Source organism: Nostoc sp. NOS(2021) (genome assembly GCF_017115025.1).
Classification (GTDB): Bacteria; Cyanobacteriota; Cyanobacteriia; order Cyanobacteriales; family Nostocaceae; genus Nostoc.
Genome location: NZ_JABXKM010000203.1, coordinates 1 through 48,498 on the forward strand (window position 1 = coordinate 1; position 48,498 = coordinate 48,498).

A 48,498-nucleotide genomic window follows, 5' to 3' on the forward strand; every position below is an offset into this window, starting at 1 on the left:
CCGGGTGTGACGGCTCCGATTGTTGGTGCTAGTAAGATAGAGCATCTCAAAGAAGCGGTTGAGGCTATAGATTTGGTGCTTTCTGAGGAAGAGCGTAAGTTCTTAGAGGAACCTTACAAACCTCATCTGATCATAGGGCATCGCTAGCTTGAGATTTTATACTGCCGATGAAGGCAGATGAACGCAGATAATTAGCTAAAATCATCTGGGTTGATCGGCGGTTTAAATTTGGGCTTGTGATCAACCCGTAGTTGACTAAGAATCAATAATACAATACGAGTGCGAACAGAACTGGTTATTTTTGACTGTGATGGAGTGTTAGTAGACAGCGAGACATTGGGTAATCGCGTTCTTGTCCAATTTGTCGCAGAATTCGGACTCGCGTTAGAGCTTGAAGAAGCCATTTTATTATTCAAGGGTTGCAAAATGGCTGATTGTGTTGCTGTCATTGAGCAAAGGCTTGAGCAGAAATTGCCGCAAGATTTTGTGACTCAGCTTCGTGCCCGGACTACCGAAGTATTTAAGCGTGAACTGCTTCCTGTGGAAGGAATAGAGGCAGCTTTAGACAAAATCAATCTACCTATCTGCGTTGCTTCCAGTGGCCCACTAGAAAAAATTAAGTTAGCTCTACGTGTCACTAACCTGCTACCTCGATTTGAAGGACGTATCTTTAGCTCCGATGAAATTGGAAGTTGGAAGCCAGCACCTGACTTATTCTTATATGCAGCTAAAAATATGGGAGTTCAACCTTCATCTTGCACTGTTGTAGAAGATAGCGTTTTGGGTGTGCGTGCAGGTGTGGCCGCTAGTATGAGAGTTTTAGGGTATACCAATCAGGATGAGGCTACTCTACTGGAGTCATTTGGAGTAACTGTCTTTCACTCAATGTGCCAACTGCCTTGTTTACTGTCAAACCATTAGTTTATATGGTTGGATAATGTCAGAAAATCTAACCCAGATCACTTAACTGAGTTGCAAAAAATAACTCACATTGGATAAACAGAGAATTTTGAGGTTTACATCAGGAGTAATGTAATGACATCATCTACAAAAAGACCTATTGCCACCTATACACGAATGGCAGATGGAACAAAAGAGGATTATCTGCTGTTACGGGAACACTCTAAACCTCGCTTGAATCAGGTTGCCGATCGCGCACTGACACTTTTAGTTGGCTTACAAGAGAGTTATCCAGGAAATCTGATTGATCGCTATCAGCATTCGCTACAAACGGCAACACGGGCTTTTCGGGATGAGGCAGAAGAAGAGGTCGTGGTGGCTGCGTTGCTTCACGATATTGGAGATTTATTAGCACCCGTCAATCACGCACAGCTAGCAGCAGCTATCCTCAAACCTGATGTGAGTCCAGCTACCCATTGGATAGTTGAACATCATGGGATTTTCCAAGGCTATTATTTCTGGCATCATACAGGACGCGATCGCCATGCTAGAGAAAAGTTTCGAGGTCATCCTTACTTTGACCGCACTGCTGAGTTCTGCCATAAGTGGGATCAAGAATCATTTGATCCAAACTATGATACTTTGCCGCTGACTTTCTTTGAGCCGATGGTACACCGGATCTTCGCTCGTCAACCTTGGGGTCAGCATACAAAAGAGGAATCTTAATGAGGCAGGAGGCAGAAGGGAAAAGGGTTTTAGCACCGTTCCTCTTTCTTCACATAGTTATGTCTATTTGTACCTTTCTACTTAACGTTGAGATTAATGTTAGCGAAAAAGTATCGGAGTGCAGGAGTCAAACATGATTCGATTCGACCATACTAACAAGGCACTCATTCTGTTGGTTGCATTCCTCCCCTTGCTAGGACTGTATGGGTGTGGGCAACTAACCAGCCCGCAAAAAGCAGCAACTGTTGATCTGTCGCAAGTGACTGTGGTGCTGGGCGATCAAGTCGGTGGTACGCGAGCGCTTGTCGAAGCCGCCAATGCACTTGAAGGTGTGCCGTATAAATACAAATGGGCAAGCTTCCAGGGTGCAGCACCTTTGTTTGAAGCGCTGCGTGTGGGTGCAGTCGATACCGCGCCTGCCGGCGATCTTCCAGTTCTGGCCGCAGCTGTGGGTCAGACGCCGCTGAAGATCCTTGCAACCAGGGTCGGCAAGAGCGAAGGACTTGGCATCATCGTTCACGCCGATTCTCCGATCAAACGTGTGGCCGACCTGAAGGGAAAGACGGTGATCGTGTCTTCGGCGCGGGGCAGTGTCTCGCAGTACCAGCTTTACGGTGCGCTCGAAGAGGTTGGTCTCAAACGCAGTGATGTAACGGTTAAATTCGTGTTGCCGACTGATGCGGCTGCGGCCTTCTCATCCAAGAGTATCGAAGTGTGGGCGACCTTCGATCCCTACTTCTACGTGGCGCAGCAAAATGGCGGGCGGGTGCTGCGCGACGGCCAAGGCATCAACAGTGGATTGTCGTTAATCACCGCAAGCGAAGAGGCCTTGGCCAATCCGGGCAAGCGGGCGGCGATCGCAGATTTTTTGAAGCGATTGAACAAAGCTAGCGACTGGGCGATCGCTAATCCAGACGCCTATGCTCAGGTTTACGCGAAACTGTCGCGCTTGCCACTGAACACCTCGAAATCTATTACCCAGCGTTCCGCGCGAGAACTACGCCCGGTTAGCAATGACGATATCCGCGCATTGCAAACTGTGGCGGATCGTTCCTACCAGGACAAAATCCTGCCTGTACGGATCGAGGTGCGTTCCATCGCCGACCAAAGTATCTGGACGAAATGACGCGTTTAGTCAAAGCGATCGCACTCAGGCATCCAGTAATATTCCACATTCGGTTGACCGTTGATTTTGTTTATTGACAGTTTGCCCACTTTGAAACCGTGTCGTTCGTAAAAAGCACAAGCTCGGATATTCGCTTGTAATGTGTGAAGCTCTAAACCTTGGGGACAAATTGCTTTAGATTTATCAAGTAATGCTGAACCAATACCCTGATTTTGGTAAGTCGCATCTACAAACAGCTGGCTTAACCATTGTTCCTGTTTGATGACTACAACAAAACCGACAATCTGATTTTCAACTTTAGCCAGCCAAACATCCCCGCGTGCAGCAAGGTCATCACGAAATCGAGCTTTCCATAAGGAATATGGCTGTGGATGTTTAATATGAGAAAATGTTTCATGCCAAGTTCGATACCACAGCTGAACGGTATCTTCTAAATCATCTAATTGATAGGGACGAATCATCACCACGATATGGCAAGTTAGTTTTAAAGTACTACTTTAAAGTTTGCAGATCGTTTACTTAGTGGGCATAGAGATTTCCCAAATTCCTTGATTTCCACCATATTCCAAAACATAAATCTTATTGCCGATAATCTCATCATCAATGGGATTACTAAAACCTTGGACAATGCGCGTGGCGTTAAGTTTATAGTTGGTAGTTCCTACTTTAGTTAACTTTAAATGCAGTAGGTCTTGGCCGGCATCTTTAAAAGGGCCTGGTATTGTATCGCCAGTAGGGTCGCCTATCGTCCAACTCAACATGAATCCATCTTTGTTGAATTCTGGACTCATCACTCCTTGTATATCAAAAACTAAGCCCAAAGGAGAACGGTGTGATGTAAAACTGCTCAAACTTTGCCCCAGAACACTGGCGTCTTTGATTTTGCCATCTAGAGGATCACGGAAATTGTCTGCGTCCGGCCCAAAATTAGGAATTGGTTCAATTAAGTTTCCAGTAGGCCGAACAGGAAAGGTTGGATCGTTACGATAGTAGCCTTTTGTGACTGCGCCAAATATGGGGTTTAACAAACGGTCAGTGGCAGGATTATAATTGGGGAATTGTTGGGGATTGTCTGTCCCACCAATACGCCAGGGAAAGCCGTAATTACCACCTAAACGTAGCCAATTTAATTCTTCTGACATGTCGCGATCGGGGCCATTATCTGCGCCAAATAAATCCCCATTGGGTGCAAAAGCCATATCAAAAGTATTACGTGTTCCTTCTGCAAAAATATAGCCAGCTGTCTTTAAGGTTGCTCGATTGTTTGCCAGAAAGAGATTTTTGCCATTAGTAGGAAGACGCAGTATACAGGCGGTTAATCCGACTTCGCGAGTATTGGGATATAGACCATCAGCAGACTGAACCTCACCGTGATCGGTACGAGAACCGCTATTCACATAGATAAAGTTACCATCCGGGCTAACAACCACACCGTTGAAGCGATGGTCATAGGCTGTTTTGCTTTTGGGATAGCCTGCACTCTTAGCTAAGATAGACCAGATACGTTGTCCTGTACTCGAATTAATTACGCCTTTAACAATAATAGCTTTCGTCTGGCTATTCCCAACGTCTGCATTGCCAACCAAATAAATTGTCCCGTTAGGGCCAATGGCCATACCTTCAGTCTCAGCTAGACTATGATTACTAGAGTTGTAGACAAGTGTACTAGTAGAAGCGGCTAAATTGACTTGATAAATCTCACCATTTTGTTTGAGGTAATAGAGGGTATTGTTTCGTGGATCTTTTGCAATCCGAACAGAAGCAGAGGCCGAGAATGTATTGAGAATATTGCGAATCTTAATATCAGGACGCAGGGCTTGAGGTGCAGCATTTACTCCAATAGTGCCATGATTTAATAGAACTATTGTAAATAACAGCGTTTTGGCAGCGAAAAAGCACCTTTTTAGAGCGGAATTACCGATAAATCTGCGTTGAACTTGGTTGAATGATTTAGTGTTATTCATTATTTTCTAGTCAGATGATTTTGTTGCTAAATTTTCTTGATGAGGAAAAAATTTTAGAGATTACGGGGTGAAATGAGCAATGGGTACTAGCTTATAAATAGTCCTTTGTTGGGTAAGGGGGGACACGTCGTTGTGTCGCTCTAGCCAGCAGTAAAAGTATCCTTCAATCAGCCTTCTAATATCAGTACTCTCTGAAGTTGACAACGTTCTTATGCCAAACTAACTTTTAGCGTATAAGGAACAGAGTTGCTGTCACTAGAACCAGAAAAAGTTCCGCCATCTTGAGGGAAGAAAGCATATTTACTCACTGAAATTGAGTACGTTCCAGCACCTAGTGAAGCGGTGATTAATGACCCAAAATCGGGGCCACTATCGTCGTCACTTTGCAGTAAAGTCCCAGCATTGTTAAACAGTCCGATAACTGTATCATCGGTTGTCACCGTACTGATGGTGACAACTTTTGGATTTGCTAGAGAAAATGTAAAAAAGTCGAAATCGGGATTGTCCCCCGGTTGAACTGTTACTAACTCACCTGAGAGATTAACGTCTGAGCCTGATGATAAAGAACCCAACCCTTCAGCGCTAGCTAGTGTATTGTTTGTAGCTTGTCCAGCATTTTCCCGCTCATAGAAAAGGAAGTCGTTACTATCAAGTCTAAGGTTCACTCTCCCTTGGACAATACCTATAATCTCATCTGGCTCTGTTCCAGGTTTGTCTAAGAATATTTGTGTGTTGGCTCCAACAGATTGCAGGCGGTAGTCTTTTGGAGAGCCTTTGAGTTCTATTTGATCTTCATTAGGGTTGAAGTCAGTAATAGTAGCCAAGTCCCCAAAACCAGCATTCGTAGTGTTTTTATCGTCGTAGTAGACATTTTTAGCGTCCCCAAGGACAAATCTATCTACCCCAATCCCACCAGTTAAGGTATCAGTTTCCCCTAATCCAGGTGGAAGCAGACTACCCGGAAAAACACCGATGAGGATATCGTCTCCAGACCCCCCATTGAGTATGTCATTGCCGGGCCCGCCCTGTAAACTATCATTGCCGTCGCCACCATTGAGGATATCATTGCCCAAATTACCATCTAACGTGTCATCGCCTCCTCCGCTATTCAGAGTGTTGTTAGCAGTATTACCAAAGACGAAGTTGTTAAGACTGTTACCTGTCCCGTTGATGGCGCTAGTTCCGGTCAGCGTCAGGTTCTCTAGATTGATACCCAGTGTGTAGGTGACAGAAGACCGAACGGTATCTGTGCCTGAATTAGCAGCCTCCGTAATGGTATCAGCAGCACTGTCAATGATGTAAGCGTCGTCGCCCAGTCCCCCATTTAAGCTGTCAGTACCCAAGCCGCCATCAAGTGTGTCATTGCCAAGGCCACCGATTAAACTGTCGTTTCCCGTCCCACCAAACAGTTTATCGTTACCAGCCGCACCATTCAGGGTGTCGTTACCGGACGGACTATTGGCATTACCACCATTAATCCAACCATATATTGTGTCATCTCCCGAAGTCCCATTTCTGGTGTCAGGAGATGTAGTGCCGTAAATAACTGCCATATTATTTTTCCTGAATTTCTAACTAATGCCTAAGTTCGGCCTCAGTCAAAGAACTTTTTATAAGTTCAAGTTTAAATACAGATGCTTTTATTAACCTAATTAATACTAATACTACTTAGAAAATATTAATTATTGATTTGGTTAGTTGACTATGCAAATGGTAAGTAATTGGGTCAAAATTCATTTATTTTAATTATTTTCCCTATATTTTTTCATTTTCAACTCACCTGTAATTATTTAATTATCATGAAGTACAAGGTTACATCAACTTCTTTACCAAATCTTCAAAATGTAAAGTTTGTGATTTTTAATCTTGTTAGAAATTTTTATAAAGTTTTATTAATAATTGCTTTAAAAATACTGCTTTTTTAGTAAAAATTACAATGTTTTTCAGCTTAATAGGGTATTTTCGTTAAGTTAAGTTTCAATATCAATTTTCTTTTGTAAAAAAAATACTTTTATATTATTCAAAAATATTCTAAAATACATAAGTTAAATTTATAGATTATCCAGAGCATTTTTGAGCTTAATAACACTTAAGCTTTACATAAATTTTATATGCTTCCTTTAAGTACTAAAGCTTATTCTGGGAAGGGATGCCCCAAAAAGCATGATGCTAAATTCAAGCTTAATGAACCTAATTAACTCATCAGTGCTGGGTAATTTTGCCTCGCAAACTAGTTTAAACTCCAGAAAATGAATCTAAATACAGCAATTATCATTATGAGAATGGTTATCAATGGGAGTAAGTAAAAAGGAGTGACGAGATTTTATCGTATTGACACCTCACCCATCACTCCTTATAACTTGCGCGTTGATTAGCTGTTACGCATTATTAAATTACACCAGCTTACTACTTCATTTATCCTCTAACTAAAGAGGGGGATAATCATTAAGTTAATATGTGCTTTTATATACAACTTTTTTGCAATTCAAGATAATGTTTTGACTGAAGTTTGTGCCTCGGAGTGTGTGTTGAATGATATCTCTGTGTTGGAAGGCCCAATTCAAAATGTACACAAAATAATGTATATCTGATTTGACGTATATTGCTAAAATCGCCAGCGCAGCATGTCAAAACGCCTATGCACACACTTGGCAACACAACTCCATCATCGGGCTACATCTTAGCACTGGACTTAGGTACAACAGGCAACCGCGCCTTTGTATTTAACGCAGACGGCAAGATTGTTGGGCAGGCATACAAAGAACTAACTCAGTATTATCCTCAACCCGGATGGTTAGAGCATGACCCCCAACAAATCTGGCAGGATACCTGTTGGGTGATGCAAACCGCAATTGGGAATGCCCAGATTGCTCCATCAGCGATCGCAGCCTTGGGACTAACTGTGCAGCGTGAAACCTGCTTGATTTGGGACAAAACTACTGGAAAACCATTCCATAGAGCGATCGTCTGGCAAGATCGTCGTACTGCTCCCCTTTGCCACCAATTACAAGAGCAAGGCTACGCTGATGAAATTTACGATCGCACCGGATTAATTATCGATGCTTACTTTTCTGCTACCAAGCTCAGATGGCTATTAGACAATTTTACTGATATTGATCTGAACAATGTCTTGGCAGGAACCATTGATACCTGGGTGCTGTGGAACCTTACAGGTGGGAAAGCCCATGCTACTGACCACAGCAACGCCAGCCGGACAATGTTGATGAATCTCAAAACCTGTGAGTGGGATGAGATTTTACTGGATCTGTTTCAGATTCCGGCTCATATTTTGCCCCAGATTCAGCCTAGTTTAGGAGTATTTGGAGTTACTGATACTACTTTGTTGGGCGTAGAAATTCCCATCACTGCCATCTTGGGGGATCAGCAAGCTGCTCTATTTGGTCATGGCTGCGATCGCCCCGGTTTGATGAAATGTACTTACGGTACTGGTAGCTTTTTAGTGGCTCATACAGGTAATCAAATTGTGCGATCCCCGCATCAACTCATTTCCACAGTGGCATGGACACAAGCAAATTCAAGGGGGACTTTAGATGTAGGCTATGCTCTTGAAGGCAGTATGTTTACTAGTGGTGCTTGTATCCAATGGTTACGCGATCGCCTGAAGTTGATTAAAACTGCTGCTGAAACTGAAGCGATGGCAAATCAGGTAACAGATAATGGCGGAGTCTATTTTGTGCCTGCATTTAGTGGATTGGGTGCCCCCTACTGGGATATGAGCGCGAGGGGAGCCTTTTTCGGCATTACTGCCAGTGTACAACCAGAGCATCTAGTTCGCGCCGTGTTGGAAGCGATCGCCTATCAAGTTCTGGAGGTGGTGCAGGCGATAAATGCATCTAACAGTACTCCAGTTGGGCGATTAACCGTAGATGGTGGTGCTTGCGAGAATAATTTCCTAATGCAGTTCCAGGCTGATGTGCTAGGTATTCCAGTTGAACGGCCGATAATGCGTGATACGACCGTTCAGGGTGCAGCATTTGCAGCAGGTTTAGCTGTAGGATTTTGGCAGAGCTATGAAGCACTGGTGCAGCAACGGCAAATTGAGCGTGTGTTTGAGCCGGTGAACAATTTCCCATTGTCCAATTTTGCGACTTGGCAAAAGGCAGTGAAACGCACTCTCGCTTGGGAGGACTAACCCTTCACCAAAAAGAGTTAAAGCGTTTCCACTTTCAAATAGTCAGTAAGCTTGACTATCTGAAAGTGGAAAAATCTACGTTCTACTATTTATTTTGCACGTAGGTCGTCTGTCACACAATGAGAGGATTTTAGATTTTAGGTTTTAGATTTTAGATTGAAAGAGCAATCAAGTCACTTGCTCTGTTATTTAATTTTAGACTTCGGCGTTAGCGCTACTTCTCTACGAGAGGCTGCGCTAACGACAAGGCTCAGTACAAGTCAGTCGAACGCTTTTGAATCTTCAATTCCATCTTCAAAAATTTAAAATCTAAAATTCGGTGAGGCTATGGTGTAAACTTAAACACGGTTCCTTGTCCAGAAGCGCCACCAGTAGAGGCGGTACCGTAAAATGCACCATTAGCAAGTTGAATTAGCGTGGACTGCGGAGTTGCTCCATTCGTGCCATTAAAACTAAATAACAAAGTGATGGTTCCTCCAGTCAACCGATAGATGGCTCCTTTATTATTTGCCCCACCTGTAGAAGTTGTACCATAGAAGTTACCGTCACTTCCTTTTGTGAGTGCAGCTGTGGGGTTTGCCCCATTGCTGCCATTAAAACTGGCAACTAAAACCGGTGTACCGCCACCGAGCGGAACCTTGAATATAGCTCCTTTATTACTGGCTCCACCCAGAGAAGTCGTGCCATAGATAAATTTAGCAGATTCAATTAATCCAGCCTGGGGACTTTGCCCATTAGCACCACTAAAGCTATATGAAGTTATTAATCCTGCGGGAGTTAACTTGAATGCCACACCTTTATTACTTGCTCCACCAGCTGAGGCGGTGCCATAGTAGTTTCCGTCACTAGCTAATTGCAACCTTGCTAATGGAGTTGCTCCATTAATACCGTTGAAGTTAACTACGGTATTGATGATACCACCAGTCAGCGCAATCTTGAATATAGTTCCTTTATTATTGACCCCACCGGCAGAAGTTATCCCCACCAAGCTACCATCGCTACCTGAAATCAATCGACCTACTGGGTTGGCTCCATCAGTGCCATTGAAATTCAAAAGAGTTGTCAAGTTTGTAAAAGTTGTTTTTTTCAACTGAAACAACGTACCAAGGTTATTTGTACCGCCTGTAAAGGTCGCACCATATAGATTGCCATCACTTGCTTGGAATAATCTAGCAACTGGGTTAGTTCCATTGGTTCCAGTGAAGTTAACTAGTGTGGTCAGAGTACTAAAAGTAGTACCACTTAATTTGAATGCTGTTCCTTTACTTTGCGAACCACCTGCGGAAGTAGTTCCATAAAGATTGCCATCGCTCCCTGGAAGTACACCTGCACTTGGGGCCGCTCCATTAGCACCGTTGAAATTTACAACGGTCGTTAATGTTCCTGCAAAGGCTTGTTGCAAGGGCAATACTAATGGAGACGCTAACACAGCCAGGGAAGTTAAAATTAATACCTTTTTCTTGCTTTGACGTTGTTTGCACAGATTCATCTTGTTCACTTAACTCCTACAAAAATTTGCTCAGGCACGAACCCGAAATAAATCGAATCTACCCTTCTGGTAGACAAAACGCACTCGCCTTCGGAAACTGCTCCGCAGAACATAGTTCTGACTTTTCACGGGATCTGGAAAACCTCACTTCTATTTCTCTCTCCTACAAGGAGAGAGACTTTGAATTTTCCCCCTTCCCGTGTCGGGAAGGGGGCTAGGGGGTTAGGTCTTTCGTGGGCTTTTCCACATGATGTGAATTGTCAGGAACATAGTTTCACTGTGAGCGTAGTCGCTTATCCGTTTTCATGAGGCTCTTCGATTTATTTTTATGAATCTCCCTCAGACTGGGTATAGCGATTCTCGTATGGATGCAATATGCTATGGGGCGCAAAACTTTGCACTCCTCAACAGATATGTATTCCATACAATTGAAAACAGCTACAATAGTTTGACATAACGGATTTTGTAGTACCTGATGTCACAACTAATTTGTGACATCAGGTACTATAAATTCGTTATTTAAGCTAGTTTTTAGTGAGAACTCACCAGCAATTTTGGTATAGTCTTGGTCAGGAAGAATTCAGAAATCCTCTGGCTGCCTACACCGCAATGCCTGTATTCACACTTAGGTTAATTGCTTAAAATTAGATCATTTATGACCTCGTTCAGTAGGATAACATACTCATTATTTTTTAGATGTCGTGAGCAACACAAAAAAATTTAATTAAACTTTTACCTCTGCGATGGGAATCCGATTTGATTTTTGAAAAAACTCTTGTAGGGTGGGCATCTTGCCCGCCTTTGGCTAAGGGCGGGCAAGATGCCCACCCCACAATAATTAGTTGAGTATTTTTTTATTTGTCAGTCCCTGATCAGAGAGCAAGTAAGTATTAATTAGTCAAAATATCACTCACATATATATAAGAAACGCATGACTACTAAACCGAAGATTTTCATTGATGGGGAATCAGGAACCACAGGCTTACAGATTTACTCACGCCTCAACCAACGGGATGACGTCGAGTTAGTTAGCATTGAGGCATCTAAACATAGGGATGCAACTGAGCGAGCTAAACTAATCAATGCCGTCGATGTTGTCATTCTCTGCCTGCCTGATGACGCAGCCCGCGAAGCTGTTAGCTTAGTCAGTAGTAGTACGGTTAAGATCCTTGATGCTAGTAGTGCCCATCGCACAGCTAAAGACTGGGTATATGGCTTCCCTGAACTAAATCCAGGACAGCGAGAGAAAATCGCCAGTGCCCAGTTTGTCAGCAATCCGGGCTGTTATCCTACAGGATTTTTAGCTTGTATCCGTCCGTTGATTGCTAAGGGACTTCTGAAGAGTAACTTTCCCATCACCGTTAATGCAGTGTCAGGTTACTCTGGTGGCGGAAAGAATCTGATCAAACAATACCATGTCTTTCACGAACAGCAAGCTGGGGGAGAGTCGCTCTACCCTTATGGCATCTATGGTTTGCAGTTTGGGCATAAGCACGTTAAGGAAATGCATCAGTATTCGGGGTTAGCATCGCCGCCGCTGTTCGTACCGGCAGTGGGAGATTTTGAGCAGGGGATGCTGGTGCAGGTGCCTTTACCGCTAGGGATTTTGGATAATCCACCATCAGGTGAAGTCATTTATCAAGCAGTTGCTAACTACTACCAAGGTGAAAAGTTCGTGCAGGTTGCTCCATTTCAAGATTCTACTCTGCTGAGAGACAGAATATTTCTGGATGCGATGGCAATCAACGGTACCAATATTGTTCAGGTTTTTGTATTCGCCAATGACGCTAGCAAAGAAGTGTTGCTAGTTGCTCGTCTTGACAACTTGGGTAAGGGCGCATCGGGAGCCGCAATCCAAAACCTAAACATCATGCTGGGTTTTCCAGAAGAGTTGGGATTGTAATCAAAGGCTCAGATTCCCGACTTCTTTAATAAGTCGGGAATCTTGTTGTTCACGAATGAGAGCCATTTAGAAAGTAACGTCGAATGGACTGCTTGAGAAATAAACTTGCGATCGCGAGTCCAAATTAGTCCAAGGCAAGTCGTCTGGCTGATAGACTATCTGGAGCAACTGTTGCTGATTTTCACACTTCGTAAAATTCCGTGGCGGTCTATAACAGCTTTCCAGGCTTGCTGAAACACCTTTAGCCAAAGAGTTTCACGCTTAGTACGTAAAACATTGTCTTTCTCAAAATCACTTGACAACCACATTGGGTCAGTTTGGTATTTCGTTCATCACGATAATGCTAGTTTACGGAGTTAAATCATTACTATGCACTATAGCAGGGAACTCTTAACAGGCTTGAAAGTCTCTTGGTGTCAGTGTTTTCTGATTAGCTGATGTCAACCGCTACCTGGCAACTGCTATACTACCCCGGTCAGAAGCCAGAATTGATAAAGAGTCTAGTATGATTAGTATATTCATTTATCATAAGTTTTCCTGATTTAACTATTCAGACGGATGTATTCTGATTCCTGAATTGTGACAAAAAATTAGCTGAAAACAATTCTTTCATTAAATAAAAACTATGAGCTTTCAACTTCAAGCTTTGCAACTTCCTACTCTCAAGAAACAGTCTGAAGGGCTGATTGTAACTGCTTGGCAGAAATTTCTTTTAGATAATGAATTCTCCATTGCTGCCGTTGATGGAGATTTTGGTAATATTACAGATCAAGCAACTCGTGAATATCAGGCTAGTAACGTTTTAACGGTAACGGGAATTGTAGATACTGCTACTTATAAAAAAGCGCTAGAGCAAGGTTTTGCAATTTATTTTGCTATTTATACCGATGGCGGAAAAAAATTATTAACCTATCTTAACTTTGGCGAGAATGAGGTCAAAGACTTACAACAAAGTTTAACAGCGATCGCTCGTTTGAATCCTCCGTTAGTAGCTGATGGGGACTTTGGCCTCAACAGTACAAAGGCACTAAGCGAAACTTATAAGAAAAGAGACATCAATTTTCGAGCCGAGTTAGCTCAACAGCTTTCTAATACAACCAAAACCAAGCTTGGCATTGATTTGGAGTTGGCTTTAGACAACATAACCGAATACGCGAAAAGATTAAGACAACGACTGAGTGGAAAAGACTGGGTTAATTTTTTCCCAGACAGCGACTTAATTGATGATTTGGCTTCTCCCTTTCGTCAAAAAGTACAAGCTTTTGAGCAAGCCTTAAAAAATGCCGGAGCTAATATCAGTATCGCTTCGGTATTCCGTCCCTCAGAACGGGCTTATTTAATGCACTATTCTTTCCGTATTAGTACTAATGAAATTGCTGCCAAAGATGTTCCACCTATGCCGAATGTAGATATTAATTGGCTACATTACACAGGAACTGCCTCTGTTCTTGCTGCTAAAGAAATGGTGTCTGCTTATAATATTGCTTTTCGACCTGTTCTTACCTCTCGTCATACCCAAAGATTAGCAATTGATTGGGAAATTACTTGGTTAGGAACCTTAAAGATCAAAAACGCTAGTGGAGCTATCGTCAGCATTGATCAGCCACGAACAAGTTATGAAAATTCTACTTTATGGCAGGTGGGCCGTTCTTACGGTGTGATGAAATTATCTAGCGATCGTCCCCACTGGTCTAATGATGGACATTAATAAAAGGGAGCAAGTCTTTACCTTCCTCTTACCGCCGACTGCGAAAACCCTGTTTTCCATTAACTTGGTCAAAGAGGACATCGTATTTATCAAAAAATGCGATTCCAGTATTTACAAATATAGTCAGTTCTGCCTGTGGTGAGATACTCAAATTCCAGCGATTAAATCCGTCGCGGGTTCCTGGTATCAGACTGTAATCAAAAATGCCATTAATTGCTACTTTCACAGCATTTGCTGAACCTAATACTCCTGGTTTGAGTTTACCTGCTGTAGAAGCTGACTTGAATTCAGTCAAACCATTAATAGTTGCAGTATCAGCGATCATTCTGCCATTACAAGAATTTTTAGCAGAACTCCTAGCAATAGTTAAACAAACTTTCCCCAGTCGAGAGTCCCATCTGTTACCGGGTACACCATTAATTTCGGGTTGTTGACTCCAAGAAGCCATTTTGAAACCTGCTTGATTATCAGCAGTTAAACCGAGAATTAGGCTGCCATTGTTGTTACTACCACCATTTCCAATCACGATAAATCCGTTACTCAAATTGCCTGGTAATTTTCTCAACGGGTTATAGGGAAGTGACTTTTCAAAATAATTGACACCGACAATACCCGAAAATGGCGCACCACTCTTTGCTGAACAATTAGGTTTTTGGGCAGTACATTGGCGACTAGTAACAATCTGTACGGGAACAGCTTCGGCGGTGGGAATCAAACCAAACCGGACATTAGTATAAACTAATTCTCCCTCCAGGATAGTACCATCACTTAATACCTCCTTGATATTTTGACCTGTTTTTTGGATCGGAGCATTACCTAAAAACTCTTGGGGAACTCTTAGCCCTGCTGACCCTGTATCTAATAAAATACGTCTTGGCTGACCACCTGCGATCGCCATTTCCAAAAAATAGCCGCGAACACGTTGACCGAGGGAAGGTTTTGGATATAAAGGTAAAGATATGGTGTTAAAAGTTGGCTGGCGGGGTGTATTTTGAGAGATGTCGCGCAACGCTGAATTGGGAAAAAGAGCCGCGAATGCTGATTGGCGTTGGGCTGCTGGTTCAGGCGCGATATCCCAAAGGCTTTCGTAGTAGAAAAAGCCGATACCTAAACCGCGTTGTTGCACTGCTTCTACCTGGGATTGGATTTGTGGTATAGAAACTGGGCGATTTCGTAACCCCGCGATAATACCGATACCAGTCGGGATGATTTGTTGGGTTTCTAAAATTTCTGGGCGGGTAATTTGAGCGATAAAACTTTCTAAATCATTACGGTACACCTGCATAACTAACTCATCGACAATACCCAACCGTACCCAGTTGAGCCAGTCTTGCAGTTGCAGCTTGTAAGCAAAATCATAGTAATTGGGAGCAACTGAGAAGATAGCATTCGGTTTTCTGGCTTTCACAGTTTGGTGGAGGTCTACCATGAATGCAGTAATTTTATCTGCCCGCCATTTTATCCATGCTTGAGCTTGGGGATTGGGTGGAGGAGGATTGCCAGTTTCTTGAGTATATAGACTAATTGTGTACTTATCGTAACCAAACTCTACAGGTAAACTCGTATGGTCGTCAAATTGAACGCCATCAGCATCGTATTGAGTGATAACTTCCATCACGAGTTGGCTGATAAACTTTTGCACTTCCGGGTGAAAAGGATTCAACCACGCTACTTCACCCGCAGCACTAATTGAAGTTTGAGTCCCATCCCGCTTTTGTGTTAGCCAATCTGGATGCGACGATGCGAGTTCCGAAGTTAGAGGAACCATAAAACCAAATTCAAACCAGGGTATTGCTAGTAGCCCTTGTTTGCGGGCTTGAGTGATAATGTCTGCAATTACATCTTGTCCATCTATTCCCTTGAAGAAAAAGGGGATACCCATTTTTTGCATGATGGCGCTGGGGTATTGTGTATAACCATCATTCCAGACTACGGGATACACAGTATTAAAGTTTAACTGCCGCAGTTGGCTCATGGCTGCAAGCACCTGTGAACGATTTCTGAAAACGCTAAAATCGTTACCACTTAGCCATACCCCCCGAATTTCCTGACGAGGTTGAGGAGGTAGTTGGGCAACGGCAGGGGCAAAGCTGTTGAGTAGTAATACTGCAAAGAATGATATCAGACATAATAATGGCAGCAGACGCTTCCTCAAAAGCCACCAACCTTGATGAATTAAAGGCGATGTCTGTTGACTCACTACGTGTAGCTTGCTTAAACCTAGTAGTACCCGTCTACGCACAGGCTTAAATAGTAAGTTCGTTAGAGTCGCATTAATTTCTCTGCTTTTTTCCCAAAACTGAGTTGTCATTACTTCTGCTTACTCAACGGCGGTTAATTGGTCATATTTCATTCCATATAAACCAGGACTTACGCAAACAATAGCCGAAACTATTATTTTCAGGTAGGGGCAATTCATGAATTGCCCCTACAGTGTGTAGTTTTGCGTAAGTCCTATAAACGTTAAATTGCTACACTAGGAAAACTTATCAGTAATTTAGCTGCAAGATAGTTGACGCAGTTATAAGGTTAGTGGTGCCAAATAGAAATATTTCAAGTGTAAGCTGTAGTTAGGCTACTTGAGGCAATGCGAGATGCTGTGATGATATTTATTGTTGTACTATCGTCAAACCGATGAATTTCAAACCTCATCAAAACAGTTTTGACGACAAACTAAGCACAAGCATTGGGTTGGCCATTGGACTGCTGTTCATTGCGGGCAGTTTTTGGGTGCGTAACATAGTCGCGCACGAAGGTGCAACGCTAAAGGAAACACGGGGCACGGTGTAACTTAAAGGATAAAGTGCCCGCAGTCGGTTGAACTGGTAATTATAAATATTTGTATCCATAGAACATTGTCACAGCCAAGAATCCCACGGCTTGAAGTGAAATGAGCGTAGCGATATTTCCGTAGCCGTGAGAGCGTCAAATTAGCCATCCCATTATCAGTTATGGCTTTGCCAAAACCTACCCTTTAGATTCTCCTTTGGAGTACAGCGATCGCCTCTTCGACAGCTAAGAATCTAATGAGAGAGTGCGATCGCATAGCTTACCGTAGAGGTATCGCTTGTTCTCAATTGCGACGGAAATTCCGCTTACGTTGCTTGTGCCTTGCGACTTCTTTGCGCTTGTGTTTTTCCAAAGGCGTTTCAAAGTGACGATGCTTTCTCATGTCTGGAAAAATACCTGCTTTGGAAACTTCCCTCTTAAATCGACGTAAGGCTGACTCAATTCCTTCATTCTCGCCCACAAATACTTGGGTCATTTTCATCTCCTACTTAATTGGTACTGGGCAATTTTAAGCCATCCAGTAGACCGAAGCGCAAAAAGGGCAGATAATGATTCTGCCCTTAAGACCTTAAAACTGAATTTTTTATCTTAAAGTTTAGTAGCGTCCTCGAGAGTATCCACCGCCACCACCACTGCTGCCGCGACGGTCACCACCAAAGGAACCACCTCTATCTTCCTTCGGTTTAGCCTTATTCACTTTCAGGTCGCGTCCCATCCACTCAGCACCATCAAGAGCTTCAATGGCAGCTGTTTCTTCAGCTTCTGTACCCATCTCTACAAAAGCAAAGCCGCGTGGACGCCCTGTTTCACGGTCAGTAGGCAACTGAACACGTTTTACAGAACCATGTTCGGCAAAAACAGAAGTGAGGTCTTCTTGTGTGACCTCGTAGGATAGATTACCTACATAAATTGACATGCATTATCTCCAAAATCATAGGTGTGTAGAGATTTAGATTTCGGAGACAAGCTTGTTAAGACCAAAAGGAAAAAGCCTGTCAATACTAAAAACAAACACTGTAACCGAATTTTATTCTCACCTAATTACCTTAGCACATCATTCAGTTCTTACCCACCGTAAAAAAGGAAGTACTAACAGTCAGAGTGCTACGCGCAAGATTGGGTATTGAGCAAAACAGTTCCGAATTCCGAGTCTGAGTAAAGAAGTGAGATTCTCCCCTCAGCACTGGGCACGGGCTAAACAACAGCTATCCGCTAACAAAACTCCTCAGGGATATTGGGCATTCTTCCCCTGCCTCCCTATCTTCTAGGTCAGCGATTCATGGGCGAACTCCGATATTGAATAGCATAAATTCCCGAAATAATTGCAAAATAAATGCAGTTTGTGATTGTTACTGCCTGTAAATGCTGACTACACTTGCTGACGCCCAAAATTTACTTTCTGACCTCATCGCCCGCTACTCAGGGCGTGTAGATTATCTGATGATTCGCCTGGAAGAAGCAGAAGGGACTGATATCTTGTTGCGTGGCGACAAAGTAGAAACCCTCAGTGAAGGCATCTCCATTGGTGGACATATTCGCGCTTGTTATAAAGGTGGATGGGGGTTGAGCTGCTTTAACCAACTGGCGACAATTAAGGATCGTATAGAAGAAGCGATCGCTGCGGCGCGGATGGTTGGTGATGAAGAAACTTTACTTGCACCCATTGACCCGGTGCAAGCAGTATGCATTCTCCCCCTAAAAGGCACCGACCCCCGAAAAATCCCCCTCTCGCAGAAAAAACAATTGTGCGATCGCTATGCCCAATTGCTCAAAAGCGTTGATCGCCGAATTACCACTACCTCGGTGCGTTACGGTGACAGCGCCCAAAAAGTGATCATCGCTACCTCAGAAGGCACTTTGATCGAGCAATCTTGGGTGGATATGGAAATGCGCTTTGCCGCCACCGCCAGAAATGGCGAAACCGTGCAAACTGGACGAGAAACTACTGGCTCTCGCAAAGCTTACGAAGATTTAACTGATTTGGATGAACAGGTCAAAGGTGCCGCTCAAAGAGCGATCGCAGCTTTATCTCTGCGATCGCTCAAAGGCAATACTTACACCGTAGTCATTGACCCAATTCTCACGGGTTTATTTGTCCACGAAGCCTTCGGACATCTTTCTGAGGCCGATATGGCTTATGAAAACCCCGATCTGCTGGAAGTGATGACCATCGGACGGCGGTTTGGCCCAGAAGAACTCCAAATTTTTGATGGTGCGGCCCCAGAAGGACATCGCGGTAGCTATTTTTACGACGATGAAGGCACGCCTGCCACTACTACTCAACTAATTAAAGATGGAGTTTTAGTTGGACGTTTACATTCTCGTGAAACTGCTGGCAAATTGGAGGAAACGCCTACGGGTAACGCACGATGTCTCAACTATCACTTTACTCCGATTGTGCGGATGACAAATACCTGGATTGAACGGGGTAAAACACCAATCGAAGACTTATTCACCGATATCAAAGAAGGAGTTTATGCCCGTAATTGGTTGGGTGGAATGACGAATGGGGAAATGTTCACCTTTAGTGCTGGGGAAGCGTGGATGATTAGGAACGGCAAAATTGCTGAACCTGTGCGGGATGTAACGCTTTCGGGAAATGTATTCCAAACTTTAGCGGATATTGAGGCTCTTGGTGATGATTTTTACTGGGATGAATCCGGCGGTTGTGGTAAGGGAGGGCAAAACGGCTTGTCAGTGGGTTGTGGTGGCCCGAGTCTGCGAATTCGAGATGTAGTAGTTGGTGGAGAAATGTGAATTATCCGCCGCTATAACCAGTATTTTGGGTATAGCGGCGGACTTAGGAACTGACAAATAAAATGCTAGATGAATTTGACCCTATCTGTCTAGCCAATTCCTCTTAGAGAGCCAAATTTAGAATTGCTGACTATTGATGGTAGTAATTGATTCTGGAGTTAAGGTATGGATGCCTACGAAAGAAGAGCTAGAGAAGTTCAAGAACTGATGCAGCGCTTTGACGCTGGGGACTTTGATTTTACTAACAGCTTTTTCAGTACTGATATGGATGCTTCTGAACTGGTTAGACGCTATGCTGCTGGGGAGAGAAATTTCTCTGATATTGGTCTGACTAGTCTCGATTTGAGCAATATTAACTTGGCTGCGGCTAACTTGACACCAATGGCTTTTCGGCCCACCCCACAAGATTGAATAATTTGTTTGTTGTAACGGGACTTAAACCGTAGAGGGCAGGGGAAGTTTTGAATTATAGGTAATTAAGCGAACTTGATATTATCGGGTGAAATTTTGTGAGTTATTTAATCTACTTTCGTGAGGAAGTTTTTGAGTGCAAAAATCAGAAATTCTGTTTTCGTTGTCAAACATTAGTTTTAAATACTTTTATCAAATACCCAAAAGTATCTAACTGCACATATTGGCTATGATAAATAATTTAACTAACTGGCAACCTGTGAGCGTGTAACTTATGACTATTAAAGATTCTAAGGATAATGTTCTGTCGAGTAGATAAATAATTTTAGATTTGGCAAATAAATCAGTGACATGTATGTTATGGTTTTTATAGGAATCAAAAAAGTGAAAGCACAAAAAGACTTCAAGACAAGTTTGAGGCAAGCTCAAGAAAGTTTTTTTGCTCTGGTAAGTCCACTTCAATTAGCTACATCTTTTTTAACGAAAATCTAAAACTAGATTGAGTAGGATAGTAGCCTTTGTAACAACTTGAAGTCAATCGAAATTTATCTGGGTATGAGCCAATAAGAGTTGGCTAACCTAGCTAGAGCATTATCCGTTAAAGGCAATTACTCTTGGAGTCTGGGAAGAAAGACTCTTAGTACAGCCTGACAAATCCATAGAAATACAGAATATTTACTAACTTAGTCTTGCGGGAGCAAACATTTTCAACCGCGAACTAAGTTGAAGCAGTTGCTGACTTTTGGAACGAAAACTCCAAGCAGAATGGTGTCGTTCCACAATTTTCAGGAATTTAACCATACTGTTAAAAGTCACCTAACGCAATGTGCAATTTATTCTTGTCACCCCGCTTCCATTCCTCTTCCCCACTCCTGAGAGGCTTTGAATCTTACTCCCCAACGCTAGTAGGGAAGGGGTTAGGGGTTAGGTTTGAGAGAAAGTCGCACACGGCGTCACCAAGATACTAGTCTAAGCCAGAGTGTTAGGAGTTGCCTGTGCAGACATTATAGTACTGCACTTGTAGCTACCACTTTTGGGCTGGAATTTATCCTGCTGCATCAATCACGAAACGAGAAGCGCTATAGATGTTCTTGGCGACTTGATATCTGCAAAATTAGAGAAGTTGTAGCGACCATTTAGAGTGGATTGCAATTTGGTTGGTTGTGTGGTTCAGGGAACAAATCTGCGTTCATTTGAATTCCTGCTGTAACCACTCTTGAGGCTTGAGCAACCATTTGGGATTCTGTTACAACAACTGACAATGCTGAAGTCAAAGTTTTAAAGGCTTCGTTATTAGGAGATAGAGATTTCTGTATCCCTTAAGCAATCGCTTCGTGGGTAAATATGTTCTGATTTTAACTGTTTTTGGCAGGGTGCGATGTCTAGCGATAAGTTGCTATATGTCTACGCCAACAGGCTCTACTTCCCTACAGCACCAAGGGTGAATATCTCACATCAAGCTTCCAACTCATCAACTAAATTATTGTAGGAAAACACAACCATGACTGACCAAAAGATTAGACAAATAGCTTTTTATGGTAAAGGCGGTATTGGTAAATCTACCACTTCTCAAAACACCCTAGCAGCTATGGCTGAAATGGGTCAACGCATCCTCATCGTTGGTTGCGACCCTAAAGCTGACTCTACCCGTTTGATGCTACACAGCAAGGCTCAAACAACCGTTCTTCACCTTGCTGCTGAACGTGGCGCAGTAGAAGATATAGAACTCCATGAAGTGATGCTCACCGGTTTCCGTGACGTTCGTTGCGTAGAATCTGGTGGTCCAGAACCCGGTGTAGGTTGCGCCGGTCGTGGTATCATCACCGCCATCAACTTCTTGGAAGAAAACGGTGCTTACCAAGACCTAGACTTTGTATCTTACGACGTTTTGGGTGACGTTGTGTGTGGTGGTTTCGCTATGCCTATTCGTGAAGGTAAAGCACAAGAAATCTACATTGTCACATCGGGTGAAATGATGGCGATGTACGCTGCTAACAACATTGCTCGTGGTGTTCTTAAGTATGCTCACACTGGTGGCGTGCGCTTGGGTGGTTTGATTTGTAATAGCCGTAACACTGACCGGGAAATCGACCTAATCGAAACCCTGGCAAAACGCTTGAACACCCACATGATTCACTACGTACCTCGTGACAACATTGTACAACACGCAGAATTGCGCCGGATGACTGTTAACGAGTACGCACCTGACAGCAATCAAGCTAACGAATATCGGACATTGGCTCAAAAGATCGTCGACAACAAGAACCTCACTATCCCCACCCCCATTGAGATGGAAGAGTTAGAAGAGTTGTTGATTGAATTCGGTATCCTCGAAAGCGACGAAAATACCGCAATGCTGGTTGGCAAAACTGCTACTGAAGCAGCAGTATAAAGTATTGCTAAATAAATAATGGTTTGGGGTGGGCAAGTAGCCCACCCTTTCCCCAATTTTTGCATTTCTTTGTTTCAATCCCTAATAGGGATTTTGGTGAATTGCAATTTATGTTGTAATGTTCTAATAGTGTAGTAAGGTATGTTTCAATCCCTAATAGGGATTTAGATGAATTGCAATTCATTCAGATGGAACATTTATTCTTTCTGATAGTTTCAATCCCTAATAGGGATTTTGGTGAATTGCAATAGTATTGATTGCCCGTTCAAAAGACACCATTTGAGTTTCAATCCCTAATAGACATAGGAGTGAAAATGGCATAGGCACAATTCATGAATTGTGCCTACCAAGGATTTCGAGCAACGCATAATTAATTTCACCAGATGTCTAATAGGGATTTTGGTGAATTGCAATTTCCAGCCGCTTTCATTGCGGTTCGGTGATAAAGTCAGCTAAGGTGAGCGATCGCTTGTTAATAAGCGCCAACACTAGGGCGTGTTTTCAAACTCGTTATATCCTAAGAAATAGGCGATCGCAGACAGGGTAGGTTGATGAACCGAGGAGACTCGTCAATATTAAAACTGCATCCCTGACATCAGACAATGACAGGGACGGCTGGTTTGATTTGGAACTTTCAGGAAATCCCCAAAAACTGACAAATAGCCTATCTTACTTGCAAGGATTGGGAGTAAATTTGCTGCAACTAGCGATCGCTAATTCCCTAGTTAAGGCTGAAAATAATTGTCCTGCAAAGTCTTTGATACTTTTCTACAACTTTTGTGTATAACACCGTTATAGACAATGAAAAATCATCTTTGGCAATTGGCGATGTCTCTTGACTTGCCCCGACGCGGCCTTTGTTGTTGATCTTCACCAGGTCGGCTCTATTGTATTCTGTATCTAAAAGAGTATTCAAAATTAGTGAATATCCTGATATTTTTGTTAAGTAGTGCCGATCAAGGAGCATTTTCTTATGGTAATTCTAGGTTTCACTTTAAAAGCATATCTTGCAATTCCCGTAATATTAAGTCTTTTGGCTGGGGGAGAATGGATAAAAGTATATTTTGAAAACGCCCGTCAGGTATCCACTAACAAGGAAATGAGCCTATCCAGGGGTGAGCTAATCAGCACTAGAACGACTCCGCAAATATACTATGTTAGTGGTACTGGGAACGACGAAAATAATGGAGTTTCTTCCTCATCCGCCTTTAGGACAATTCAAAAGGCAGCAGATGTGACTAACCCTGGCGACACAGTATTAATTATGAACGGAGTATACACAAATTCAGCCAAAGCTGGGAGTGTAGTAAATATTAAACGTTCTGGAAATGCAAAAGCATGGATTAGGTATAAAGCATATCCTGGGCATTTCCCAAAAATTCAGCACAATACATGGAACGGTATCGTGATTTCAAATGGAGCTTCATATATCGAAATAAACGGGCTGGAGGTCATCGGGAACAATGCCAATGTAACCCTTGATTATGCGATGAGTCAGAAGACTAATAAACAAAACCCACTGACGAATGGAAACGGCATCAACGTTGATGGACGAAAAAATGGTCATGTTCATCACATCCGTATTCTGAACAACAAAGTGCATGACTGTGGAGGAGGAGGTATCTCAGTAGTCGAGGCTGATTATGTGAAGGTGGATAATAACACTGTGTTCAATAATGCCTGGTACTCAGTCTATGGTAATAGTGGTATTTCGATGTTGAGCAATTGGAATTCTGACAACAACCGGGGATACAAGATGTTTGTGACCAACAACAAGACCTACAACAATCGGATGTACATCCCTTGGATTGCGGTCGGAAGGATCACAGACGGTAATGGCATTATTATCGATAGTTCCAGAAATGATAATAACTCCCAATTGGGTGCATATACAGGACGTACTTTAGTTAAAAACAATCTGACATTTAATAATGGTGGTTCAGGTATTCATGCATTTTTTAGCGAGCATATTGATATTCTAAATAACACTGCTGTTTTAAATAATCAGAGTCCAGAAATTAAAGGTGGGCAAATATATGCTCATACGTCAGATGACGTCCGAATTCTAAATAACATTCTCTATGCTTTTCCTGGCAAGGATATTAATATTAACGTGAAAAATAAAAACGTTATTTATGATTATAATATCTACATCAATAGTTCTAAGATAACTGTTCAGGGGCCTCACGATATTGTTGCAGACTCAGAGTTTTTAAGGAAGCATCCCACTCTAGAAAAAATATCTGGCGATTGGAAATCGCGGCTAGATAAACAAAATCCGCCAAGGCAGACTTATGTAGAGTCTAAGTCGGCAGGTTTTGTTTGTGGGACAGTAACTTATCGTTTGGAAGGGAAACTCATCAAGGTGGGATGCTCCTCTTAGCAAGAAGGCAGGAAAGAGAAGCCAGAGCTATTTCATTCTCATCTAGCCCGCCTCAGAATTTATTCTGAGTCTAATAGCGAAAGTCGTCTAAAGACGACTGAGAAAAGGTTATAGTCCGTTAAAACTGACTTTAGTTATGAGCCGCGGAACTTCAGTTCTGGGCGGTTTATGTCTAGAACGAAATAGCCCTGAAAGAGAAGCCCATACTGATTACATCCTGCTGCCTCTTTCATATCATGTTCGGGTAATTAGTTATGATTCCCATAGTCATTGCACCCCACACGCCAGATGCAACAAGAGTGGCTCGCCGCCCAACGCACTGGCTCCCCTTAATTCCCTAAGAGCCGGCTCTTAGGGGAGAGAAAGCGCAGCGTTGGCGGGGTGGGGTTCTTCAGGTTTAATAAGTTAGAACTTACGCACTTTACAGATTGACCATCATGTGAATGGTAGGCTTTTTAAGCTAAAAGTCTTGCCCTGCCTCGTTCCTGGGCTGCCGCCTGGGAATGCGATCAACTAGGCTCTGCCTCCCGTCAAACCAGGAGGCAGAGCCGGACACAAGAGCATTACAAGGCTAGAGCCTTGTAACGAGACGTAATTCACAGTTAGTTGTCTCTGTCAATGCGTAAGTCCTATAAGTAATCAAGCGGACATGATATCACTTCTTCTTCAATCCTCTACTCTACGACGCCGCCGACGTGGCTTTTGTTGTTGGTCTTCACGCAAGCGGCGACCGACTTCGTTAAAGAAATCCCGCCGCAGATAAGGATAATCACTAACCCACAGGTCACGACTGGGAAAGTATATATCGCTGAATTGTTCAATACTGCTCAAATCTGCGCGATTTGACATCACTACCATTTCTGCAATTTGGCCGCGAGTAATAACTTTGTGGGCAGAACGTAATGGTGCTACAAACTCAATCCTAAATCCTGTGTCATCACCCACCTCTAAGTTTATCTGTTTTTCTCGGTTTTCTATAATTACCAATTCACCTTTGTTGTTGACTGTTTCGGTTTTACCCATTAACTGGTCTGTAATCCACCAATCTAGCACTCGACCACGGAAAAAGCCGCCGTATTTATAACGGCGGCATTGTAAATTCCGCATACTTGCTTGAAACACTGGATACCACAGCCAAAAAAAAGCGCTAACTACCCCTAGGACAAATACTATTGAAGCAAACTCAAGTTTGAAAACGAATGTCGCAAGCAAAATAGCAACTACGGCAACTACAGAAATTAACAGCCGTTGCAAAAAATTTGAGAATTTCCCCCAGTAGTACTTGTATTGCAAACCAGTTGCAATTAGGGGGACAACTTGTTCAAATTTCTGGCGAGTCAGTGGTACTAACATGAGTGCTGAGTGATGAATGCCCAATTGTCTGTTTAAAGTTTAAAGTATCTTTTCTAATCCATATACTAACGACTTTAGCGCTAAGACTTTGCGAATCGCTAGTAGCACTCCTGGCATATAACAAGCGCGATCGCTCGTATCATGTCGTAGAGTATAAATCTGTCCTGGTGCGCCAAAAATAACTTCCTGATGGGCAATCAATCCTGGCAAGCGAATGCTATGAATTCTAATCCCTTCTTCTGCTATACTGCCTCTAGCTCCTGGTAATTTCTCCGTTTCTTCTACAACAGCCGGGTTAAAAGTTTTACCCAATTCTCCTAGTAACTGCGCCGTTTGAATGGCAGTACCACTGGGAGCATCAGCTTTTTGGTTGTGATGCAGTTCGATAATTTCCACATGGTCAAAATATTTGGAAGCTATGACTGCGGCTTGTTGCAACAGCACCATACCAATGGAGAAGTTAGGAATAATTAGACAACCAGTGCTAGCTTTGTCGGCAAAGTCTGCCAAGTCTTGAATTTGTTTTGGACTTAACCCAGTGGTGCCGACTACAGGACGAATCCCGTAGGCGATCGCACTACGAATATTGTCATAAACTGAATCAGGATGGGTAAAGTCTACAATCACTCCTGGAGGAGACTTTCTGTCACCAGCCACATACCCTAACATCGGCTCTAATTGATTGGTAATTGGCACTTCCAGGGGTTCGCTTAAACCCGCCAACTCTCCAGCGTCTTTATCTTGATGTTCGGGACTGTGGTCAATTGCACCCACTAGGTTTAAGTCAGGCGCTTGCGCCACCGCCTTAACCACCTCACGGCCCATTTTACCAGCAGCACCGTTGACAATAACCGGGATAGGAGCTTGATTCGTCATAGGTCGAGAAATACTTTTTGAGTCAACAAGGGAATTTTGACACTCGCCGCCAATTTATTGACGGCGATTCTAGCGGTTGTCTTAGCGGGGGATAAATCCACCCGCTAAGACGCAACACTTGTTAACGGACTGTCATTGACCGCACCCTCTGCATCAACTGTAGCTATTGCAACTACAGCTTTCTGAAGACTCAGAGGGCATGAAAAACCTAACCATTGACCAATATTTTGACTAGCATTCCAATCAGCATTGCACCTATACCCATCAAAGCCCCGAAACCAATCTCCATTCCGTACTCCTAATACACCATTACGGTGATCAGATTTACTCGTATATGGGGCTGGTACAGACTCAACTGGTATACCTGCACGAATCGCTTTGTATCTGGTAAATAATTCAAGCTGATAGAATGCCCAACTATCACGGTTATTGGCAGCAGACGCTCGAAGACTCGCTACCGCTTCGCTATCAGATTTTGTTTTTTTCTTTTGCTTCATTGTCTGACGGCAACCAGACAAATCTTCAAACCGCAATCCCATTCCAAAGTCTTGGGCAAACTGTACCAATTGCTTTGAAATGACATGGTTAATATGGGTCATGATACGTCTTTCACGTTGCTCTAGTCGCTTTACTTCCTTAAGTTGTTTAGATGAATGTAGTTTGCGCCGAGTGCGTTGAAACTGCCGTCTCAATTCCTTAACTCGACCACCCTTCCAAAACCTACCAAACCCTTTGGGTAATGCAGCAACAGCAATATTATTTTGACCTCTATCTACTCCAATCCAACCTTTAACTTCACCTGCATTGGGAACATCCATCGATACAGATATCAGTGCATACCAGATACCCTTTTTAGATTTACATAATTTCAGCGAACCAAGTTTAGCGGCTCCAGAAATAATCTTATCTAATGTATCCGTATGCGAAGCTGAATGAATATCAAGAGGTATTCGCCCTTTCCGCCCTCTTAACAAGTTAAAAGCAACGGTGTAGAATTTGCCTTGCTTGGATATTTCAAAGTTTTGGTTATTCACTTCTAGCCACATCCGCTTAAAATGCTTTACTTTCGTTTTAGCATTAGTGTTGCGGATTGTTTGATTAATCCAGGCTGAACCAATTTCTATATGACGAAAAGCAGAACTAGTTAACTTTTTACGTTCTTTTTTATCGACTAATAGCAAATCGTTAGCAACTTGAGTGTTAACCGTTGTCATACGTTCAAACTCAAGTGCTTTTATTTGGTTTAGTCGGTAAAAAGAAAGTTTTAGTGTTAGTGCTAGTTTTGCCATAAACCTATCTTACAGTATTAGGTAAGATATGGATAAATAAATTTATCCTGTTCGCTTATATCCCTCGGTTAAAAACACGGGGGCTTTACGCTTCACGACTCGTAATTAGTGGCTGTCGCTCTTTTGTCGCCCAAATAAGATGATAGTAAAGTCGCCACAGAGCCATGTACGTGCTGTTTTTGATGAAATTTACTGCATCTAGTATTCCCGCAATGGTTAAAAATCTTCCAATAATCTTTAAGATGACTTTCGCTATTAGCCTTGGAATTCATTCCGAGGCGGGTAGGGCTGCAACTGGTAAAATTTGAGGTAAGCGATGTCTACGACGAGCTACGCTTACGCATTTCACACCGCTTCATCAGTAAGGCGATACACTAGAGAGCATTTGCCGACATTTGGGCATTGATTCCTCCCCATCTAATGCGTCATCCGAAGCGTCCCGGTTGGTGGGAGAATAATAACGAGAAATGATGCAAGCCTTGTGTTATCTCCAGCCCAAAGGAATCTATAGAAATGTGGAAACGAATTGTATTAATTTTGCTGTTGGTGTTGAGCTTCAGTCTGAGTAATTCTGGTGTTGCGGCTGCGGCTGGACTTAAAAGCTTTGTAGACAGTAGTGATGGCTATGAGTTTTTATATCCTAACGGCTGGCTGCAAGTTAAAGTTGCCAATGGGCCAGATGTGGTTTTCCACGATTTGATTGAGGTGTCTGAAAATGTTTCCGTTGTGATTAGCCCAGTTCCAGAAGGCAAAACTTTGTCAGAATTGGGAACCCCAACAGAAGTAGGATATAAATTAGGAAAAGCTGCTCTCGCGCCTCCTGACTCTGGTCGTTCAGCTGAATTAGTCAATGCCGCAGAGCGAGAAGTAGACGGTAAAACATACTACCTTTTAGAATATGAGGTTAAACTCCCCAATCAACAGCAACGGCACAACATCGCCAGCGTCGTTGTTAGCCGTGGTAAACTTTTTACCCTCAACGCCTCAATTCCTGAAAAACGCTGGCAGAGAGTTAAACGAATGATTGATGAGGTTGTCAATTCTTTTTCTGTTTATTAATTGGGGAATAGGGAATGGAAAATGGGGAATAGGGAATAGGGAAGAAACTTAATCACCAATGCCCAATGCCCAATGCCCAATGCCCAATACCCAATTACCAAGTTTTTCTGAAATCTCATGAAAATTCCACCTTTTGTACTTGCCTCAGCTTCCCCAGCCCGACACCGCTTGCTGCAAACTGTTGGTATTGAACCGATAGTTAAACCCAGTGACTTTGATGAGTCGCAAATTGAACTAAGTGATCCAGCAGAATTGGTCAAAACTCTTGCCGACTACAAGGCACAAACTGTAGCCCCGCAGTTTGAATCGGCTTTGATTATGGGTTGTGATTCAGTTTTGTCAATCAATGGTGAAATTTACGGCAAACCAGCAGATATCTCTGAAGCGATCGCTCGTTGGCAGATAATGCAAGGTAACTTTGGCGATTTGTACACAGGTCATGCCTTAATTGACATAGACCAAAATCGCACTTTAGTCAAGTCTCAAGTCACAAGAGTTTACTTTGCTGAAATGAGCGATCGCGCCATTCAAGCTTATGTTGCCACAGGTGAACCCCTCAAGTGCGCTGGTGCCTTTGCCATTGAGGGTTTTGGTAGTTTCTTCGTAGAAAAAATCGCAGGCTGTCACAGCAATGTCATTGGACTCAGTTTACCCCTGCTGCGGCACATGCTGGCAGAATTGGGATATGATGTCACTGATTTTTGGCAATAGTCCCCTGCCAATGCCCAATGCCCAATGCCCAATGCCCAATGCCCAATGCCCATTAAGTGTTTGCTTATGTTGCAGTCTACAACAGGTATGGCACGACAGGTTGTAGACTGGCCACTAGATCGCATTCCCAACTATAATATGTCATTTACTTCTATGCCCTCGCTGCGTGAGCAACAACATCCCCTAATTCGTCAGCTAGCTGATTGTATTGAGGCAGCTTGGCATCAGCACCTGGATCTATCGCCCTACCATTTGCCTGATGAGTTGGGGTATGTGGAAGGTAGATTAGAAGGCGAAAAACTGACGATTGAAAATCGCTGCTATCAAACGCCCCAGTTTCGGAAAATGCACTTGGAACTGGCAAAAATCGGAAATATGCTGGATATTTTGCACTGCGTCATGTTTCCCCGTCCAGAATACAACCTGCCGATGTTTGGTTGCGATTTAGTTGGGGGTAGAGGTCAAATTAGTGCAGCGATCGCAGACCTTTCACCGATTCAATTAGAGCGCACCTTACCAGAATCTTATACTTCTGCACTGAAACAGCTAACAGTGCTTAACTTTTCGCAACCCCGTGAATTACCTGAATGGGGAAATATTTTTTCGGATTTTTGCATCTTTGTGCGCCCCAGTTCCCCAGAAGAAGAAACAATCTTTCTCTCGCGGGTGCGAGAATTTTTAGACATTCATTGCACCCAAGCGATCGCCTCACATCCTGTTTCAGTTGAACAAGTCACGCAAAATCTCGCCGGACAACACAACTACTGCACCAAACAGCAGCAAAACGATAAAACCCGCCGCGTATTAGAAAAAGCCTTTGGCCCAGCTTGGGCAGAACATTACATGACCACAGTTTTATTCGACCTCCCAAATTAAGCTGCCATATCCTGTGAATACAAATACTGCTGAAACCCGATAAACACTTCACTAAAGGTGCGGGATGAAAGCGGCAAAAAGCCTTTAGGCTTAAGTCTAGGACGGGAGCAACGCGATTTGGTGAGATCAGGTAAAAAACAAGCGATCGCTTCCAACCATATCAAACTACTCAAGCTTCAGCTTCTTGTTAATTTCTGTAGCTACCAGGGAACTATATAACAAGGAAATCTTAACTGAGCGATCGCCCCTAAAAAATGCGATCGCTCATAAAGTTACATAATGGGTGCTATGGGAATCTTATCAGATACTGTCGAGGATAATGCCGAATCTGAAGGCTGGAGAATTGAATCTATTCGCCAAAAGCTGGGAATACCCTCCTCGACACCTCGTAGTTTGGATTAGGGAAAAGTATTTTACTAGTCAGCAGATTATAGAGTACCAACAAACTATCGTGTGTTCCATTTGCAAAAAACCCTGTGCTGGAACTTGCCAACGAAGGTCTTAGGAAAAATTTTTATAACAATTACTTCGGAGTTAGCCAGTTTTGCTCATGTAAACGCTGCCAAGCTTTGCGAATATGTTCAGGCTTAAATAGCTTGCGCTTACGATCGCTCCATTCATGCACCAGCGCGATCGCTGGGGTCGGGCATCAATTATGCAAACTTGAAAGATTTTGCTGATGGCTTCCAATCGTCGTTTGAGTAAGGTTGCACCTACTCCACTGTTAGATAAATATTTTTGTCAGCACGTAGTAACATCATTCGCTGACCCATACAAATTTCTACATCAGGTACAGGGCAAGCAATACCAAAAATACCACCCTCCCGACTATATAAAATGTCACCTTTTACAGGTTTTAAACGCTTAACTCTCTTGTCAAAAGTTTCTTTTGAAACAAATTTTGTTTGTGAAAGGTCTAACTCTGCAACACGAAAATCAGAAGTACGAACAATAATCATTCCGTCCTCCGTATACTGTGCAGTGTCATGAGGACAATCGACTATGTTTGAACTTAATCAAAAATAGAAACTACATAAATACTAGTTACTCGATGCATAGGCTTTGTTCTTTTCTCAGTTGTGACTAATTCCTCTGCCCCAACTGACAACGCCGCCGCTACATGAAGCGCGTCCATAGCTGCTAAACCATACTGAGAAGCAATTTGGTAAGCATCTTGAACAATTTTGTCTAAATCATTCGCCCAATAAGTGATACTGCTAAAAAATGTTTCGTAAAATTCAGATTCTTTTGTTTGTCGATTAGAAATTGCTTTGGGAATTACTTCCAACTTAACAAACACGCTGGAAGCAAATTCCCGTTCCGAGTCTTCTAGAATAGAAAGAGCTTTTTCGGATAATTCCCCCACACTCCGAGCGGCAGCAACTAGTACCCCAGAATCAATAAAACTTATCTTCATGTATCAGTTTCCTGTAACCCACCGCGACGATTAGCAATTTCTTTTTCAAGTTCATCTTGAGTTAACAAATGTTCGCCAGAAGAAACGATTTCGGCACGTATTTGCCGCAGACGTTTTCCCAATTGAGATTTATTTGCAGGGGTTAGAGGTTGAGTTTTCACCATTTTTGCATGAATAAATTTTACAAAATCTAAAACTTCTTCCTGTTTTTCTTTGTCAAGCGTTCGCCATTTTTCTAATAATTCTTGTTCTGGACTCATTTGTCTTCACCTGTGACTGTTACTACTTCTATTGTGATTGGGTATTTTTATTCTAGAAGTGAAACTTCATCCACTTCCGCTTCTTCTTCCAGCAACACCGTCAACGCCTCCATCTGTGCGAACTTCTGTAGGTGTTTCATCTGGATCGGTTTCGTCATTTTCGGAAAGTAAGAGGATAACACGAACGCGCTGTGGTTTGATGAATCCCAGCTATTTACCCTGCGTAAGTTGTCCACTCTCATTAATTGTCGCTGTGGTTTCAATTGCTTTCATAGATAATGCTAGTGTTGTTAAATGTCGAGACAATTCAACCTACTTCTAGTCTAGTGCAGCTATCCCGCCTTTATGCGGCAATTCGCTCGTTAGAAACCAGCACTCTTATAACATTCCCCGAATTCCCGCCAAAATATCAGCACTCTCTGCATCGAGTGCTGCGATCGCTCAACTTGGGTATAACCGTAAGTAGCAACCGGAATTTTGAAATCCTTTTTAACTTTGCTTGGTTTGCGAGACTCACAGTTTTCTATCTGTAAGCTCTGTTACGTTTTCCGATAACGGATAAATGTAGAATTCATTCAACGAGAGTTTAATGGAGTCCCAAAACAGCAGCAGGGAGAATAGTAAGGTCTTTGAAGCGAATATCACAAAATGGTTTGTTGTCTTGGTAGGTGTAAGCAACTAGAGACAGCTAACTCATTGACCAGAAAGTTAAGGAAACTCTAATGTTAAAAATGCTCAAGTTGACAGACATTTTTTAGTTAGTTAATCGTTGATTCACTTAAGGAAGACTAACTTTTGTAGCAAGATTGTGTCCAACAAAGGCAACAGTCTATTTTTGATGTTTCTTTTCAATTTTGTGACTAACTATAGCCGTAGTGAATGTAGCAGTAAAGTACCGCATCATACCAATTTAGGATTTTGTGTAAAGGCGCGATATATCGCATCTCCACATCTAGATTCATACTGTTTCTGAATTCTGCTAACTCCCATTGCACTCATGTCTTAATAATACTCAGAGTTATTGAATAGCCAGCTACTATAGCGCTTCTTAGTTTCAATACAGACCTAACCCCCAGCCCCTTCCCTGCTAGCGTTGGGGAGTAAGCCTCAAAGCCTCTCTCCTTTTAGGAGAGAGGTTTGGAGAGAGGTCAAAGTGTATTGCATACAAACGAGAAGCACTATAGAAAACACCATTTTGCAAAGCCATAGTGTTGAATGTTCATCACACAATGGATTTTAAGCTATACCCAGCTTTAAACTACTGTTGTTTGTCTTAAGCGGCTGGCTGTTGATAAAAAACCCTTTTATTTTTACTTCCATCAGCACAATTCAGGTAAACGGGCAACATACTATGTCAAGGGTGACTGAAAAGCCAAAGCCAAGTGAGCAGCCACTTAATCATGAACAACCTAAGATTTGGTGGGGTATCGCTGTCGCTGTGCCAGTAGTAATCGCCGCTGGGATACTAGGTACAGCCAAAATCGAGCAGTTGAGAAAACTAACTACATCCGTACCCATAATGCCGTCTACCAATAGCATTAGTGCTGTAGGGCGTTTGGAACCGCGAGGCGAAGTTGTTAAATTGTCTGCCCCATCATCAGGATTAGCACCATCGTCACGAATTCAGCAACTTCTGGTGAGAGAGGGTGAACAGGTAAAGCAAGGTCAAATTGTGGCAATTTTGGACAACCGCGATACCCAAATAGCCGGACTAGAAGAGGCAAAAGCCAAAGTCCAAGAATCCCGTGCGAATTTAGCGCAAGTCAGAGCCGGATCTCCAAGAGATATTCAAGCCCAAAGAGCAGTTATTGGTCGCTTACAAGCGCAGTTACTTGGGGAAAGGGATGCTCAACAAGCAACGATCGCCCGGATTGCAGCTCAGTTAAGTGGGGGTAAACTCGTCCAACAAGCAACAGTGAATCGCCTAGAAGCTGAACTTAGTGGGCAAAGAGATGTCCTAAGAGCGACAATTGGACGTGTCCAAGCCGAACAGCGCAATGCCCAAGTCGATGCCGGACGCTATGATTATTTATACCGAGAAGGTGCGATTTCTCAGCAAGAGCGGGATAGAAGACGCTTGAGTGCAGTAACTTCTAATCAGCAGGTTGCTGAAAGCCAAGCTACCCTGAAGCAGACATTGGCAACTCTACGACAGCAACTTGCCGAGGCTAGAGCTAATCAAATACAAAATTTAGCAACTTTGCAACAACAGCTAATCGAAGCCAAAGTTAACCGTGACAAAACTTTAGCAACTTTGCAAAGACAAATCGATGAAGAAAAGGCCAAACTGAGCAAAATTTTAGATGTCAGTCCTACCGATGTGCAAGTAGCGCAAGCCCAAGTTAGTAATGCGATCGCAAATGTCAGAAAAGCCGAAGCAGAACTAAGGTTGAGCTACGTTCAAGCACCAATCGCTGGAGAGATTTTAAAAGTTTACACCAAATCGGGCGAAGCGATCGGTGCAAATGGTATTGCTGAAATTGGCCAAACCAGCCAAATGTTTGTGATTGCTGAAGTTCCCGAAGACAGTATTGGTAAAGTGCGTATTGGTCAAAACGCCACTATCACCAGCGATAATGGAGCATTTAGCGGCGAATTAAAGGGAACTGTCACTGAAATTGGCAGAAAAATTGGTAAAAAAGATGTGCTGAATACAGATCCAGCAGCAGATGTGGATGCCAGAGTCGTAGAAGTGAAAATTGCTCTGCCTTCAGAAGATAGCCATAAAGTTTCTGGTTTAACTTACGCTAAAGTTGTTGTCGAAATTAATAACTAATCAAGTTATAGGTGAGCAGTATTACCAATTTGTGATTTGATATTTTGGATTGGGAATGTTCTTAATTAGGCTGTATCATCAATTTTAAACATTCTTTAAATTCGATAATAGCGTCACCCCAATGGATTCAACGAAAAATCTAAAACCTCAAATCGCTAACTGTGCATGGATGCCTAGAAAATGAATCAAAAAATACCTCTGTCGTGGCTACAACTGACAAGAGAAAAAACTCGCCTAGCTGTGGCTTTGGCAGGAATTGCTTTCGCTGATATTTTAATGTTTATGCAACTCGGCTTCCGGGATGCTCTGTATTATAGTAACGTTCGATTCCATAACAGCTTGCAAGGCGATATTGTTTTAATTAACAGTCAATCTAGCGCTGTCCTGGCGATGAGGAGCTTTTCTCAACGGCGATTATATAAAGCTTTAGATTTACCCGCAGTACAATCAGTACATCCGATATATTTGGACTTTACAATCTGGAAAAATCCTGTAACAGGCCGTCCTCGTAGTATCCTTGTCTTTGGAATGAACCCAGAAAATAACCTAGTTAACTTACCTGGAGTTCAGGAGAATTTAGATAAACTTAAACTGCCTGATGTAGTGTTATTTGACCGTTCTTCCAGGGTGGAGTATGGCCCAATTGCTGCTGATTATGAACAAGGAAAGACTGTAACAGCAGAAGTGCGAAGGCGGCGAATTAAAGTAGGGGGACTATTTACATTAGGTGCATCATTTGGCGCTGATGGTAATTTAATTACCAGTGATCTTAACTTTATGCGGATATTTCCCAATCGTCAGCAAGGGTTAATTGATATTGGACTGATTAGATTAAAACCGGGAGCAGATGCTAAAGTTGTTGCCCAAGAATTACGAAAGTATTTACCTAACGAGGTAAATGTTTTAACTAAGCAAGAATTTATTGATTTTGAGCGGAATTATTGGGCAAATAGTACAGCTATTGGGTTTATTTTCACATTAGGAACTGTTATGGGTTTCATTGTGGGGACTGTAATTGTTTATCAAATCCTTTATACAGAAGTTGCAGATCACTTAGCTGAGTACGCTACTCTCAAGGCAATAGGCTATACACAAAACTATTTATTGACAGTCATCCTTCAAGAGGCTTTACTGTTGGCAGTCTTAGGATATTTTCCTGGAATAGTTTTTGCTTTATTTATGTATAAAAGTGCCAGAGAAGCGACACTTTTACCAGTTTTTATGAGTTTTGATCGGGCGGTAATGGTGTTGTTTTTGACTATGATGATGTGTATTATTTCTGGTGCGATCGCAGTCCGAAAATTACGTTCTGCCGATCCAGCAGATATCTTTTAATTAATTCAATATTAATTAAAAGATATGGGTGATAATCTGAGCTTACAATTAATCATATAGCTAACAAATTTATGATGAGACAAGAACCTGTAATTGACATTAAAAATCTCAATCACTACTATGGCAAAGGCGCACTGAGAAAACAGATATTATTTGACATCAACCTAGAAATTTATCCTGGTGAAATTGTAATTATGACCGGGCCATCAGGTTCAGGTAAAACAACATTACTGAGCTTAATTGGTGGTTTGCGCTCTGTACAAGAGGGAAGTTTAAAATTTTTAGGTGAAGAACTCGTTGGCGTCAGTCAAAACAAACTGGTACAGATGCGACGCAACATTGGTTATATTTTCCAAGCTCACAATTTGCTAGGTTTCTTGACAGCGAAGCAAAATGTGCAAATGGCGGTAGAATTGAATAATAATATTTCTCAAACAGAAGCAGTGGCTAAATCAAAAGCCATGCTGGGGTCAGTTGGTCTAGAAGAACGAGTAGATTACTACCCAGACAATCTTTCTGGTGGACAAAAACAAAGAATTGCGATCGCTCGCGCCCTAGTGAATCGTCCCCCACTGGTGCTAGCTGATGAACCAACAGCAGCATTAGACAAACAATCAGGACGCGATGTTGTGGAAATAATGCAGAGTCTAGCCAAAAATCAGGGAACTACTATCTTATTAGTGACACACGACAACCGCATTTTAGACATAGCCGATCGCATCGTAGAAATGGAAGATGGTCTTTTAACCCGTAATTCCCCCAATGCAGCTATTCAGTCATGATTCCAAAGTGAGGAATCATCACTCATAACTAAGCTGTGACGCAAATAAACAGAGCCTATTTACTCATAAGGGTTGTCCTACCTTGCACAAAGCTTCTATGTCATTGGTCATTTGTATCTACAATTGGACAAATGACAAATGACAAATGACAAATGACTAATGACAGCCATAATTTATTATCTAGTCGAGCCTGATTTTTTCATTCCAGGTTGATTTGGCGGAGTTGGGGCATTTGGTTGGCGACTAGTACGAAAAGTCACATTCACCCCTTCATTCGATTGCTCCAGCACCAGTAGAGGCGTAGGTTTAGCCTTTTGATCCCAATGCATGGTAGCAATCCGACCTTGAATTATTGGTTGCCAACTATCTTCGTTTTCTATCGGGCTTAGGTAAGTTTCTATACAGTCAATAATTTGACTAATAGTTGCAGAAGTCGCTTGCGTCGGTAACTTCGTTAACCGAATTTGAATGCGAAACAGCACTCGCTTGGCAGAATTCCCTGGACTACCAGTCTCATACTCTACATCAAAAATTTCATCTACTTGCCGTCCAGCGCTATTAGCAATTCCGACTGATCCTTGTTGGGCTTGATTTGGACGCAGGGCTTGAGTAATTTTATCTTTGATCTGAATCTTCACTTGATTAAGGATTGCAAAATGAAACACCTCCTCTGCCATCCGCATTCGCAGATAATCTAGGTTAAAGTCCCGTGAGTTGACCAAATCGGGATTAGTTTCCATTTTGCGAATTGTTTCCAGCGCCAGCTTAAATTTTTTCTCTAGTTCTCGCGCACGGAATTGTTCAAACTTAAGTTTTTTCTCCAGCTTATTCATCTGGAGCTTACTATACACAATCAAAGCAATCACCGCTAAAGCCAGTCCTCCAGAGCTTACCACCAATAATGGTAGTATTTGAGGATTACTTGCTGGCACTTCCTGGGATGGCTTTTTAGTCTTTGTCCCGGAGGGTAGGGCAAGAAAGATCGAAGTGGGCATGGTTGGGAAACTGAAAAACTTGACTCCTGCTGTTTAGGATGCCCAAATCTTCAATGCCATCTTGCTGTATCATTAATATTTTTTACAGCCCTTTACAAACCGCATATGTCCAGACATTTGAGCCTCCTTGCCCTGTCTGAGGTTTCATCTACTTGCCTGAGCAATATTCGCCTGATAGCCACAGATATGGATGGCACCCTAACTAGGCGAGGAAAATTTACTCCCGCACTGCTGCAAGCTTTAGAGGATTTAGCGGCAGCTGACATTAAGGTGCTGATTGTCACAGGACGTTCTGCTGGGTGGGTGAGTGGATTGAGTGCGATTATGCCAGTGGCCGGTGCTATGGCAGAAAATGGCGGTTTGTACTTTCCACCTGGGAACCAGAAACCAGTAGTCTTAACACCCATTCCCGATTTAGCTCAACATCGCCAGCACTTGGCTACGACTTTTGAGAATTTACAAACTAAATTTCCCCAAATCCAAGAATCTGCTGATAATCGCTTTCGCATCACAGACTGGACTTTTGATGTAGCTGGTTTGCGTCAAGATGAACTACAAACCCTAGACAATCTCTGTCAACAAATGGGCTGGGGATTTACATATAGCAACGTCCAGTGTCACATTAAACCCCAAGGGCAAGATAAAGCTGTGGGATTGTTGCAGGTATTGCGCGAATATTTGCCCCAGTATTCATCAGAACAAATTGTCACTGTTGGCGATAGCCCCAATGATGAAAGTTTATTTGAGCGGCGTTATTTTCCTGTTTCTGTAGGCGTGGCGAATGTCCTGGAATATGTGAATCAGTTAAAATATCACCCCGCTTATATTACCACTGCTGCCGAAGGGGAAGGATTTTGTGAGTTATCCAGTTATATTTTGAAAAGCTTGCACATCTCAAGTTAGGGATAAGTAGAATCAGGAAACCACAAAGTTTTAAAAATCAACGTACAAACTTCTATAGAATACATAATATATGAGCGCCAATAAGCTAAAAATATTTTTATTATTTAACTTCTTAATACCAGCTAGTTTTTTTATTTTTACTATTTATTTCATGCCGATTGAGCAAGTGTTTCAATTCGATTCAAGTGATGAAGGGATTGAATTGATTAAAACTAGCTTGTACTCAGATGGGTTTGCTATGTATACACAGATTTGGAATGACCAACCTCCTCTTTCAACAGTTATTTTAGCATCCTGGTTCCGTTTATTTGGCAAGTCAATCTACTCTGCACGGCTTTTAACTTTGACCTACTCAACAATACTTGTATGGTCTTTCTGCCAGACTCTACGTATTCATTTAGGAAAGATCCCAGCCATTATTGGCACTTTATTGTTAATAATTTCATGCAATTTTTTGAGACTTAGTATTTCTGTGATGATTGGTCTGCAATCTCTGGCAATGGTTATGCTCTCAATTTTTACATTGAGTCTATATCAACAAAATTTTGATAAAGAAAAATCTAAAATTTTCATTATTATATCGGGAGGACTTCTAGGAATTTCTTTACAAATAAAATTATTTACTGCTTTTCTAGTTCCTTTAATTATATTTGAGCTATTACAATTCAATTGGAAAAAACGTTGTCAAGGCCAATCAAAGTGGAGTATATTTTTTGATGCCATGTTATGGCTAACTGCTTTTGCTAGCGTTTTCATAATAATTGGTGTTTTTTGTAACTCTCTCACTTATGAACAATTACTAAAATCGCATTTGGATAACAATGTAAAAACAGCTTTTCCTATCGGAAATAGTCTGAGTTTAGTTTTGTCATTTCTACTTCAGGATTTTGATTATTTACTTTTAGCTATTCTGGCAATTATAATTATTTTTCAAAAGAAACAATGGGAAAAATCTTTTCCGATAATTTGGCTTGTAACAGGTTATATAGTTTTGATTAATCATCGGCCAGTCTGGTATCATCACTACCTTTTACTGTCTATTCCTCTTACTTGGTTAGCGACATATGGATTAACATTATCGGTTGATTTTTTTCAACAGCGGAGATGGTACTCTCAGTTTAAGCCTAGTAATTTCAAAAAAGTCACCGTTTCTGGTTTAGCAGCAGGATTTGTAATTTTCTCAATTTTTGTGACTCCGATTAAATTAGGAGTAATTATTTTAGAAAACCATAAATACATAGAGCAAAGTAAGGATAATATTCAATTTGTTAACATTATGTTAAAGTATAAAAAATATACTAAATGGGTTTTTACAGATTGCCCAATTTATGCTTTTTATTCAGGTTTACGTGTTCCTCCAGAAATTGCGGTTCTATCCAATATAAGGATAGAATCGAAAAGTATAACGCCTAAAGAAATTCTTTCAGTTTTTGAAACTTATCATCCTGAGCAAGTTCTATTATGTAAATCTAAAACTATTCGGAACTATTTAAATAGTTATATCCATGAACACTACTTAAAGACAGATGAAAATCATTTAGGTACCCATTATTTATTAAAAGAAACTCAAGACTTATCCCGGTCATAGACATCGCACTAATGAGTAAGTGACTGTGAAATCGGAAAAATGTTACCGAAAAATTGGGTAAAAGCCCCGTCATAAAGGACGGCTTTATATTATTTTATCTGCAATATTCTATGATAAAATATAGAGATGATAGTAAGAGAAGCCAAGCTAATAAAGGGAACTAAGGAACAATACCAAGCTCTTGATGATGCCATTCGCGCTGCCCAATTTATTAGAAATAAAGCGGTTCGCTATTGGATGGATAATCAAGGGGTTGGTAAAGCTGACTTATATAAGCTGTGCAAAGACTTAGCTGCATCGTTCGACTTTGCTTTGAAGTTAAACTCCGCAGCCCGTCAAGCCAGTGCCGAAAGAGCATGGCAGACTATCTCAAGTTTCTATAAGCGTTGTAAAAAGCAGGAGAAAAAGAAAGGATATCCCAAGTTTAAAAAACATTGTCGTTCTGTAGAGTATAAGGTTTCGGGATGGAAACTATCGGATGATTGCATGAGCATCAATTTCACTGATGGTTTTGAAATTGGAACATTGTCTTTATTCTGCAACAAAGAAACACGGGAAGACCTTCATAGACTTAAGATTAACCGTGTACGAGTAGTCAGAAGAGCAGATGGCTATCACGCTCAATTTTGTTTTGATGCTGACCGCAAGGAAGTTGGGGAATTCACTGGTAACGTTGTTGGCTTGGACTTAGGGTTAAAGTTTTTCACTAAAGACCAAAATGATAATACTGTAATTTATCCCCAATTTTTAAGAAAGTCAGAACGTAGACTCAAAAAAGCTCAGAGAAGACTTAGTAAAAAATTTATAAAAGGCGCAAAACCTCAATCAAATAACTACCATAGAGCGCGAAAACGATTAGGTAGAGTTCATCTAAAAATCCAAAGACAGCGTAAAGATTGGGCTATAAAGCAAGCCCGATGCGTGGTTCACTCTAACGATGTGATTGTCTATGAGGATTTGAAGATTGCGAACATGGTCAAAAATCACCATTTGGCTAAGTCTATTTCTGACGCTAGTTGGTATCAGTTCACTCAATGGCTAGAGTACTACGGAAAAATCTGGGATAAAGCAGTTGTGGTAGTGTCGCCTAACTACACATCTCAGGACTGTAGTCATTGTGGACATAGAGTAAAAAAATCACTTAGCACCAGAACTCATTCATGCTCATCCTGTGGGGTTGAAATATGCCGTGATACGAATGCGGCGATTAATATCCTCAAGAAGGGTATGAAGATATTAGGAGTTGAGTGGCAGAACAACAGTACCTTTGGGCAAAAGGGATCTGCCTCTATTGAGGGAAAGCATGGGGAGAAGACCACCAATACTATTGATGGGAAACTTGATATAGCAAGCGGATTTCTGTGAACCATGAATTAGAATCCCTGTACCTTTAGGTCAGGGAGTATGTCAAAAACAAGTATAAGTAAGCGTGGCGATCGCTGTTGATAGCATTTGATATAAAGCATAGCCCTCACTCTGTCAACCAACAACAACTCTTCCAAATGTGCTAACCTAGTATGGTTAACTAATCTCGCACATCTAAGAATTCGGGTGTTTCCCAGTTGGGAAATGCACTTGGATGGAGGTTTAACCCGAATCGGAGTTAAGAATTTATATGCCAGTCGTTTCATTGGCTCAAATGATGGAGTCAGGGGTTCACTTTGGGCATCAGACCCGGCGTTGGAACCCAAAAATGTCTCCTTACATTTACACTTCCCGCAATGGTGTACATATTATCGACTTGGTGCAAACTGCCCAGTTGATGGATAATGCCTACAACTATATGCGATCGCACGCAGAACAAGGGAAGAAATTTCTTTTCGTCGGCACCAAGCGGCAAGCAGCTGGAATTATTGCCCAAGAAGCCACCCGTTGCGGTTCCCACTACATTAACCAACGCTGGTTGGGCGGAATGTTGACCAACTGGGCAACCATCAAAACACGGGTAGACCGTCTGAAAGATTTAGAACGCCGTGAGGAAACTGGCGCACTAGATTTATTACCGAAAAAAGAAGCATCAATGCTGCGTCGGGAAATGACGAAGCTTCAGAAATACTTGGGCGGCATTAAAACAATGCGGAAAGTGCCCGATATCGTGGTAATTGTAGACCAACGGCGGGAATATAACGCAGTTCAAGAATGCCAAAAGCTGAATATTCCGATTGTGTCTATGCTGGATACAAACTGTGACCCAGATGTAGTAGATATCCCCATCCCAGCAAACGACGATGCTATCAGGTCAATTAAGCTGATAGTCGGAAAATTGGCGGATGCCATTTATGAAGGTCGTCACGGTCAGCTGGATGCTGAAGAGTATGACGAAGATTACGAAGGCAGTGAGTATGACGAAGACTACGAAGAAAGCGAATATACTGATGCCGTAATTCCCGATGAGGAAGTAGAGGAATAAGCAAAGCAGGGGTGAAGTAAATGTCCGAGGGAGGGCGGTTGTTTGCAGAGTAGCAGCAATCCGTCCTAGCCTGCGGCAACTCGTAGGCTAAGGTAGAGGCGAAAAAACTCATACCTTATAACTTCATTATTTTTTCTCCCCCAGCCCTGAGTAAGATAGAAATACTCAACACCCGTGAGCGATTACAACTCGAGGTCAAGTTAGGAATTGAGGCAACATGGCGGAAATATCTGCAAAACTCGTCCAAGAGCTACGCCAAAAAACTGGTGCCGGCATGATGGACTGCAAAAAGGCGCTGCAAGAGACTGATGGCAACATAGAAGAAGCCGTAGATTGGCTACGGAAAAAGAACTTAGTTTCAGCTGGTAAAAAAAGCGATCGCATTGCGGCAGAAGGTCTGGTAGACACTTACATTCAGCCTAGTGGTCGAGTGGGAGTACTCATAGAAGTCAACTGCCAAACCGACTTTGTTGCTCGTAACGAGGCTTTTAAGGCTTTAGTTAAGAACCTAGCAAAGCAAGCAGCGACAGCTGATAGTGTTGAGTCTTTGTTGGCTCAACCCTATATTGATAATGAAAGTGGGACTGTAGAAGAATTCATCAAGCAAACCATTGCCACCCTTGGTGAAAATATTCAAGTGCGTCGCTTTATCAATTTTGCATTAGCAGAAGGTACGCAAGGTATAGTAGACAGCTATATTCACACTGGCGGTCGAGTTGGTGTATTGGTAGAACTGGGTTCCCAAACTGAGGGGGTGGCTGCTAATCAAGAGTTCCAAAGCTTGGCACGGAACACTGCAATGCAAGTTGCAGCTTGCCCAAACGTCGAGTATGTGAGCGTAGACCAAATCCCTAGCGAAATTGCCCAAAAGGAAAAAAACATTGAAATGGGCAAGGATGATTTGGCGAACAAGCCAGATAACATCAAAGAAAAGATTGTTCAGGGACGGATTGAAAAACGCCTGAAAGAATTGGCTTTGCTCGATCAGCCTTACATTCGCGATCAAAGTATTTCCGTGGAAGACTTGGTGAAGCAAGTGAAGGCGCAATTAGGCGAAGAAATTCAAGTGAGTCGCTTTGTCCGCTATATACTGGGCGAAGGCATTGAAAAGCAAGAAAGTAACTTTGCTGATGAAGTCGCTGCACAAATTGGCAGCAAGTAATATTTAGTCATTGGTCATTAGTCATTGGTCATTAGTCTTTACCAAGGACAAAAGACTAATGACTAATGACTCTTTACCAAACAGGTCAAGCAAATAGCCTGACCTGTATTTTATTATTAGAGACGCGAAATATCGCATTTAATTTAAAATTTAAAATCCTCTAGAAAGTTATCCTAAAATAAATTTGTACATTTGTACTATGTAATAGTTCATGTGGGCAAGAACGAAAAGATATGGCAAGAGCAATCGAGCGAATTGAACGGGATATTGTAGCACTGAAAGAAGCGATTCGGGCGATCGCAGTAGAACTACAAAGCGCTTATGCTAGTTATCTAAACACCTTGGGGCTAGCTGTACGAAAACAGTTGATTCTCGCAAGTTACCACCTTTGTACTCAGGGGTATTCCGAAAACTTTCTGCATTTATCATTGAATCAGCGCCAACAATTGCAACAAGCTATCCGCAAGTTGGGTCAACTGGCATCTGAGCAATTGCTCACTTGTATTAAAAGTGAGGAAGCAGGGGGAGATGAAACAGATGAAACAGATGAGGAAGATGAGCAAGATGGGCAAGATGGGGGAGTAACATCCTCATCTCCTGTGATACTGGGCATATCTACTCCTGAGCCTCTTACCCCCGACACCTCTAGTCCTATAGAACTGGCAAAATGGCAACAGAACTTAGAAGAGGTCATGCAAGAGATACTGAAAAAACTTTCGCATGATGCTAATCTTTTATTACAAAAAGCTGGGATATTACCCAAAAAATTACCAGAACCGATTTTAGCAGCTGCGGCTGCGGCTGCATCAGAAGCATCTGGTGAGGTAATGCCAGGGCCACCCAACTTATTAAACTTAGTAATTGAAATTGAAAATGAGCAGCAGTCAGAAGATTCTGGACTGACGCAAATCATGGCTATTAACCTGCGGCTAGGGGAAATTGAATTTGCTGATGTGACACTCTCCTCTGAGCGTAGGCAAATCCGTAGTATTTTAGTTCAGCTAAACAAGCTAGGACGAGAGTATCAAAAGAAACATCGAGAAAGAGCGATCGCGGAAGCTGAAGCTGCATGGCGTGCTAGTTGGTTTGAGGATTAGTCATTTGTCCTTTGTCCTTTGTCCAGAGTCAAATGACCAATGACCAATGACCAATGACTAATGACCAATGACTAATGACCAATGACCAATGACTAATGAAAAACCAGATTGGATACGATTGCACAAAGCCTTGGCAATAGAAGCCGAACGTGGCTTCACAGACTTGATGGGCAAACAATACCGCTTCAGTGAATTTCTGAGCCTAACTTTGGGCAAATTCCCAACAGGCTTGCCCCAAACTGAACGCCGCCGTTGGCAAGGACTAGCGGTGCAATTTGCTAGTTATCCACATCTAGCACTGGAAGAAAGACAACACTTAGTAGCAGAGACTCGCAGGTATCTATCCCAACTACAGCAGGAGGAGCAGGGGGAACAGGGGAGCAGGGGAGCAGAGGAGCAGGGGAGAATTTATCAATCCAAAATCCAAAATCCAAAATCTAAAATCATCTCTGAGGTGAGTCGGAGGCTTGCCCCGAAAATTGAGCAAAAACTCAGTGATTTACCAGAAATAGGCTTCAAAAAAGCTGATAATTTGGCACGGCTTGGTTTATACACCGTCCGCGACCTGCTTTTCTACTATCCCCGTGACCATATTGATTATGCGCGTCAGGTGAATATCCGCGAGTTACAGGCGGGTGAGACGGTGACAATCGTGGCTACAGTAAAGCGTTGCAACTGCTTTACTAGCCCTAAGAATCAGAAATTATCAATTTTAGAACTGATTGTAAAAGATAATAGCGGTCAAATCAAAATTGGTCGTTTTTACGCAGGTACGCGCTTTAGTAGTCGCGCTTGGCAAGAAAGTTTAAAACGCCGTTATGCAGTAGGTAGTATTCTGGCGGCGTGTGGGTTGGTGAAAGAAAGTAAATACGGCTTGACACTGGATAATCCAGAACTAGAGGTTTTGGCAAATCCAGGAGATTCGATTGAGTCGCTGAATATTGGGCGGGTGGTGCCAATTTATGGACTCACTGAGGGTGTGGTGGCGAATACAGTGCGACAGGCAGTAATTGCTGCTTTACCAGCTGCGGCTCAGATGAAAGACCCCTTGCCAAGTGGTTTGCGAGAGAAGTATGGTTTGATGGAATTGAAAGATGCGATCGCTAATATCCATTTTCCCAGCGATAGCGCCGCTCTACAAGTTGCCCGTCGTCGTCTAGTGTTTGATGAATTTTTCTACCTGCAACTTGGGTTATTGCAACGTCAGCAGCAAGCAAGGGCGATTCAAACCAGCGCCATCCTTGTCCCACGCGGTCAACTTGTAGAGAAATTCCACGAAATACTGCCTTTTCAACTCACTGGCGCACAGCAACGAGTTCTCAATGACATTCTCAACGACTTGCAGAAACCTGTGCCAATGAATCGTTTGGTGCAAGGTGATGTCGGTTCTGGTAAAACGGTTGTTGCGGTGCTGGCTATCCTCGCAGCAATTCAATCTGGCTACCAAGCAGCGCTGATGGCTCCTACAGAAGTTTTGGCAGAACAACATTATCGCAAGTTAGTTAGTTGGTTTAACCTCTTGCATTTACCAGTGGAATTACTGACAGGTTCCACCAAAACTGCCAAACGAAGACAAATACATTCTCAGTTAGCAACTGGTGAATTACCTCTGTTAGTGGGAACCCATGCCTTGATTCAAGACCCCGTAAACTTCCAGCAACTGGGGTTAGTGGTGATCGATGAACAGCATCGCTTTGGGGTAGAACAACGGGCGCGTTTGCAGCAAAAAGGTGAGCAACCCCATGTGTTAACTATGACAGCTACCCCGATTCCCAGAACCTTGGCACTGACGATACACGGGGATTTGGATGTCAGCCAAATTGATGAGTTACCACCAGGACGGCAAAAGATTCAGACAACAGTATTGTCAGGTCAGCAACGCAACCATGCTTATGACCTGATCCGCCGAGAAATTGCCCAAGGTAGACAAGTTTACGTGGTTTTGCCGTTAGTGGAAGAATCAGAAAAACTGGATCTGCGATCGGCTGTGGAAGAGCATCAAAAGTTACAAGAAAGCGTTTTTCCTGACTTTCAAGTGGGGCTGCTGCACGGTCGCATGAGTTCAGCCGAGAAAGATGAAGCGATTACCAAATTCCGTGATAACCAAACGCAAATTTTGGTTTCTACTACCGTTATTGAAGTTGGTGTAGACGTACCTAATGCTACAGTAATGCTCATTGAAAATGCCGAGCGGTTTGGTTTATCACAATTGCACCAACTGCGGGGGCGTGTCGGTCGTGGCGCGGCTCAGTCTTACTGTTTGTTGATGAGCAGTTCCAGAAGTCCTGATGCACAACAACGGCTGAAGGTGTTGGAACAATCTCAGGATGGTTTTTTCATTTCTGAGATGGATATGCGTTTTCGTGGGCCAGGGCAAGTACTGGGAACTCGTCAATCTGGAGTGCCAGATTTTACCTTAGCGAGTTTGGTTGAAGATGAAGAAGTTTTACTTTTAGCACGGCAAGCAGCAGAGAAAATAATAGAAATGGATGTTACTTTAGAGCGCTGGTATTTGATGAAAGAAGAGTTGAAGTATCGGTATGAGCGCTTGATGGGCGGGGCGATTTTGACATAATAAACTTCTTGCAAAAATCCGAATAAACCTCATCTAAGTTGAGAACCGTAGTTTTTGCCCTCACCCTAAATCCCTCTCCCATCTCTGGGAGAGGGACTTTGAAATTCTGTATCCCCGAATCTCATATCTGGGATTCGGGGTTGGGAGATGAGGGCGAATCCTTTTCATCAGGGAAAAACTACAGGTTTCAAGATAAGACCTCTTGCATAAATCAAAAATAAAGAACCCCACCCCACATTTCATTTGAGTAAAACAAACGCTCCCCTCCCCGCTTGTAGGCTATCCATTACCCGGATCTTTCTTAACATTTGCGAGAGTATTGACTCAGGTTT

Annotated in this window: 39 protein-coding genes and 1 pseudogene; 25 read left to right on the forward strand and 15 right to left on the reverse strand. The window is 42.5% G+C overall.

The genetic code is table 11. The annotated features are described in order from the left end of the window. Positions 1 to 279 precede the first annotated feature (279 nt). The 3 genes from HWQ41_RS22305 to HWQ41_RS22315 all read left to right on the forward strand — a co-directional run bounded on the left by HWQ41_RS22305 (position 280) and on the right by HWQ41_RS22315 (position 2,752). The gene (locus HWQ41_RS22305) at positions 280 to 921 is read left to right on the forward strand and encodes an HAD family hydrolase (protein WP_292767665.1); all 642 of its coding nucleotides are present in this window, start codon (positions 280 to 282) and stop codon (positions 919 to 921) included. Between the two features lie 114 nt (positions 922 to 1,035). Then, on the forward strand, positions 1,036 to 1,626 hold the full coding sequence (locus HWQ41_RS22310; RefSeq protein WP_292767667.1) for an HD domain-containing protein: 591 nt from the start codon (positions 1,036 to 1,038) through the stop codon (positions 1,624 to 1,626). Positions 1,627 to 1,759: 133 nt separating this feature from the next. Beyond that, complete coding sequence (locus tag HWQ41_RS22315; RefSeq protein WP_292767669.1) at positions 1,760 to 2,752, forward strand: ABC transporter substrate-binding protein; 993 nt, start codon at positions 1,760 to 1,762, stop codon at positions 2,750 to 2,752. Between the two features lie 5 nt (positions 2,753 to 2,757). Here the strand turns inward: HWQ41_RS22315 and HWQ41_RS22320 are convergent, their stop codons facing one another. The 3 genes from HWQ41_RS22320 to HWQ41_RS22330 form a co-directional block, all read right to left on the reverse strand. After that, complete coding sequence (locus HWQ41_RS22320; protein WP_292767672.1) at positions 2,758 to 3,213, reverse strand: GNAT family N-acetyltransferase; 456 nt, start codon at positions 3,211 to 3,213, stop codon at positions 2,758 to 2,760. A 54-nt stretch (positions 3,214 to 3,267) separates the two neighbouring features. After that, entirely contained in the window at positions 3,268 to 4,716 is a 1,449-nt protein-coding gene (locus tag HWQ41_RS22325; protein WP_292767675.1) for a PQQ-dependent sugar dehydrogenase, read from the reverse strand. A 209-nt stretch (positions 4,717 to 4,925) separates the two neighbouring features. After that, positions 4,926 to 6,269, reverse strand: coding sequence for a DVUA0089 family protein (locus tag HWQ41_RS22330; RefSeq protein WP_292767677.1), 1,344 nt, complete (start codon positions 6,267 to 6,269; stop codon positions 4,926 to 4,928). 1,085 nt (positions 6,270 to 7,354) lie between these two features. Here HWQ41_RS22330 and glpK point away from each other — a divergent pair. Further along, positions 7,355 to 8,869 (forward strand): glycerol kinase GlpK, encoded by a 1,515-nt coding sequence (glpK, locus tag HWQ41_RS22335; RefSeq protein ID WP_292767680.1) that lies wholly within the window; start codon positions 7,355 to 7,357, stop codon positions 8,867 to 8,869. A gap of 325 nt (positions 8,870 to 9,194) precedes the next feature. On the opposite strand, the gene HWQ41_RS22340 is transcribed toward glpK, so the two are convergent. Next, positions 9,195 to 10,358: a choice-of-anchor tandem repeat GloVer-containing protein gene (locus tag HWQ41_RS22340; RefSeq protein ID WP_292767683.1), complete on the reverse strand. Its 1,164-nt coding sequence runs from the start codon at positions 10,356 to 10,358 to the stop codon at positions 9,195 to 9,197. 931 nt (positions 10,359 to 11,289) lie between these two features. On the opposite strand from HWQ41_RS22340, the gene argC reads away from it, so the two are divergent. The 3 genes and pseudogenes from argC (at position 11,290) to HWQ41_RS22355 (ending at position 13,969) form a co-directional block, all read left to right on the forward strand. Then, complete coding sequence (argC, locus tag HWQ41_RS22345) at positions 11,290 to 12,261, forward strand: N-acetyl-gamma-glutamyl-phosphate reductase (protein ID WP_292767686.1); 972 nt, start codon at positions 11,290 to 11,292, stop codon at positions 12,259 to 12,261. 246 nt (positions 12,262 to 12,507) lie between these two features. Beyond that, a pseudogene (locus HWQ41_RS22350) lies at positions 12,508 to 12,621 on the forward strand (IS1 family transposase); the annotation flags it as partial. A gap of 265 nt (positions 12,622 to 12,886) precedes the next feature. Further along, a complete protein-coding gene (locus HWQ41_RS22355; RefSeq protein WP_292767689.1) occupies positions 12,887 to 13,969 on the forward strand; it encodes a peptidoglycan-binding protein in 1,083 nt (360 codons plus the stop codon). A gap of 28 nt (positions 13,970 to 13,997) precedes the next feature. Here HWQ41_RS22355 and HWQ41_RS22360 read toward each other — a convergent pair whose 3' ends face one another. The 3 genes from HWQ41_RS22360 to HWQ41_RS22370 all read right to left on the reverse strand — a co-directional run bounded on the left by HWQ41_RS22360 (position 13,998) and on the right by HWQ41_RS22370 (position 17,675). After that, entirely contained in the window at positions 13,998 to 16,280 is a 2,283-nt protein-coding gene (locus HWQ41_RS22360; protein ID WP_292767692.1) for a glycoside hydrolase family 10 protein, read from the reverse strand. A 762-nt stretch (positions 16,281 to 17,042) separates the two neighbouring features. Further along, positions 17,043 to 17,234 (reverse strand): 30S ribosomal protein S21, encoded by a 192-nt coding sequence (rpsU, locus tag HWQ41_RS22365; RefSeq protein WP_094333031.1) that lies wholly within the window; start codon positions 17,232 to 17,234, stop codon positions 17,043 to 17,045. A gap of 120 nt (positions 17,235 to 17,354) precedes the next feature. After that, on the reverse strand, positions 17,355 to 17,675 hold the full coding sequence (locus HWQ41_RS22370; protein ID WP_292767694.1) for an RNA-binding protein: 321 nt from the start codon (positions 17,673 to 17,675) through the stop codon (positions 17,355 to 17,357). Positions 17,676 to 18,121: 446 nt separating this feature from the next. On the opposite strand from HWQ41_RS22370, the gene HWQ41_RS22375 reads away from it, so the two are divergent. The 4 genes from HWQ41_RS22375 to HWQ41_RS22390 all read left to right on the forward strand — a co-directional run bounded on the left by HWQ41_RS22375 (position 18,122) and on the right by HWQ41_RS22390 (position 24,702). Then, positions 18,122 to 19,516, forward strand: a complete 1,395-nt coding sequence (locus HWQ41_RS22375) for a TldD/PmbA family protein (protein ID WP_292767696.1) — start codon at positions 18,122 to 18,124, stop codon at positions 19,514 to 19,516. Between the two features lie 165 nt (positions 19,517 to 19,681). Beyond that, entirely contained in the window at positions 19,682 to 19,927 is a 246-nt protein-coding gene (locus HWQ41_RS22380) for a hypothetical protein (RefSeq protein WP_292767698.1), read from the forward strand. Positions 19,928 to 21,428: 1,501 nt separating this feature from the next. Beyond that, positions 21,429 to 22,319, forward strand: a complete 891-nt coding sequence (nifH, locus tag HWQ41_RS22385) for a nitrogenase iron protein (RefSeq protein ID WP_292767701.1) — start codon at positions 21,429 to 21,431, stop codon at positions 22,317 to 22,319. Between the two features lie 973 nt (positions 22,320 to 23,292). Beyond that, positions 23,293 to 24,702: a right-handed parallel beta-helix repeat-containing protein gene (locus tag HWQ41_RS22390; protein WP_292767703.1), complete on the forward strand. Its 1,410-nt coding sequence runs from the start codon at positions 23,293 to 23,295 to the stop codon at positions 24,700 to 24,702. A 666-nt stretch (positions 24,703 to 25,368) separates the two neighbouring features. Here the strand turns inward: HWQ41_RS22390 and HWQ41_RS22395 are convergent. From HWQ41_RS22395 to HWQ41_RS22405, 3 genes are all read right to left on the reverse strand, one after another. Continuing rightward, positions 25,369 to 26,055 carry a phosphate ABC transporter permease gene (locus HWQ41_RS22395; RefSeq protein ID WP_292767706.1) on the reverse strand — a complete coding sequence of 229 codons (687 nt, stop codon included), beginning with the start codon at positions 26,053 to 26,055 and terminating at the stop codon, positions 25,369 to 25,371. 39 nt (positions 26,056 to 26,094) lie between these two features. Continuing rightward, a complete protein-coding gene (dapB, locus tag HWQ41_RS22400) occupies positions 26,095 to 26,931 on the reverse strand; it encodes a 4-hydroxy-tetrahydrodipicolinate reductase (RefSeq protein ID WP_292767709.1) in 837 nt (278 codons plus the stop codon). A 104-nt stretch (positions 26,932 to 27,035) separates the two neighbouring features. After that, complete coding sequence (locus tag HWQ41_RS22405; protein ID WP_292767712.1) at positions 27,036 to 28,220, reverse strand: transposase; 1,185 nt, start codon at positions 28,218 to 28,220, stop codon at positions 27,036 to 27,038. Between the two features lie 513 nt (positions 28,221 to 28,733). On the opposite strand from HWQ41_RS22405, the gene psbP reads away from it, so the two are divergent. From psbP to HWQ41_RS22420, 3 genes are all read left to right on the forward strand, one after another. Next, complete coding sequence (gene psbP / locus HWQ41_RS22410) at positions 28,734 to 29,279, forward strand: photosystem II reaction center PsbP (RefSeq protein ID WP_292767714.1); 546 nt, start codon at positions 28,734 to 28,736, stop codon at positions 29,277 to 29,279. Between the two features lie 117 nt (positions 29,280 to 29,396). Beyond that, entirely contained in the window at positions 29,397 to 29,990 is a 594-nt protein-coding gene (locus tag HWQ41_RS22415; RefSeq protein ID WP_292767716.1) for a nucleoside triphosphate pyrophosphatase, read from the forward strand. A 138-nt stretch (positions 29,991 to 30,128) separates the two neighbouring features. Then, on the forward strand, positions 30,129 to 30,866 hold the full coding sequence (locus HWQ41_RS22420) for a phycocyanobilin:ferredoxin oxidoreductase (protein WP_292767759.1): 738 nt from the start codon (positions 30,129 to 30,131) through the stop codon (positions 30,864 to 30,866). On the opposite strand, the gene HWQ41_RS22425 is transcribed toward HWQ41_RS22420, so the two are convergent. The 4 genes from HWQ41_RS22425 to HWQ41_RS22440 form a co-directional block, all read right to left on the reverse strand. Continuing rightward, positions 30,863 to 31,039 (reverse strand): hypothetical protein, encoded by a 177-nt coding sequence (locus tag HWQ41_RS22425; protein WP_292767719.1) that lies wholly within the window; start codon positions 31,037 to 31,039, stop codon positions 30,863 to 30,865. The genes HWQ41_RS22420 and HWQ41_RS22425 overlap by 4 nt on opposite strands. A 540-nt stretch (positions 31,040 to 31,579) precedes the next feature. Continuing rightward, positions 31,580 to 31,825 (reverse strand): hypothetical protein, encoded by a 246-nt coding sequence (locus HWQ41_RS22430; RefSeq protein ID WP_292767722.1) that lies wholly within the window; start codon positions 31,823 to 31,825, stop codon positions 31,580 to 31,582. 53 nt (positions 31,826 to 31,878) lie between these two features. Next, positions 31,879 to 32,283 (reverse strand): PIN domain-containing protein, encoded by a 405-nt coding sequence (locus tag HWQ41_RS22435; RefSeq protein ID WP_292767724.1) that lies wholly within the window; start codon positions 32,281 to 32,283, stop codon positions 31,879 to 31,881. Continuing rightward, positions 32,280 to 32,543, reverse strand: a complete 264-nt coding sequence (locus tag HWQ41_RS22440) for a hypothetical protein (RefSeq protein ID WP_292767727.1) — start codon at positions 32,541 to 32,543, stop codon at positions 32,280 to 32,282. Before HWQ41_RS22440 ends, HWQ41_RS22435 begins: the two co-directional genes overlap by 4 nt. Positions 32,544 to 32,821: 278 nt before the next feature. Between HWQ41_RS22440 and HWQ41_RS22445 the strand changes: the two genes are divergently transcribed. The 4 genes from HWQ41_RS22445 (at position 32,822) to HWQ41_RS22460 (ending at position 37,436) form a co-directional block, all read left to right on the forward strand. Beyond that, positions 32,822 to 33,076: a hypothetical protein gene (locus tag HWQ41_RS22445; RefSeq protein WP_292767729.1), complete on the forward strand. Its 255-nt coding sequence runs from the start codon at positions 32,822 to 32,824 to the stop codon at positions 33,074 to 33,076. 818 nt (positions 33,077 to 33,894) lie between these two features. After that, positions 33,895 to 35,319, forward strand: a complete 1,425-nt coding sequence (locus HWQ41_RS22450; RefSeq protein ID WP_292767731.1) for an HlyD family efflux transporter periplasmic adaptor subunit — start codon at positions 33,895 to 33,897, stop codon at positions 35,317 to 35,319. 180 nt (positions 35,320 to 35,499) lie between these two features. After that, the gene (gene devC, locus HWQ41_RS22455) at positions 35,500 to 36,654 is read left to right on the forward strand and encodes an ABC transporter permease DevC (RefSeq protein ID WP_292767733.1); all 1,155 of its coding nucleotides are present in this window, start codon (positions 35,500 to 35,502) and stop codon (positions 36,652 to 36,654) included. A 74-nt stretch (positions 36,655 to 36,728) separates the two neighbouring features. Continuing rightward, complete coding sequence (locus HWQ41_RS22460) at positions 36,729 to 37,436, forward strand: DevA family ABC transporter ATP-binding protein (RefSeq protein WP_292767762.1); 708 nt, start codon at positions 36,729 to 36,731, stop codon at positions 37,434 to 37,436. A 176-nt stretch (positions 37,437 to 37,612) separates the two neighbouring features. On the opposite strand, the gene HWQ41_RS22465 is transcribed toward HWQ41_RS22460, so the two are convergent. Continuing rightward, on the reverse strand, positions 37,613 to 38,431 hold the full coding sequence (locus HWQ41_RS22465; protein ID WP_292767736.1) for a hypothetical protein: 819 nt from the start codon (positions 38,429 to 38,431) through the stop codon (positions 37,613 to 37,615). Positions 38,432 to 38,536: 105 nt separating this feature from the next. Between HWQ41_RS22465 and HWQ41_RS22470 the strand changes: the two genes are divergently transcribed. The 7 genes from HWQ41_RS22470 (at position 38,537) to recG (ending at position 48,166) form a co-directional block, all read left to right on the forward strand. Then, positions 38,537 to 39,334, forward strand: coding sequence for an HAD family hydrolase (locus HWQ41_RS22470; RefSeq protein WP_292767739.1), 798 nt, complete (start codon positions 38,537 to 38,539; stop codon positions 39,332 to 39,334). A gap of 70 nt (positions 39,335 to 39,404) precedes the next feature. Continuing rightward, a complete protein-coding gene (locus tag HWQ41_RS22475; RefSeq protein ID WP_292767741.1) occupies positions 39,405 to 40,922 on the forward strand; it encodes a glycosyltransferase family 39 protein in 1,518 nt (505 codons plus the stop codon). A 126-nt stretch (positions 40,923 to 41,048) separates the two neighbouring features. After that, positions 41,049 to 42,287 (forward strand): transposase, encoded by a 1,239-nt coding sequence (locus HWQ41_RS22480; protein WP_292767744.1) that lies wholly within the window; start codon positions 41,049 to 41,051, stop codon positions 42,285 to 42,287. 250 nt (positions 42,288 to 42,537) lie between these two features. After that, positions 42,538 to 43,332 carry a 30S ribosomal protein S2 gene (gene rpsB / locus HWQ41_RS22485; RefSeq protein ID WP_292767747.1) on the forward strand — a complete coding sequence of 265 codons (795 nt, stop codon included), beginning with the start codon at positions 42,538 to 42,540 and terminating at the stop codon, positions 43,330 to 43,332. 217 nt (positions 43,333 to 43,549) lie between these two features. Beyond that, positions 43,550 to 44,494: a translation elongation factor Ts gene (gene tsf / locus HWQ41_RS22490; protein ID WP_292767750.1), complete on the forward strand. Its 945-nt coding sequence runs from the start codon at positions 43,550 to 43,552 to the stop codon at positions 44,492 to 44,494. Positions 44,495 to 44,727: 233 nt separating this feature from the next. Further along, positions 44,728 to 45,591 carry a hypothetical protein gene (locus HWQ41_RS22495; RefSeq protein ID WP_292767753.1) on the forward strand — a complete coding sequence of 288 codons (864 nt, stop codon included), beginning with the start codon at positions 44,728 to 44,730 and terminating at the stop codon, positions 45,589 to 45,591. An 88-nt stretch (positions 45,592 to 45,679) separates the two neighbouring features. Then, entirely contained in the window at positions 45,680 to 48,166 is a 2,487-nt protein-coding gene (gene recG / locus HWQ41_RS22500; protein WP_292767756.1) for an ATP-dependent DNA helicase RecG, read from the forward strand. Positions 48,167 to 48,498 lie beyond the last annotated feature (332 nt).

Bases quoted from the DNA above. Each gene is read 5' to 3' on its own strand.
- HWQ41_RS22310 (WP_292767667.1), top strand. From the start codon at position 1,036: ATGACATCATCTACAAAAAGACCTATTGCCACCTATACACGAATGGCA.
- HWQ41_RS22315 (WP_292767669.1), top strand. From the start codon at position 1,760: ATGATTCGATTCGACCATACTAACAAGGCACTCATTCTGTTGGTTGCA.
- HWQ41_RS22320 (WP_292767672.1), bottom strand. From the start codon at position 3,213: ATGATTCGTCCCTATCAATTAGATGATTTAGAAGATACCGTTCAGCTG.
- HWQ41_RS22325 (WP_292767675.1), bottom strand. From the start codon at position 4,716: ATGAATAACACTAAATCATTCAACCAAGTTCAACGCAGATTTATCGGT.
- HWQ41_RS22330 (WP_292767677.1), bottom strand. From the start codon at position 6,269: ATGGCAGTTATTTACGGCACTACATCTCCTGACACCAGAAATGGGACT.
- glpK (WP_292767680.1), top strand. From the start codon at position 7,355: ATGCACACACTTGGCAACACAACTCCATCATCGGGCTACATCTTAGCA.
- HWQ41_RS22340 (WP_292767683.1), bottom strand. From the start codon at position 10,358: ATGAATCTGTGCAAACAACGTCAAAGCAAGAAAAAGGTATTAATTTTA.
- argC (WP_292767686.1), top strand. From the start codon at position 11,290: ATGACTACTAAACCGAAGATTTTCATTGATGGGGAATCAGGAACCACA.
- HWQ41_RS22355 (WP_292767689.1), top strand. From the start codon at position 12,887: ATGAGCTTTCAACTTCAAGCTTTGCAACTTCCTACTCTCAAGAAACAG.
- HWQ41_RS22360 (WP_292767692.1), bottom strand. From the start codon at position 16,280: ATGACAACTCAGTTTTGGGAAAAAAGCAGAGAAATTAATGCGACTCTA.
- rpsU (WP_094333031.1), bottom strand. From the start codon at position 17,234: ATGACCCAAGTATTTGTGGGCGAGAATGAAGGAATTGAGTCAGCCTTA.
- HWQ41_RS22370 (WP_292767694.1), bottom strand. From the start codon at position 17,675: ATGTCAATTTATGTAGGTAATCTATCCTACGAGGTCACACAAGAAGAC.
- HWQ41_RS22375 (WP_292767696.1), top strand. From the start codon at position 18,122: ATGCTGACTACACTTGCTGACGCCCAAAATTTACTTTCTGACCTCATC.
- HWQ41_RS22380 (WP_292767698.1), top strand. From the start codon at position 19,682: ATGGATGCCTACGAAAGAAGAGCTAGAGAAGTTCAAGAACTGATGCAG.
- nifH (WP_292767701.1), top strand. From the start codon at position 21,429: ATGACTGACCAAAAGATTAGACAAATAGCTTTTTATGGTAAAGGCGGT.
- HWQ41_RS22390 (WP_292767703.1), top strand. From the start codon at position 23,293: ATGGTAATTCTAGGTTTCACTTTAAAAGCATATCTTGCAATTCCCGTA.
- HWQ41_RS22395 (WP_292767706.1), bottom strand. From the start codon at position 26,055: ATGTTAGTACCACTGACTCGCCAGAAATTTGAACAAGTTGTCCCCCTA.
- dapB (WP_292767709.1), bottom strand. From the start codon at position 26,931: ATGACGAATCAAGCTCCTATCCCGGTTATTGTCAACGGTGCTGCTGGT.
- HWQ41_RS22405 (WP_292767712.1), bottom strand. From the start codon at position 28,220: ATGGCAAAACTAGCACTAACACTAAAACTTTCTTTTTACCGACTAAAC.
- psbP (WP_292767714.1), top strand. From the start codon at position 28,734: ATGTGGAAACGAATTGTATTAATTTTGCTGTTGGTGTTGAGCTTCAGT.
- HWQ41_RS22415 (WP_292767716.1), top strand. From the start codon at position 29,397: ATGAAAATTCCACCTTTTGTACTTGCCTCAGCTTCCCCAGCCCGACAC.
- HWQ41_RS22420 (WP_292767759.1), top strand. From the start codon at position 30,129: ATGTCATTTACTTCTATGCCCTCGCTGCGTGAGCAACAACATCCCCTA.
- HWQ41_RS22430 (WP_292767722.1), bottom strand. From the start codon at position 31,825: ATGATTATTGTTCGTACTTCTGATTTTCGTGTTGCAGAGTTAGACCTT.
- HWQ41_RS22435 (WP_292767724.1), bottom strand. From the start codon at position 32,283: ATGAAGATAAGTTTTATTGATTCTGGGGTACTAGTTGCTGCCGCTCGG.
- HWQ41_RS22440 (WP_292767727.1), bottom strand. From the start codon at position 32,543: ATGAGTCCAGAACAAGAATTATTAGAAAAATGGCGAACGCTTGACAAA.
- HWQ41_RS22445 (WP_292767729.1), top strand. From the start codon at position 32,822: ATGCTAGTGTTGTTAAATGTCGAGACAATTCAACCTACTTCTAGTCTA.
- HWQ41_RS22450 (WP_292767731.1), top strand. From the start codon at position 33,895: ATGTCAAGGGTGACTGAAAAGCCAAAGCCAAGTGAGCAGCCACTTAAT.
- devC (WP_292767733.1), top strand. From the start codon at position 35,500: ATGAATCAAAAAATACCTCTGTCGTGGCTACAACTGACAAGAGAAAAA.
- HWQ41_RS22460 (WP_292767762.1), top strand. From the start codon at position 36,729: ATGAGACAAGAACCTGTAATTGACATTAAAAATCTCAATCACTACTAT.
- HWQ41_RS22465 (WP_292767736.1), bottom strand. From the start codon at position 38,431: ATGCCCACTTCGATCTTTCTTGCCCTACCCTCCGGGACAAAGACTAAA.
- HWQ41_RS22470 (WP_292767739.1), top strand. From the start codon at position 38,537: ATGTCCAGACATTTGAGCCTCCTTGCCCTGTCTGAGGTTTCATCTACT.
- HWQ41_RS22475 (WP_292767741.1), top strand. From the start codon at position 39,405: ATGAGCGCCAATAAGCTAAAAATATTTTTATTATTTAACTTCTTAATA.
- HWQ41_RS22480 (WP_292767744.1), top strand. From the start codon at position 41,049: ATGATAGTAAGAGAAGCCAAGCTAATAAAGGGAACTAAGGAACAATAC.
- rpsB (WP_292767747.1), top strand. From the start codon at position 42,538: ATGCCAGTCGTTTCATTGGCTCAAATGATGGAGTCAGGGGTTCACTTT.
- tsf (WP_292767750.1), top strand. From the start codon at position 43,550: ATGGCGGAAATATCTGCAAAACTCGTCCAAGAGCTACGCCAAAAAACT.
- HWQ41_RS22495 (WP_292767753.1), top strand. From the start codon at position 44,728: ATGGCAAGAGCAATCGAGCGAATTGAACGGGATATTGTAGCACTGAAA.
- recG (WP_292767756.1), top strand. From the start codon at position 45,680: ATGACTAATGAAAAACCAGATTGGATACGATTGCACAAAGCCTTGGCA.